The sequence below is a fragment of the Amycolatopsis marina genome (genome assembly GCF_900111885.1).
In the GTDB taxonomy this organism is placed as follows: Bacteria; Actinomycetota; Actinomycetes; order Mycobacteriales; family Pseudonocardiaceae; genus Amycolatopsis; species Amycolatopsis marina.
Map to the genome: position 1 here is coordinate 1 of NZ_FOKG01000023.1, position 57671 is coordinate 57671.

Below are 57671 nucleotides of genomic sequence, written 5' to 3' on the forward strand. Positions count from 1 at the left end.
GACGGCGACACCACCTGGGACCGCGCCGTCGGCCCCACCCAGTTCATCCCCTCCACCTGGATCCACTACGCCGCCGACGGCAACAACGACGGCACCGCCGACCCCAACAACATCTACGACGCCGCCCTCGCCACCGCCCGCTACCTCTGCTCCGGCGGCTTCGACCTCACCGACCCCGAACAGCTCCGCGCCGCCGTCTACCGCTACAACCACTCCGACACCTACGTCAACACCGTCATCCTCTGGGCCACCGCCTACCGAGGCGGCGTCACCCCCACCCCCGACAGCACCGTGCCCACCGGCACCACCCACAACACCACCACCACCGGCGCACCCAACCCCACCACACCCCCACCACACCAGACGACTCCTGGGAACCGGCCCGACAAACCATCCACACCGGACACACCGACCGGCACCCCCACTCCGGCACCGCCGCCCACGACGGCCCCGAGCACACCATCCGAACCGGAGCCGTCCGAACCGGAACCGACAGAGCCGTCCGAGCCCGAGCCGACCGAGCCGCCCGCGTCCTCGCCGCCGCCGGAATCCTCGCCCACCGCCTCGCCCACCGCTGAGCCGACCGGGACTCCCACGACTGAGCCGTCGTCCCCGGGGACGTCGTCCGCCGCGCCGGTCGCCTGAGGACTTTCACCGGACGCCGATGGCGCAGGCGGGCGCGCCGGAGGCAAACACCTGTGCGGGGACGGCGCAGGCGTTCAGGGCAAGCGGGCCAGGGCGTCGGCTGCCGCGGCCGGACCGCCCGCCGCGTGGAAGGAGTCCCGGACGCGGGCCGCGGCACGGGTGAAGGTGGGGTCGTGCAGGACGCGCAGCAGCGCGTCCCGGATGTCGTCCGGCGTCGCCCGGTCGAATCGCAGTCGCAGCCCCGCTCCCGCGGCGACCACCTGCTCGGCCAGCACCGGCTGGTCGTCCCGGATCGGGGCGACCACAAGGGGAACGCCGTTGCCGAGGCTCTCGCAGATGGTGTTGTGCCCGGCGTGGCAGATCACGGCCGATGCCCTGCGCAACAGTGACAGCTGCGGGATGGACCGCACCACCAGCACCCCGGAACCGCGCCTGCCCTCGGCCAGCGCCCCGCGCGGATCCACCACGACGGCCTGCAACTCTCGGTCGAGATCCTCCAGCGCGCGTTTTCCCGCCACGAGGAACCGCTCGCCTGCCTCCGCGTTCGCCGTGCCCAGTGTCAGCAGCACGAGCGGTGTCCCCGGCCGGAGCCAGTCCCAGTCGAATCCGCCCGCTTCGGGCCGGTCGCCGAGCGCCGGGCCGACGTACCGGAGCTGCCCGGCGATCGGCACCGCGGGCGCGCCGGCCAGCGCCTCGGTGGTGAACGCCAGCACCAGGTGTGGGGAGAACCGGAGATCCGCGGCAGGCTCAGCCCCCGCGACACCGTGGCGTACACGCAGGTCGCGTTGCAGCCCGCTGATCCAGCCCGCGACCTTCGGCAGGGCTCCCAGTGGATCGGCGAGTTCCGCCGAGGTCGATGCCGAGGTCGCCCACGGGAGCCCGGAGCGCATCGCGACGACCGCGCCGGCCAGTGCCTGCTGGTCGACCACGAGTGCGTCGGGCCGGAAGTCCCGCACCGCCGACGCGATCCCGGCGACCATCGCGTCGGCCAGCGGGACGAGGTAGTCCTCCCACAGGAACTTCAGTGCCGCGAAGCCGCGCAGTTCCGGCGGACGCCGATCGAGCGAGAACCACGACGACTCCCCCGCCGGATACACGGTGCCCGCCCTGGTGCCGAGCAGCCTCGCCGTCACGGGGCGGGGCCCCGCCCACGCGACCGAATCCCCCCGCGCGGCGCATTCACCCGCCACCGCGGCCAGCGGGTTCACGTGACCGGCCAGCGGCGGGACGACGAAGAGCAGTCTCACAGGACACCATGCCGTCGCACCCAGTCCAGGAGCAGGCGTCGCACCTCGTGGTGGCGTTCCACGAGCACCGAGTGGCCCTGGCCCTCGAAGACGTGCAGCTCACCCGCGGGCAGCAGCTCGGTGAGCGCCTCCAGATCGTCGGCCTGGTAGCCGTGGCTGCCCAGCACCGACAGGACAGGACACTCGATCGCGGCGACCTGGTCCAACGTGAGCAGCGGCCCCAGCGGGACCTCCTCGGCCATCGAGGTCGCGCTGATCCGGTCCGCGGCCAGCCGGGCGAGGCGGCGGTGGTGCGCGCTGTAGTTCGCCTCGATCCACGCGTAGTTCTCCTCGATCCGCAGAAACTCCACGGTGCCCGACAGGATCGCGGCCATCTTCTCCGACCACGCGGGGGTCGGCGGTTCCGACTCGATGCACACGATGCTGCACACCCGCTCCGGATACATCGACGCGTAGCTGTACGCGAGGGTGCCACCGAAGCTGTTGCCGACCAGGTGTACCCGGCGATCGGCGGCGAACTGCCGCAACAACTCGTCGAGATCGGTCACGAACTCCTTGATCGTGTATCCGCTGGCCGGGCGTTCGGTCCTGCCGTGTCCGCGCAGGTCGTAGCTGATCACGTCGAACCCCGCGGCCGCGACCGGCGGGGCCAGGGTGAGGTAGAAGCTGGCCAGACTGTCGGTGCCCATTCCGTGCACGAAGACGACCGGCTCCGCGGCGGGCGCACCCGTGGCGGACAGCAGCTGGTAGTTCGTCGACAGTCCGTTGACGAGCGTCAGCGGCACAATTCTGCCCTCCCCGGTTGCGCGGCCCCGTCGACGCGTGCCTCCACATAGGCAGCGATGGCACCGACCCGCAGTCCGATGACCTCGTCGAGTTCCAGCTCCGCGAGATGCTCGGCCAGGTTGACGTGGGCACCGAAGTGCTCGGCGAGCAAACCGGCGAAGGTCACCAGGTCGATGCTCTCCAACCCGAGGTCCTCGTGAAAGGCCGTGTCGGGAGTGATCTCGACGCCGAGGATCTCCAGGTCACCGACCAGTTCGGCGAGCATCCCGGCCACCGCGGCGAAAACGCCGGTGTCCTGCACGGTCTTGTTCGTCGTCATCCCAATTCTCCCTGACTCACTGTGTTTGCCTGGAAACGCGCGACAGGATCGGCTCGCCGCCGTCCGCCGGGACGGTGATGCGGAGCGGGGGTGCGGACAGTGGCCGCGCCACTGCCATGGCTGCGCCGCCGGAGCAGGCGACCGCGACCCGCAGCTCCGGCAACGTCCGGTCGCGCGCGGGCCGCACCCGCAACCGCTCCCCGTCCTCCTCGGTCACGACCAGCTCGGCGGGGAACAGCGCGCGAGTGCCGTTCGCGGACAGCCACTCGCGAGCCGCGTCCTTCGCCGCGATCCTCGCCAGCAGCCAGTCCCGCTGCTGTCGCAGCGGCCGCCGCGCGAACTCGGCGCGTTCGGCGCCCGCGAGGTAGACCCCCGCGAAGATGTCCCGTGCCGCCACGGTCGGCCACCGGTCCCGCACCAGCGCCAGACCGTCGCGCCGCTGCTCGGCGAGGCGGTTGTCCCTGGGGAAGGCGTACACCCGATGGGCCTGACGGTCGCAGGCGAGGCGGACATCGCACCAGCCCCGGATGCGGGCCCACACACGGCCCGCCAACCGGAGTTCGGCGTCCATGACCAGTTCGGCGGGGTCGGGCGTGGACACCCGCACCACGCAGTCGAGCCGGGTCCCCTGCGGCGGCTGTGGACCGTGCAAGGTGATCTCTCTGATCGACCGGGGAAAAGCGAGCAGGCGCTCGGTCTCGGTGGCCATCAGCCAGCAGCCGAGCAGCTGGCCCGCGTTGTCCAGCAGCGCGCCGGGCGCGGGCGGCACGGTGAGCGAGCCGCGGATGTGCGCCGCACCAATTCCGTGCAACTCATGGAGTCCCTGGAACGCGGGCCCGTGGAACATCTCCCTGCGCCGGTAGATCTCGGCCGCGGGCAGCGGCGGGACCCACTCCGGTTCTGCCTGTTCCGGCCCCGCCTGCGGCGCGGGCGGGGCCGGGTATCCGGTGGCCAGCTCGACGGTCAACGAGGCGAACTCACCGATGTTCACCGAAACCAGCCCGCCTGTCCGGGAGATCCGCAGCGGCACACGCAGCGCCGGCTCGGCGACCAGCCACCGATCGAATCGCGCCCCGTGCACCGCGATGGCGACCTCGTCCGGCCACACGGTTCGCACGCGATCGATCGCCAGCTCGACCAGGGTCGTCGCGGGGACGACCGGCCTGCGGTCGGCCTCGTCCGCCCAGTCCTCAGGCTGCTGGAAGAACCGGTGGTCACGCAGGTAGGGCATGGCATCGACGGAGATATCGAGATCTACAGTGGACTCCTCCACCCCCGCCGCACCGTGCTGCGCCGCGAGGCACACCGAGCGCGCCGCGTCCCGCGTCTCGGCCAGCAGCGCGTCGAACTCGGCCACCACTTCCGCCGCCACTCCCGGAGGCAGTTCCCGCCGCGGCGCGCCATCGATGAGTCCCCGTGTCTCCGGGGAGACCGAGAGCAGCGGTGTCGAGGTGCGCAGGGAGACCCCTTGTCCCTGTTCGGCGCCGGCGGATGGACCGCCTTTCCCTGCCTGCGTGGTCAGTTCGACGCCCTCGACCCACAGTGCTGTCCTCAACCTGCGCAGTTGGTCCAGCCCGGGGCGCTGCGCCGAGTTCGCGCTGACGACCAGATGGGGGCGCTCGCCGAGGGTGTCGGCGACGAAGGATCCCAACTGACCGGGGCCCGCCTGCACGAACACGCGGAATCCCGCCTCGTACATGGCGTCGACCAGCTGCCGGAACCGGACCGGCGCAACGAGATGACGCAGGAAGAGCTCCCGCACCGCCGTGGCGTCGTCGGGATAGGGCCGCGCGGTGGTCGCCGACCAGATCCGCGGCGCCGCGGGGGCGAGTAGCGACTCGGTGATCAGTCGCCGGAACCCCGGTAGGAACGGCCGCAGTGCGGACGTGTGGAAGCCGGACCGGAACGGCAGGATCCTCGCGACCACACCGGCGGCACGGGCGGCGCGGGCCACAGTGTCCACAGTGGATTCCGGTCCGCAGACTATCGACTGCCGCGGCCCGTTGTCGTGCGACAGCTCCATCCCCGGGGTGGCCGCGATCAGCCGCTCGGCCGCTTCGGCCGAACAGCCGAGCACGAGGAAGTCGACCTCCGGCAGACCCATGTCAGGGCCGAACCGGTCGAGCAGGCCCCGGTCGTTCTCCTCCGCGTACATTCCCGCGGCGACCATCGCGGTCCACTCGCCCACGCTGTGCCCGGCGAACCCGTCCGCTTCGAGGCCGATCCGGCGCAGCACGCGGTGCAGGAGCAGGCCGGTGTCCAGCACGGTCCTGGCCTTGGCGAGGACACCGTCGCCGGACACCGCCGGCTCTCGCAGGCCGTAGTGCTCGGCGAGGTCCGCACAGCGCGGCGCGAACTCCGCTTCGAGGCCGGGAAAAAGCAGGGCAAGGCGCGCGGTGGGCTCTGCCCGCAGCAGGGGGCGAGCGCTGAACCACACGTCCCCCGCGCCGTGCCAGGACGTGCATCCCTGCGCCGCCTTGGCGAGCACCCTGCGGGCGACCGCGAGTCGCCGCTCGGTCGGATCCACGATTCCGATGCGGCTGCCGGTCTCACCCACCGGTGCCACGGGCTCGGCACCGCATCGGCGCAACACGGCCGCGTCGGGCCCGTCGAGCAACCGGGCCAACGCCGCGGGGTCCGCACCGGCGAGCCGGAGCGTTCGTTCCGGTTCGCCGACCCGGGCGGGCCCGCGGCCCACCGAACGTGCGGTGGCGACGGAGCCTTCCTCCGCTTCGAGGAGCACGTGCGCGTTGATCCCACCGAAGCCGAAGGCGTTCACCGCGGCCCGCCGTGGGCCGGGCAGATCCCACGGCCGCGCCGCGGGTATCGGGCGGAAGCGGGTGCCCGCGAGGGCGGGATTCGGGTCAGCGCAGTGCAACGTCGGCAACAGCGTGGCGTGGTGGATCGCGAGGGCGGCCTTGATCAGCCCCGCGACTCCGGCGGCGGGCAGCGTGTGCCCGATCATCGACTTCACCGACCCGATCACCGCGGGACGAGCTACCGCGCCGCCGAACACTCGGGCGAGGGTGGCCAGTTCGGCCTCGTCACCGACCTTTGTCCCCGTGCTGTGTGCCTCCAGCAGGCCGATCGAGTCCGCGGCAGCGGGATCGAGGCCCGCCTCCGCCCATGCCCGCCGCACCGCGACCTCCTGCCCCCGGCTGTCCGGAGCCACCGGGCTCGCGCCCTGTCCGTCGCTTGATACACCGGCGCCGCGCAGCACGGCGTACACGCGGTCACCGTCGCGGCGGGCGTCGGCCAGCCGTTTGAGCAGCACGACACCCGTGCCCTCGCCGATCAACAGTCCGTCCGCGTCCCGCGCGAGCGGGCGAATGCTCTGCGTCGGGGACAGTGCGCCGAGCTGGGTGAACATCGACCAGAGTGTGTCGTCGTGACAGTGGTGGACCCCGCCGGCGAGCATCGCGTCGCAGCGGCCCGAGTGCAGTTCGCTGATCGCGTGGTCCACGGCGATCAGCGACGAGGCGCAGGCCGCGTCCACTGTGTACGCGGGACCACCGAGGTCCAGCCTGCCCGCCACTCTCGACGCGGCGAGGTTCGGGACCAGTCCGATGGTCGACTCCGGGCTCAGCTCTCCCAGCGGTTCGAGCAGTCCTGCGCGGACGGCGGCCAGTTGGCCCGCGCTCAGCCCCGGCATTAGTTCGGTCAGGGTGTGCAGGACCTGGCGCACGGTACGGACACGCTGGTCGAAACGCGCCAGTCCGGGCGAAAGGTAGCCGCCCCTGCCGAGCACGACCCCGGTCCTGCCAGGATCCCCCAGCACCCTTCTTCCGCCCGCGTCGTTCACCGCCGCACTCGCGACACGCAGCGCGAACAGCTGATCGGGCTCCATCCCGGCAACCGAAGCCGGCATGACCCCGAAGGCGCGGGGTTCGATGGTCACGGCCGGGTCGACAAATCCACCTCGGTGGCAGTACGTGCGGTCCGGGGACGGCGGCCCCGCCTCCGCACCGGCCAGGTCGTGGAACGAGGGATCACGCCTGCCGTCGGGGATGTCGGTGATGGCGTCGACGCCGTCGCGCAGGTTGCGCCAGTAGGTGTCGAGGTCAGGCGCACCGGGCAGCAGCACCGCCATCCCGACGATCGCCACCGGTCCCCTGCCTCCCGCACGGCCCGCCATGTCCGCGCCACTCACCACATCGAGGCCGTGTAGACGACGGCCGTGGTGTCCGGGGCGCCGTGGGCGAGTTCACGCAGCAGGCAAGCGGTGCCCTCATCGGGATCGATCAGCCCCACATCCCGACGCTGATACTCCCGTGCCAGCTCGGCGGAGACCATTCCGGCGTGATCGCCCGAAGGCGCCCATGGTCCCCAGTGGACGGTCAGGACACGACGGCCGGTGCGCCGGGCCCAAGCCGTGCCCATGGTGTGCAGCGCGTCGTTGGCCGCGGCGTAGTCGGCCTGGCCCCGGTTGCCGAGCACCGCCGCGATGCTGCCGAAGAACGTGATGAACCGTGGGCTCAGGCCGAGCTCGGTGACGGAGTCCAGCACCGCTCTCGCCCCGTCGACCTTGGTGCCGAACACCGTGCGGAAGGAGACGAGTTCCTTGTCCTGCACCAGCCGGTCGTCGATCACTCCCGCCGCGTACACGACGCCGTCGAGCCTGCCGTGGGTTGCGTGCACGTCCTTGAGCAACTGGCGGACCGCGGCCCCGTCGCGAACGTCGATCTCGCGGTACTCCGCCTGCCCGCCCACGGTACGAATCTCGGCCAGCGTCCTGCCGATCTCCCGTTGGGCCAGCACGGTACGGACCGCGGCCTCCACTTCGGAGATCGAGCCACCCCTGGCGGACAGCGCGGCGCGCAATCCAGCGGCATCGCCGATGTCCGCGATGTCGGGATCTTCCCGCTCCGGCGGCCACGCCGTGCGCCCGGCCAGTTCGAACCGGCAGCCCGCGGCCGCGGCCAGGCGTCCGGCGAACCGCGCCGCGATTCCCCGCGCCCCACCCAGCAGCACCACGACGGAGTCCCGGGACAGCCCGATCGCAGCGGCGTCGGCGGCGTCCGGCCCGGCTGGTCCGGCTCCGGCGAAGGCCACAGGTTCGAGTTCTCGCGCACGCAGCGCGAATTCCGCTCGCTCGTCACCGATACGCCGCACCACGGCGCCGCCGGTCGCGCCCAGTTCACTCAGCAGTAGCCGGGCCAGGTCCGCGGCGGGTGCATCCGGGTCCACCTCGACGAGTCTCGCGGTACGCGTACCGCCGCCGGAATCCGCACGTTCCCTCGCCACCGCGCGCAGCAGACCGCGCAGGCCCGCGACCCGCTCGACGGCATCGGCACTGCCGCGCTGCGCGGGAGCCGCGACCAACACGGTGTGGGCGTCCGCGAGCACGGCCCGGACCGTGGTGAAGACCTGCTCGACCACCTGATCGTCCCCGGCCACCAGCGGACCGAGCAACACCACGATCCCGGGTTCGCCGGCGCGGAGCTGATCGTCGCCCGCCGGTACCTCCTGGACCACCGCGCCGCGGTTCGCCAGCTCCGAGGACACCGCGTCCACGAGTTCCCGCTGGCCTTTCTCGTGCACCACGGCCACGTGCGCGCCGCGCAGCGCGAGGGAATCCGAATCGGCGGGCAGGGGTGCGGACACCGCATCGAGCACGAACCGCTGGGGTGCCGCGCCCGCGACCTCGGCGGCCGGCTGCTCCGGCCCGGTGCCGTCGGAGCCGCTCGGTACGGAGTCCGTCGAGGAGGCGGAGTCCGTCGAGGAAGAACCGCGCTGCTCGATCCACTCGGTGATCGCGCGGGCGGTCCGCTTGCGGCTGAGCGCGTCCTGCCCGTCCTCCCCCGCTGTCTCGGTCAGCCCCAGCTTCCCGATCAGGGTGCCCGCGATCTCGGTGCGCTTGATCGAGTCGATCGAAAGGTCGGCTTCCAGATCCAGCTCGTGGTCGATCATGTCCGCCGGATATCCGGTGCGGTCGCTGATCACCTCGATCACGGTGGTCAGCACGTCCGGAGCGACCTCCGGTTCCGCGACGGGTGCCGTCGCGGGGATGGCGACATCCGCCGGTTGCTGTTGCGGTTGCGGTTGCGGCACGGTGTGCACGGCGGGGGGCGCCGGGGTGGCGCCGAGATAGCCCAGCAGGACGTCCCGCTGGGCGGCGATGCTCTCCCTGCTGTTGCGCAGAAAGTCGACCACCACTCGGTCCCGCTCGGTGGCCGCCGACGTGCTCTGCGACGGCTGTCCGGTGGGCTGCGGCTGTGACATGTGAGACCTCGGAATCAACGTCGCGGGCACGAGCCCGTTGGCTGGAAACTCACCGTCAGGACGGCGGACCAGATGGCCGTCTACTGTCCACAAGGGAGGTTTGCTGGCCGGAGGCCGCGGCTCGGCCCTGCCTCGGGTCAGCCAGTCGGCGCGAACCTCCGCGCCCGCGACCGCCATTCTGGCGACGGCAGTGAGAATGCCGCGCATTCCCTTACCCTGACCGGGATCACAGGCGACGACGGTGTGCGCTCGCCCGGCCAGTATGGAGCTGGTCAGGCCGCTCAGCACCGACCCAGGGCCCACCTCGACGAAGATGCGGGCACCCGAGCGATACATGTCCTCGATCTGTTGGGTGAACCGGACGGGCGCCGCGAGCTGCGCGGTGAGTTCGGTGCGCACAGCGGACCCGGCAGCGCTGCCGGATGGTTCCGGATACCGCCGTGCGGTGCGGTTGGCCCATACCGGCGCCCGCGGCTGCGTGATCCGCTCGGCGGCAAGCGCTTCGGCGAACGTCGGGGCGGCGCCCGCGACCAGCGGACTGTGGAACGCGCAGGCGACGTTGATGCGTTTGGCACCGATGGACCGCGAACGCAGGAGGCCGACCGCCGTCTCGATCGCCGCTGTCGGTCCGGAGAGCACGATCTGGTCCGGTGCGTTGTGGTTGGCCACCACGAGCGATTCGGCGAGCCCGCCCTGCCGAAGCAGCGAACCGACCTCGTCCTCCCGGCCGCGCACCGCTGCCATCGCGCCCGGGTCCGCGCTCGCCGCGGCGGCGATCGCCGCCGCTCTGGCCCGGCTCAACCGCAGGAGCGCCTCCCGGTCGAAGGCGCCCGCCGCGCACAACGCGACCAGTTCTCCGTAACTGTGCCCACCGAGCAGATCAGGCCGCACACCGAGGCGGTCCAGGAACTCGACCACCGCCAGCTCCACCATGCCCAGCGCGGGTTGCGCGAATCTGGTGTCGCGCAACCGTTCCCGTTGCGCCGACTGGTGTGCCGGGTCGAAGGCGGCGGGCGGGAACACGACCTCGGTCAGCACGCGGTCGGCGTCCATGCCGGTGCGCAGATCGGGGAACGCGACGAACAACTCCGCGAACATTCCGGGACGCTGGCTGCCCTGGCCGGGGAACAGGAAGGCCATTGATCCCGGCTCCGCGGTGGGATCGGCGCGCACCAGTCCCTTGGCGTCCGCACCGGTGACAGCCGCTCGGAGGATGTCCGCGAGTTCCGCGACGCTGCCCGCGACGACGGCCGCGCGGATCGGGTGGACCGACGAGTCGGCCCTGCGCGCCGCTTCGACGGCGAGCTGCGTCAAGCCGAAGTCACCGCTCTCGGCGAGGTCCAGGAGTTCGCGCAGCACCCGCGACTCGCCCTGCTGATCGGCGGCCCTGACGAGGACGAGTTCGGCGTCCCAGTCGCGCAGTGTGTGCCGGTCGAACGAAGTCGTGCGCGGCGCGGTGAGGACGGCGTGGAAGTTGGTGCCACCGAAGCCGAAAGCGCTCACACCCGCCGCCCGCTGAAGCCCGCTCGCCGGCCACGGCCGGGCCGTGGTGTCGAAGGTGAACGGACTCGTGTCCGCATCCCATTCGGCGTGCGGTTCGCGCAACTGCAGGGTCGGCGGCAGCACGCCGAACCACAGCGACAGTGCCGTCTTGATCAGTCCCGCGAGCCCGGCAGCGCATTTGGTGTGGCCGATCTGGCTCTTCACCGAGCCCAGCGCGCAGGTGCCCGCCTCGGCTCCCGCCGCCTGGAAGAACGCGGTCAGGGTGCGGAGTTCGGTGCCGTCGCCGACAACCGTTCCGGTTCCGTGTGCCTCGATCAGCCCGACCTCGGCCGGGCTCACCCCCGCCTGCCGGTACGCCCGTTCCAACGCCCTGCGCTGTCCCTCGGGGCGCGGTGCGGTGAGACCGAGGGACCGGCCGTCGCTGGCCGCTCCGACCCCTCGTACGACGGCGTAGACGCGATCGCCGTCGCGTTCGGCGTCGGCGAGCCGTTTCAGCGCCAGGCACGCCACGCCCTCGCCGAGTGCGATGCCGTCGGCCGAGCGGTCGAACGGCCTGCACCGCCCGGTCGGGGACAACGCGCCCGCCGAGGTGAACATCAGGTAGTCGTTGATGCCGTTGTGCAGATCGACGGCACCGCAGAGCACCAGATCGCTGGTGCGCTGCGCCAGTTCCTTGACGGCCAGGTCCAGTGCGGCGAGCGACGACCCGCAGGCGGCGTCCACCGTGTAGTTCGCGCCACCGAGATCGAGGCGGTTGGCGATCCGGCCGGAGATGACGTTGGCGAGCGTGCCGGGAAAGGAGTCCTCGGTCAGGCGGGGCAGCCGCGCGTCCAGTTCGGCGGGCACTTCGCCGAGGTAGGCGGGCAGCAGGGCGCGCAACACACCCGCGTTGGCCAGATCGCCGCCCGCCTCCGCGCCGAAGATCACGCTGGCTCGTTCGCGGTCGAACGGTCGCTGCCCGTAGCCCGCGTCATGCAGTGCCCTGCGCGCGACCTCCAGCGAGAGCAACTGGGCTGGGTCGATACTGCCCATCGAGGTGGGCGGGATGCCGAACGACATCGGGTCGAACCCGACGGGGGGAATGAACCCGCCCCAGCGCGAGGCCGACCGCATGCCGTCGCCGCCGTCGCAGTACACGGCCGGGTCCCACCGCCGCGGGTCCACCTCGGTGACGGCATCGGTGCCCCGGAGCACGCCGGACCAGAACGCGGCCAGGTCGGCCGCTCCCGGCAGCACGCAGGCCATCCCCACGATCGCCACATCCGCGGCCGTATCGCCGAGCACACCAGCCTCGGGTGCCACCGGGTCGGCCTGGACCGGTGTCCGGCGAGTGCGGCGAGAACCCAGGAGCGCCGCCGCTCCCTCGGTCACCGCGCCGTGCAGTTCGGCCACACCAGTGGGGGCCGACCGCAGGACGGCCACCTGCCCGGCCATGAACATGCCCTCGGCCAGTTGCTCGGTCTCGTCCACCGGATACAGCTCGTCGCCGTTCCTGCGCAGTCCCTTGCTCGCGATCCGCAGCCTTCCGGTGTTGAGTTCCTCCAGCCGCTGCCAGCGCTGTTGTGCGGGGAGGCCACCGGCCCGCAGCTCCTCCCTGATCGCGTGGAACTCCGTCACGAACGGGCTGTGCAGGCAGCGCGTCAGGTGCCCTGGCGCCGTTTCCAGCGTCGCGGTCACCTGCGCGGCGAGGGCCTGGCGCCGGAACTGACCGGTGATGGCGCCGTGGCGCACCGCCTCGTCGGTGAACAGGTACGCCGTGCCCATCAGCACCCCGAAGCTGACACCCCGGTTCGCCAGCGGGGCGGCCATCGCGGCCACCATGGCGGCGGAACGCGCGTCATGGACACCACCGGCGAAGAACACCTCGACGGCGGGACCGGATCCGCCTGTGGTCCGGGCGAGCTCGTCATCGAGTACCGAAAGCTGCGCCTCCCACAGCGAGAAACTGGTCCGCGGCCCGATGTGTCCGCCGCATTCGGCGCCCTCGAACACAAACCGGCGCGCACCCGCCCGCAGGTACTGGCGCAGCAGGATCGGCGAGGGCACGTGCAGGTATGTCGCGATGTCCTCGGACTCCAGTGCGGCGGCCTGTGCGGGCGTGCCACCGGCGATGATGACGGCGCGCGGTCGTGCCGCCCGAACGGCCTCGAGTTGTTCCGCCCGCAGTCGTTCCGGGACGAACCCGAGAATACCCGCTCCCCACGGCCGCTCCCCGAGCTCCTGCGCGGTGCGGCGCAACAGATCCGCGGTCCTGCGGCCGTCGGACAACGCGACCGCGACGAACGGCATCCCACCGTGCTCGGCGACGGCCGCGGCGAAACCGGGCTGATCGCTCACCCTGGTCATCGGTCCCTGCGCCACCGCGTGCCGGGTTCCGAGCGTCCGCCGCAGCGCGGCACCCTGCTCGTCCGGTCCGGCGACCGGCTCGTGGTCGCCGAGCGCGTGCACGAGGTCCCGCACCGTCGCCTCCGCCGACTCGTGCCGCCGACACAGCAGCGCGGCAAGGTGCGCGTCCTGGCCGAGCGGCACCGGCGGCGCACCGGCTCGGCTCGGGAGCACCCGGTCGCCCCCGACGATCTCGGTTTCGGATCCGTCCATGCGGGCCAATGCCTCCCGCAAGGGGAACGGGGTGTCGCTGTCGGGGAACAGGGCGAGCTGGGAGTCGAGCACGATGCCGGCCGCCCCGCCCGCCACAGCTCCCGCAGCCGTGTGGTGGCCGATTCCGCCACATGCCCACACCGGTACCGCGAGGTCGTCCGCACCGAGCAGCTGCTGGAGCAACACGAACGAGGTGAGGTCGCCGACCCGGCCCGCGGCCTCGTGGCCCCTGGCGATCAGGCCGCGAGCCCCAGCCGCGACGGCGGACCTCGCCTCGTCCAGGCCGGTGACCTCGGCCAGCAGCACGACGGTGGGATCGGCGGCGTGCACCTCGACGGGCGCCCATGGTGCGCCCGCGCCGAGCACGACCAGGGTGGGGCCCGGCTCGGACGGCCCGAGCACGTCCTCGGGCCGTAGCGCACAGCCCTGCCCCACGCGCACGCCGAACGGAGTGGGCACATCCCGGTTGACTCTGGACAGGGCCGCGGCGGTGTCATCGCCGCCCGCACCGCCGCCGAGTTCGAGCACACCCAACCCGCCGCCACGGCACACCGCCGCGACGAGCCGGGCGTCGGGCCTGCCGAACGGATTCACCCCGAGCACGCGGTACCGCGGACCGGACAGGTCGTCGGCGTCCACCTCCGGCTGGGGCATGAAACCTCCCGGTGTCTCAAGTCGGTTCTCCACCCAGCCACGTGCGGGCTCAGCGGGGGCACCGCACAGAGAATGCAGCAGAACCGCACCGTGGCTCGGTTGTCGCACGTGTGTTTCAGTGGCAGTTGAGCGTTGATTCAGTCGCCTCGAAAATGCCGGGAACGCTGCTAGCCTCTACCGGCAAGCTGCTATTCATCAGCCGAGCAGATAGGCACTGAGCTGGACTTTTATCGCCTCCGGGCGAAAACAGCGTTCTCTTTTGCTCAGCACCTGACAAGTATGGAAAACCGAGCGGCCGATTATGAATGTCTCTCGGAAATATTCGAACTAGTTGATGGAGCCGGGTGTGGAATTGACAGACCGGGTCGCCGTCGTCACCGGCGCGGGCCACGGCATCGGAGCGGCGATGGCGCGTCGGTTCGCCAGGGAGAACGCCAGGGGTGTGGTGGTGTCCGACCTGGACGGTGCGGCGGCCGAGGCGGTGGCCGCGTCGATCACCGAAGCGGGCGGACGAGCCGTGGCCAGCACGGCGGACGCGTGCGTCAAGGCGGATCTGCGCGGGCTGCTGTCCATTGCCGAACAGCGTTTCGGCGCGGTGGACCTGTTCTGTTCGAACGCGGGAATGGCGTTCGGCACCGGGGTGCACGCCGCCGACGAGCAGTGGGAACGCTCCTGGTCGGTGAACGTGATGCAGCACGTGTACGCCGCGCAGGCCGCGCTGCCCTCGATGCTCGGACGAGGCGAGGGCTACCTGCTGATCACGGCATCCGCGGCGGGGTTGTTGAACGCACCTGGCGACGCCCCGTACTCGGTCACCAAGCACGCCGCGGTCGGCCTCGCGGAGTGGTTGGCCATCACATACCGGCCGAAGGGCATCCGGGTCAGCGCGCTCTGCCCACTTGGTGTGCGCACCGGCCTGCTCACCCCCGGCATCGAAGCCGGACATCCGGCCGCCGTCGCGATCGCCGCGACAGCCCCGTTGCTGGAACCCGACGATGTCGCCGACTCCGTGGTGGCCGGAGTCGCCGCCGAGCGGTTCCTGATCCTGCCGCACGCCTGTGCGGGCGAGGCGTACGCACGAAAGACCGATGACCTGGACGGCTGGATCGACCGGATGATCGCCGACACCGCGCTCGCGACCGGAAAGCTGGGCTGAACGATGGAGTACCGGCGCCTTGGGGCAAGCGGATTGCTCGTCAGCGAGATCTCCTACGGAAACTGGCTCACCCACGGCAGCGGGGGCAACTCCGGCGAGTGCGTCCGCGCCGCACTCGACGCTGGTGTGAACCTGTTCCACACCGCCGCCGCCTGGGGACAGGGCGCGGCGGAGGAGGCACTGGCCGAAGGGCTCGCGGGAACACCACGCGGCGACCTGGTGCTCAGCACCGGCGTGTTCTGGCCGGAGGGGCCGGGAGCCAATCAGCGCGGGCTCAGCCGCAAACACCTGCACTCGTCGATCCACGGATCCCTGCGCAGGCTCGGCACCGACCACATCGACCTGTACCAACTGCTCAGTTTCGATTACCAGACCCCGCTGGAGGAAACGTTCCTCGCGCTGGCGGACCTGGTGCGACAGGGCAAGATCCTCTACGTCGGGACGGCGGAGTGGACCGCGGAGCAGATCCAGCGCGGTGCGGTGCTCGCCGCGGAACTACGCGTACCGCTCGTGTCGAACCAGCCGCACTACTCGATGTTGTGGCGGGTGCCGGAATCCCAGGTCATGCCCGTGGCCGAACGAACCGGCATCGGCCAGCTCGCCTCGGTGTCACTCGCGCAAGGTGTGCTCACCGGCAAGTACGGCGGCGGGCACGTGCCCGCGGACTCCCGCGCGGCGGGCGATCCATGGGCCAAGGGCGCTGTCACCCCGCTGCTGCACGCCGACCTGCTGGACCGGGTGGAGTTGCTGCGGGGCGTCGCCGAGCACGCCGGGCTCACCATGGCCCAGCTCGCGATCGCCTGGACCCTGCAGAACCGCGGCGTCTCCTCGGTCGTCGTCGGCGCTTCCGCTCCCGAACAGGTCGTCGAGAACACGAAGGCGTCGGGCATGGTCCTCGACCTGGACGTGCTGACCCAGATCGACCAGCTCCTCGGCACCTTCGTGCAGACCGATCCACGGCTCACGTTCGCACCGCCCCAATACCGTTAAGGGCTGGGAACAGTACAAACGTCGGTGTCGCGTCCGGTTACGAGCGCGTAGGTTACTCACCCGTAGGACGAATGACCGCAACAGCGACCGGAGCGGCACGGTTGTCGTTCCCGCGCCTGGGAGGTGATTGGGTGTCCGGAAACGACAACGAGAAACACACCACCGAGCACAGCGCAGGGGTGTATCGCAGCGCCCGGCTGCTCGGCTCGCTGCCACCGGATGTCGCCGCGTTCCTGCGCCCGCACGCGGGCCGCATTTCCGCCGCGGTCATCAAGGAGATCCAGCGTTCCGTACCCGCCTACTCCCAGCCGCTGCGGGGGCCGTTCGGCAGGGCGATGGTCGAGGGCGTGGAGCAGGCCGTGCTGCACTGCCTCGACTGCCTTGGCAATCCGGACGTCCCGCGCGAATCGTGGATAAAACTGTTCCGCACCCGGGGCAGGCTCGAGTTCAGCCACCGCGACAACCTGGACGCCTTGCAGGCGGCGGCGCGGGTCGGCGGCCAGGCCGCGTGGCGCTACGTCTCCACGCTGATCACGCCGCAACTCATGCAGCGGGCACCCGATCTGGTCGCCCTCGGCGCCGAAGGCATCTTCGCGTTCGTCGACGAACTCTCCGCGACGGCGCTGGAGGGTTACCATGCCGCGCAGGCCGAGGCATCCGGAGCCACCGAGCGCGCACGAAGACAGTTGCTGGACCTCATCCTCGCGGGCACGGACGCGGCATCACGGAGGCTGGAGGACATGGCGTCCGCGGCGGATTGGCCGCTACCCGAGGCGGCGGCCGTCGTGGTCCTGCAGCGCACGAACGGCGGCGGCGACCTCGCATGGCTCGACCAACTCGAGGACGCGCTGAGCGATGCGGACTCCGGCGAACCGGTCCTGCTCACCGCCGATCCACACCGCCACCTCGCCGCACTCACCGACGGCAGGGTGCACGGCTGGCGAGCGGCGGTGTCACCGACCGTGGCGCTGGCCGAGGCTCCTTCCGCGCTTCGCACTGCCCGACGCGCACTGCGCCTGATCGACACCGCGACCGACGAGACGGAACCAGTCATCTGGTGCCAGGACCATCTCGCCACACTCTGGCTGCTCGCGGAGGACTTTTTCGCCGCCGAGGTCGCCAAACGCAATCTCGACCCCTTCGAGTCGCTCAGCGAGAAGCAACGCGAGCGGCTCAGCGACACTCTGCTCGCCTGGCTGGAGACACGCGGTGGGGCGCCGGAGATCGCCAAACGCCTCCGCGTGCACCCGCAGACCGTGCGCTCCCGCCTGCACCAGCTCAAGGAACTGTTCGGCGAACGCCTGGACAACGAGGACGACCGGCTGAGTATGCACCTGGCGCTGCGGGCGCAGCGGCTGCTGCGCTCGATCGCGAAGAGTTCACCCGAGGCCCGCAGCCCGGTCCACTGACCGGCTCGCGCCTTCATCTGCGAGCCAATGTATTGAGCGTATAGTTGTATACGGCGTATGCAACTATTTTCCGTGAGTTGGCGCTCTCGCCCGTCGGGTTGTGCACAAGTCGACGATCGTGGCTGTCGACTGCTGGTGAGGCGGCACATGGCCGCACGTCGGCGGTGAACAACCCGACCTATGAACGAACACCGGAAGGGACAAGCACCAATGACCGTCGTTCCCGACGTCACACTGAACAACGGCGTTTCCATGCCACAGCTTGGCTTCGGCGTCTTCCAGGTCCCGGACAAGGAGACCACTGACGCGGTCACCTCCGCGCTGCAGGCCGGGTACCGCAGCATCGACACCGCCGCGATCTACGGCAACGAGGCGGGTGTGGGCAAGGCCATCGCCGACTCCGACCTCTCCCGGGACGAGCTGTTCGTCACCAGCAAGCTGTGGAACGGCGAGCAGGGGTACGACAGCACCCTGCGCGCCTTCGACGCCACCCTCGACAAGCTCGGGCTCGACACGCTCGACCTCTACCTGATCCACTGGCCCACACCGGAGCGGGATCGCTACGTGGACACCTGGAAGGCGTTCGGCAAGCTCTACGCCGACGGGCGGATCCGGGCCATCGGCGTGTCCAACTTCCAGCCCGCGCATCTGGACCGGATCATCACCGAGACCGGCGTCGTGCCCGCCGTGAACCAGATCGAACTGCATCCGCAGCTGCAACAGGCGGAACTCAGGGAGTTCCACGCCAAGCACGGTATCGCGACCGAGGCATGGAGCCCGCTCGCCCAGGGTGGCGACCTGCTCGGCAACGAGTCCGTGCTCACACTGGCGGAGAAGCACGGCCGCTCGGCCGCACAGGTGATCCTGCGCTGGCACCTGCAGCTCGGCAACGTCGTCATCCCGAAGTCCGTCACCCCGTCCCGCATCAGGGAGAACTTCGCGGTCTTCGACTTCGCCCTCGACGACAGCGACCTCGTCACCCTGTCCGAACTGGACGAAGGCAAGCGGGTTGGGCCCAACCCGGACGAATTCAACGTCGTCTGACGTGCAGCCCGGAACGGGGCAGGGGCCGTTGAAGTGGTCCCCTGCCCCGTTTTCGTGTGCGTGGCACCTTAAATCGGAGTAACTTTACTTGACAATGAGTATCGTTACCAGAAAGCTGATCATCCGACAGAGTGACGACCGCGGATGAGACAGGATGGCGAGTGGCCCCGACGTACACCAGGCAGACCTCGTACGCGGTGGACACCCGCTCCGGCCTGACGCTGACCGTGCTCGTGCTCTCGCTGGTCCTGGCCGGCTCCGTGGTGCTGGCGATCGCCCTCGGGCCCACCGTCGTCCCGCTGCCGGACACCCTGCGCTACCTCACCGCCGCGCTGACCGGCGGCAGACTCGAAGCCGCCGACCTCACGGGTTACTCGATCATCTGGCAGGTCCGCACGCCTCGCGTGCTGCTCGCGGTCGTGGTCGGTGCCGGGCTCAGCGCCATCGGTGTGGTGGTGCAGGCGATGGTGCGCAACGCGCTGGCGGATCCGTTCATCCTCGGCGTCTCGTCCGGTGCCTCCGTCGGCGCCAGTGCCGTGGTCTCCTTCGGACTGTTCGCGGGGCTCGGGGTGTACGCCCTGTCCGCCGCGGCGTTCCTCGGCGCACTCGTCGCCTCGGTGCTCGTCTACCTCGCCGCGCACAGCAGGGCCGGGCTCAGCCCGCTACGACTCGTGCTGACCGGAGTGGCGCTCGCCTACGGATTCCAGGCCGTGATGAGCGTGATCGTGTTCTTCGCCCCGTTCGGCGAGGCCGCCCGAACCGTGCTGTTCTGGTTGCTGGGCAGCCTCGGGGGCGCGACCTGGGGTTCGCTGCCCATCGCGACGCTCGTGGTGCTGGTGACCGTGGTGGTACTGCTCAGGAGGAGCCGCTCGCTGGACGTGCTCGCGATGGGCGACGAGACGGCGGCGAGCCTAGGCGTGGACACCACGGCGTTGCGCCGATCGCTGTTCCTGCTCACCGCCGTCACCACCGGGGCGCTGGTCGCGGTCAGTGGCGCCATCGGATTCGTCGGCCTGGTGATGCCCCACCTCGTCCGCATTCTCGTCGGTGCGGGACATGCGCGGGTGCTCACGATCGCGCCGCTGGCGGGCGCCATCCTCCTGGTCTGGGTGGATCTGGTCTCCCGGACGCTGGTCGCCCCGAGGGAACTCCCGCTCGGTGTGATCACGGCCCTGATCGGTGTTCCGGTGTTCATCACGCTGATGCGGCGGCGCGGCTACCTCTTCGGAGGCCGCTGAATGCACCTCGACCTCGAGGCGGTCTCCGTCGAGATCGCAGGCGCCACGCTGCTCCGGGCACTCGACCTTTCCGTAGGCAGCGGGGAGATCCTCGGCCTCGTCGGCCCGAACGGCAGTGGCAAGTCGACGGCTCTGCGCTGTATCTACCGCGCGCTGCGCCCGACCACCGGGGTGGTGCGGCTGGACGGCACGGACGTCGGCACGCAGCCGTTGCGCACGACCGCACGCTCCGTCGCCGCCCTCACACAGGAGAACCACACCGAACTCGACTTCACCGTCGCCGAGGTCGTCGCACTCGGCCGATTCCCGCATCTGCGCGGCAATCAACAGCTCAGCGACCGGGAGCGGGACCTCTGCCGTGCGGCGATGGCGCGCACCGAGGTCAGCCACCTCGCCGATCGCGGCATGCTCTCGCTGTCCGGCGGGGAGCGCCAGCGCGTGCTGATAGCCAGGGCGCTCGTCCAGGAACCCCAACTGCTCGTACTCGACGAGCCGACCAACCATCTCGACGTGCACCACCAGGTACAGCTCCTGTCCTTCCTGCGCGAATGCGGGCTCACGGTTGTCGTGGCCCTGCACGACCTCAACCTCGCGGCCTCGACCTGCGACCGGCTCGCGGTGCTGCGCCAGGGCGGTCTTGTCGCGACGGGAACTCCTGCCGACGTGCTCGAACCCGGGCTGATCCGCCAGGTCTTCGGGGTGGCGCCGTCGATCGTGGCCCATCCCCGCACCGGGGTGCCGCAACTGCTCTTCGACCTCGATGCCACCCGGCACCACCAGAACGACCCAGAAGGGATGAGCCTGTGAACAGGTTGTCCGGACGCCGCCTACTCGCCGCCCCCGTGCTCACGGTCTGCCTGCTCGCCACCGCGTGCGGTGCGGATGTCGAGCAGGACGCGACGGAAGGCCCTGCCCCCGTCACCATCGACAACTGCGGGCAGAGCATCACCTATCCGGTACCGCAGCGCGCGGTGGCCTACGACATGAGCAGCACGGAGAAAATGTTCGCGCTCGGCCTCGCCGACCGAATGCGCGGGATCGTCATGCCGTCCACAGCGGACCCGGCCGTCGAACGGTCGCCCTGGCTCGAGGAGTACCGCTCGGTGGAGACGCTGAGCACCGACGTCCTCAGCAGGGAGGTCGTGGTCGACGCCGAGGCCGACTGGGTGCTGGCGGGATGGAACTCCGGGTTCAGCGAGGCCCGCGGCATCACGCCGCAACTGCTCGAAGAGGTGGGCATCCAGAGCTACCAGCACACCGAGAGCTGCTTCAACTACGGCGACACCCCGGTGCAAGTTCCGCCACTCGATGCGCTCTACACCGACCTGACGCAGATCGGGCAGATCTTCCGGGTCGAGGACCGGGCACAGGAACTGGTCTCCGACCTGCGGGAGCGAGCGGAGGCGTTGCGGACGAACCAGCCCGATGGCACCCCCGCCCGGGTCTTCGTCTACGACTCCGGCACCGACCAGCCCTTCACCTCAGGCGGACAGGGCGCACCGGACGTGCTCGTCTCGCTCGCCGGTGGCAGCAACATCTTCACCGGTTTGCGGCAGCGGTGGACCACGGTCGGCTGGGAGGCGGTTGTGGACGCCGCTCCGGAGGTCATCGCCGTCGTCGACTACGGAGACCAGCCCGTCGAGGACAAGATCGAATTCCTGAAGTCCGCCCCACAGCTCGCCTCCAGTCCCGCTGTCCGTGATGGACACTTCTACGTGCTCGACTACGGACAGGCCGTGAGCGGACCGCGCAACATCGAGGGCGCTGAGCAGTTCGCGGAATACCTCCGCTCCATCGGCCGCTGACCCCGCCCGATCGCCCCGACGACCAGAAGGATGCAAACCATCGAACAAAAGTCCACTGTGGATGGCTCGGTCCCCGGAGACCTGCGGATGACGGCGGAACTCTGGCCGGTGCTCCTGGCCTCCGCCGTCGGGCTGGTGCCGTTCACCGTGTTCAGCACGTTCTTGGTGCCGATCGCCGAGGGCGCGGGCACCAGTGTGGCCGCCATGGGCAGCCTGCGCGGGCTGGGCGGGCTGGCCGCACTGGTGGTCGGCACCGCGCTCGCGCCGCTGATCGACCGGCTACCCCGGGAGTGGACCGCGGCGGGCGGCCTGATCCTCCTTGGCGCATCCTCGGTACTCGGCGCGGTGGGCGACATCGCGGCGCTCGCCGCGTTCTGCCTGCTGATCGGCGCGGCGACGGCCGTGCTCAACCCGGCCCTCGGCGCCGCGGCCGCCGACCACTACGGTTCCGGCCCCGCCGCGGGCAGGGCGGCGACCCTGGTGACCGCGACACAGTCGCTGACAGCGATGCTCGCGGCCCCTGTCCTTGCCGTCCCTGCCCTGTTGTGGGGCTGGGAGGGAGATCTGCTCGCGGTGGGCGCGGTCTCGGTGCTGCTGGCGGTGATCCTGTTGCGCGGACGCCACCGCGGGCATGCCGAGACCGGTGAACGGTCCCGGCTCGGCTACCTGGCATCGTTCCGGGCGCTCGCCGCCGTCCGCGGGGCACTCGCGCTGGTGCTGGTGGCAGCGCTGCGCACCGCGGCCTTCATGGGTTACCTCGCATACCTCGCGGCCTTCTACGACGAGCGGTTCGCGCTGGAACCCGGGGTGTTCGCACTCGTGTGGACGCTGTCGGGAGCAGCGTTCTTCGTGGGTAACCTCCTGGTCGGACGTCTGATCAACGCGGCGGGCTCGGGCACCAGGGTGGAACGTGTGCTGGTGATCGGTCTTGCGGTAGCGCTCGCGGCGATGGCCGGCTTCTACTTCGCGCCCGCACTGCCGGTGGCGCTGGCACTGACCGCGGCACTGGGGCTGAGCCATGCCACCGTGGCCGCCTGCGTGGTGAGCCTGTTGGTCCGCCGCTGCGGCGTACTGCGCGGCTCGGCGCTCAGCGTCAACGCCGCGGGGATGAGCCTCGGCGTCTTCGCCGGTGCCGGACTCGGTGGCCTCGGCCTCGGCCTCGGGGGCTATCCCGGCGCCGCTGCGGTCTTCGCGGGTCTCACGCTTGTCGCACTCGTGGCCGCGCTCACCGTGCTGCGCCCCCAGACGATCGCCGCGACCGGCAGCTGATCCGTTGCCGGAGCGGCAGCGCGACGTCACGTGCCGGGTGTCCTAGTGTCGTAGTGAGCCACGGAGGCTACGAGGGAGCCAGGGAGGAACCAGCGTGCCGGAGCGCAGTGCGGCAGCGCAGCCTGGCAGGGTGCCCGGATCCCGCCGGGATACCGGCACCCTGTTCGCCGCCCTCTACGGCGAGTTCGTTCCGCACGCCTGGCACGATCCCGAGCACGACGCCTACCAGCTGTTCTACCAACGGTCACGGGCCATGAGCTGGCTCGACGACACGGACCTCGGGGGCGGCGTCCACGACCGGACACGCCACACACCTGGGCTTTGGGGGATGAACGACGCGGGGTGGGAACACCCGCTCGGCACTGCCGGAACGGCCCTGATTTCCTGGTTCCAGGTCAGTGCCGGCGCGGTCGCCGACGACCAGCCGCTCCCCGTGCAGCCGTTCCTCCGGTGCGCCGAGGACGCGACAGCGCGCGCCGGCACACCATCGCTGTCCGCGGTGCAGGTCCTCCTGCCGGTTCAGGGGATCGACCCCGCGTCGCGCCCGCCGTACGCGCCCGTGCCGTCGATGGGGTCACTCGAGTGGTTCGCCGAGGGCGACCCTCGATCGAAGACCACGGTGCAGGTCAGCATCAACAGTGGGCTGGACCCCGCGATACCCGCTGTCGCACAGCAGCTCACCGACCACCTCACACGCCTGCGGCAGGACGTTTTCGTCTGTACCTCCCACCACACCACCGACAGGGAGAGCACCCCGGCCCCGGCGTGCGGCGACGGGCTCTGGAACGGCCCGCCGCTGCACGGTGTCATGCTGCACGGCGACCTGGCCGAGTGGACGTGCGAGGCGATCGGCTGGACAGCAGAAGTCATCGCCGACTCCGCCGCCCGGCTCGGCGTCCAAACGCCGCTGCTGCTCACCGTCACGCGAACTCACCCGACGAACTGACCGAGAGAACACCCGGACTTCCCTCAGGCGCCGGACGCGTCCGCACCAGAGTCGTCCGGTTCGTCCTCCGCATCGGGGGAGGCGCGTTCCCGGACGATCTCCGAAATCTGCACCGCGGCGGCCGTGACCGGGACAGCGAGGAACGCACCGAGAACGCCGAGCAGCGTGGCGCCCACACTGATCGCGACGATCACCGCGAACGGCGGCAACCTGACCACCCGACCCATCACCACGGGTTCGATGAGGTTGCCCTCCACCTGCTGCACGACCACGACGATGCCGAGCGTGGCCAACGCCAGCGCCGGACCGCTGTCGGCGAGCGCGACGAGCGTCGCCAGCAGGCCGGTGAGCACCGCACCGATGAACGGCAGGTACGCCCCGAAGAACACCAGCACCGCCAGCGGCAGCGCCAGCGGAACCTGTAACAGGGCCAGTCCGATGCCGATCAGCACCGCGTCGATGAGGGCGACGACGGTCTGCCCGCGCAGGAACCCGCCGATGGTCCCCCAGAGCCGATCGGCGGCCTCGGCGGCGAACGCGCGGTGCTGCCGGGGCACGAACCGCAGGGTCGCGTGCACCATCCGGCCGCCGTCGTACAGGTAGAAGAACAGCGCCACGATGAGCAGCACCAGTCCGGTGAGCACGTTGATCAGGTCCCGGCCCACACCGGCGGCGAGCCCACCCCAGCTGCCCATCACCTGCTCGGCCAGCTCCGCGAGCGAGGTGTCCGAGCCGACACCGGGCAGTTTCTGGATTGTGGGTTCGAGCCGGACGAGTGCCTCGCCGACCGAATCCGCCAGTCCCGGCGCCTGCGCGACGAAAGGCGGCACGATCGCCGCCACGATGCCGGACAGCACCGCGAAGCCCCCGAGTACCACCAGCAGCGCGGCCAGTGCGCGCGGCACTCCGTGCGACTTCAGCCATTCCGCGGCTGGGCTCAGCGCGGCCGCCGGAAACAACGCCAGCAGCAGGGGAACCACGACGATCGACAACCGCGACAGCACGAACCACACCACCACGGCGATCCCGACGATTCCCAGCGCGGCCCAGGCGTGCGCACCGATACGCCGCAACGCCGGATGATCGAGCACGTCCGCCCGCCGTTCTAGGAGATCAGCTGATCGAGTTCGGCCAGTGCGGCCTTCGCGCTCTCGTCACCGCTGTCGGCCAGCTCGGCGACCCGTACGCGCACGCGCTCGCGTGCCTCCCGCAGGTTCGCCCAGTGCTCACGGTCGGGCCGGTTCTCCAGTCCGTACTCGACCACGGTGTCGTATCCGCCCCGGTTGCAGGGCTCGATGGCATAGCGGGTGCCCTCGTGGTGCCACATCCAGATGGCGGTCGTCATCATCTCAACTCCCGGTTCGGTCCGGCCGTGCTTCCTGTCCCGAGGACTACCCGATCACCTGGAGCGTGAATCCCGAGCCTGGCCCCTGCCGACGGCCGGTTAGCGCGATCGGAATCCGGGTAGCCGAGGTGCCATGAGGGATTTCGCGCAGGACAGGATCGATGCGGCACTGACCGGGATGCGGTACCCGTGCGAACGGCAGGAACTCGTCCGCCACGCCACAGCGCAGGGTGCCGACGACGAGGTCATCGGCAGGTTGTGCGTACTGCCGGAGCACCACTACGCCGACCTCGCCGATGTCCATGCCGCACTGGAGCGGACGACGCACGACAGCGGCTCGGCCCGCCCGTCTCCCACCACCAGCCAGACGGACGCTGCCCGCGGTCCCGACCGCAGGACCGAGGTCTGAGGGCTCCCGACCTCGGCCCCTGCGGGGCCAGACTCAGAACGCGGACCTGAGCGCGGGCAGCAGGCTGTCGCGGGCGAAGTCCAGGAAGCCGTCCTGCTGATCGCCGCCGATCTGCACCAGGGCCACGTCAGTGAACCCGGCGTCGGCGAAGGCGCGCACCTTCTCCACGATCGGCTCGACATCGGACCCGCACGGAATACCCTGCGCGACGTCGTCCTTCGTGACGAACTGTGTGGCAGCGGCGAAACCACTCGGTCCCGGCAGCTCCGAGTTGACCTTCCAGCCACCGGCGAACCAGCGGAACTGCTCGTGGGCCCGGGCGATCGCCGCGTCCCGGTCGGTGCCCCAGCTGACCGGAAGCTGGCCGATCTTGCGCGACGGCCCCTGTCCGGCGACACGGTGGGCGTCCCATTCCGAGCAGAGGTTCTGCTTCGGTTCTGTCGCGATCATCGCGTCCGCGACCGGCGCGAACCGCCGGACCGATTGCTTACCCGAAACGGCAACGCCGATCGGGGTCCTGACCTCGGGCAGATCCCACAGTTTGGCCGAATCCACGCGGAAGTGTTCGCCCGCGTAGTTGACGTAACCACCGTCGAACAGGCCGTGGATCACCTGGATCGCCTCGGCCAGCATGTCGTGCCGCACGTTGGCGGGCGGCCACCCCTGCCCCACCACGTGCTCGTTGAGGTTCTCCCCCGCACCGAGCCCGAGCGTGAACCGGCCGTCGGCGAGCAGTTGCGTGGTCGCGGCCTTCTGCGCGACCACGGCGGGGTGGTACCGCATTGTCGGACAGGTCACGTAACTCATCAGCTCGACCCGCTCGGTGGCCCACGCCGCGGCGCCGAGCACACTCCACGCGTACGGGGAATGCCCCTGTTCGTCAAGCCACGGCATGGTGTGATCACTGCTCACCTCGAAGTCGAAACCCGCTTCCTCGGCGCCGACCGCGAAACGGACCAGGTCCTTCGGCCCGGCCTGCTCGGTCATCAAGGTGTACCCGAAACGCATTGCGATCCCTCCTGTTGTGCGCTGTTGCCCTCCCCGGCCACCGCCCGAAGCGGCACCCGCTCCGGCAGCTCCGGCTCCGCGGCCACGGAAACCGGTTGTAGCGCGGTGATCGTGGGGAATCCCCGGTCGAGCAGGTATGCGTCCGTCCCCGGCTCGGCCTTCCCCCCGACGAAGGTGCTGAGGACCTCTTCCTGGCCGTCCCGCTGCTTCAGCCGCGTCTGCACCGCCCCCGCGTTCGACAGGGTCGCCCGCGTCAGCGGCCCGAGTTCGGCGACGTCGCCATCGGGAATGTTGACGTTGAGCACCGATCCGGCCGGTGCCCGCCGGATCAGCGGCAGTGCGGTGTGGATGACGGGATCGACGCTCGCCCAGCGCGCGAATTCGGGATCGGTGACCGTCAGCGACACGGCCATGCCGCGTATCCCGTTGACCGCGGCGGTGAGCACGGCTCCCACCGTTCCGGAATGGATCACCGCGCGACCCACGTTGAGACCCCGGTTCACCCCGGACAGCACCAGTTCCGGAGGATCGCCGAAGGTGCCCTCCAACGCGCTGAGGACGATGAATGCGGGATGCGAAGAGACGCTGAAGCACGGGATGTCCGGCAGGTCCGGGAGGTGCTCCTCCCGAACCACCTCCCGGCCGGACTCGGCCACGACCGTCAGGCCCGCGCCGGCACCACTGGCCTCCTTGTGCGGCGCGGCGACCACGACATCGAAGCCGTCGCGTACCGCCGCCCTGGCCAGCGCGAGCAGCCCCGGCGAGGCGATTCCGTCGTCGTTGGTGATCAGTACCCGAGGCCCGTGCCCCATCGGTGTCCTCCTCACTGCGGTGCTGTCACGGCCCGCCCCAGGAGCGCAGTTCCACAAGTTCCGCGAGTTCCCGGACTCCTGGTCCACTGCTCGATCCGAGGCCGTGCCGCGTGACGTTGAGGGCGCCTGCCGCGGCTCCCACCTTGATCGCGTCCTTCAACGGGGTGCCGACGGCCAGTTCGGCCGCGATGGCCCCGGTCATCGAATCCCCCGCACCCCGTGGATCCACCGGGTGCAGACGCGGCATGTGGGCCTCCCAGACCTCGCCCTCGGCCAGGATCAGCGCGGGGTCGTCCGCTCTGGACAGCACGACCGTCTCCGCGCCCTCGTCCCGCAGTGACCGCATCCCGCGGACCAGCGCCTCCGCGTCCTCGGAGTCCGCCCTGCCGTCGTCAAGCAGTTCCTCATGACTCACCTTGACCAGGTCGAGGCCGCCCTCGAGCACGGCGTTGAGCCGTTCCCCCGCCAGGTCGGCCACCACGACGCAGCCATTGGACCGGAGGTCAGCGGCCAGCCTGCGGTACACCTCCGCCGGGACGGTGCGCCGGTCCGAAGGACCACTGAGGATGGAGACGGTGCTCCTGATGCCTTGCAGCAGCGCGGTTTCGTACACGGCGTCCAGTTCGTGCCTGGAGAGCGGATCGCCCGGAACGTCCGCGATCTCCTGCCGCTCTTCGCTGCGCCGGTCGTGCACGTACGCGCCGTTGCGCGCGGTGACCGGCGCCTGGACGTGCTCGATGCCGTTTTCGCCGAGCAGGTGCCGCAGCACCTGGCCCACCTCACCACCGAGCGCCGCGCACAACGCCACCGGCACGCCGAGTGACGCGATCATCCGCGCCTGCCATACCCCCTGCCCGCCCGCGTGCAGGTGCAGGTCCGGCTCACCGCCCAGATCCTCCACCGTCACAGTCAGCAGGGGCGAGGGCGCGAAGACCATGACACGTCCGTCCATGGAGGGTGCATACCCACGGAACGCCCTCGCTAGTCATCGGCGTTCCACTGCTTCGGCACGTGCGACCCGTGCCCTGCGCTCACGCTGCGGCACGACGACGTACTTCGGGTCCCTGGTGGACACGACACCGGCCGAGTACACCCCGAACCTGGTGCACAGTCCCGCGGCAAGGTACGCCGACCCAGCCAGGGCCGAGACGGCCCGGCTCCGCCTGCCGAGCACCGACAGTGCCGCACCGGCGATGGTCAACGCCTTGCTCGCCTTCAGCAGAGTCCCCGCCCGTCCCGAGCGGTAGGTCTCGGAGACCACACCGAGACCGTGCTCCAACCGGGACGAGGCGACGAGTTCCGCCGCCGCGCCCACCACACCGAGCCTGCGTGCCGGAACCACCTCGGCAGGCGGGACGGCGAGCAGCACGACACCCACTCCGCCCGTCAGCGCGCTTCCCGCGAACAACACCGGCAACGCCCGGTGCCCCTCGTGCCATGCGGGTGTGGCGGTGTCGGCGAGCAACACGGCCGTGTAGGTGCACATCGCCGGACCGAGCACTCCCGCCCCGGCACCGGCCAGCGCACCGAGACGTGGCAGGCGGCCGGTCATCCGGCTGAGCGCGGCGGCGCTCGCCAGGCCGGAGAACGGCGCGAGAATCCAGGACCCCACCGACAACGGCGAGGTCGGCTTGAACACGCGCAGCATGTACAGGAACCGTTCGGGCCTGCCCAGGTCGTGGATCAGCGCCCCCACGCTGGCGACCGAGGTGGCAGCCGCGGCCAACGTGGCGACCCTGCCGACACGGCTGTACCCGGTCGGTCCCGCCAGCGCCGCCATCGAGGCGGAGGCGCCTGCCACGCCGCCGAGGAACAGATAGAGCGGCACATCCGGCTGTTTCCAGGCAGGTTCCTTGAGGATCGGCTTGCCGTAGTACGACCGGAACTCCGCTGGTTCGGCCATCTCCCGCTCCCGCCGCGGGCTCACCTGCGGCCCCCGAGGAACGAGGCCGCGACGGCGGCGGCGACACCGAGCGCGGTGGCGGCCGCCCCCTTCCACATGGCGGGCAGGTCCCGGGTGGTCACCACCGGGTCCGGCGGAAGCCCGTACACCTCGGGCTCGTCGAGCAGCAGGAAGAACGCGCCGTCCCCGCCGACCCCGTCATCCGGATCGTGTCCGTAGAGGCGGGCCTCGGTGACACCGGCTTCGTGCAGCGTCCGCTGCCTCTGCGCGGCCCGTTCCCGCAGTTCGTCCAGTTCCCCGAACTGGATGGAATCGGTGGGACACGCCTTGGCGCAGGCCGGTTCCATACCCGCGCCGAGCCGGTCGTAGCAGAGGGTGCACTTGAACGCCCTGCCGTCGCTCTCCCGCTTCTCGATCACGCCGTACGGGCAGGCGGGAACGCAGTAGCCACAGCCGTTGCAGATGTCCTCCTGCACGACCACGGTGCCGAACTCGGTACGGAACAGCGAGCCAGTGGGGCAGACGTCGAGGCAGGCCGCGTGGGTGCAGTGTTTGCAGACGTCCGACGACATCAGCCAGCGGATGCCGGAGTCACCATCGGTCGCTTCCTGCTTCGGGGCGCCGATCGTCGGCATGCCGAGGTCGTCGCTGTGCAAGTTCTCCGCCGTGCTCGACGACGGTGCGCCGCTGCCGGGCTCCGCCGTGCCCACGCTCGCGGCGGCCAGCACGTCCACGTCCTCGTGCATGGACCGGGCGGGCACCCGCTGCTCGATGAACGCCACGTGCCGCCAGCTGTTCGCGCCGAGATCCCCCGTGTTGTCGTACGACGTGCCGAGCAGATCCATGTTCCCTTCGGCCCCCGCGTCGTCGGCGGGCACCAGGTTCCATTCCTTGCACGCGACCTCACAGGCCTTGCAGCCGATGCACACCGAAGTGTCGGTGAAGAACCCCATCCGGGGTTCGGCGTGCGCGTAGCCGCTCCCGGTGCCTGCCTGATAACTCGCGGTCACGAATCGCTCCCTTCGATTCCCGCCCTGCGCTGGTACTCGTCCACCAACTCCGGCAGGGCGGGCCCGCGGGGCCGCCTGCCCGGCCGGATGTCGCACGTGGCGGCCTTGGCCTCCTGGATGTGCACATTCGGATCGAGCACCACCGACAGCAGGTCGTTGGCGGAGTCGCCTGTGGACAGTCCGTTCTGCCCCCAGTGGTACGGCAGGCCGACCTGGTGCACGACCCTGCCGCGGACCCGCAGCGGTTTCATCCGTTCGGTCACCATCACCCGCGCCTCGATGGCCGCTCGGGCCGAGACGATCGTGGCCCAGCCGAGGTGTTCGAGGCCGCGCTCGGCGGCGAGTTCGGGCGAGATCTCACAGAAGAACTCCGGTTGCAGCTCGGAAAGGTACGGCAGGCTCCTGCTCATCGCGCCCGCAGTGTGATGCTCGGTGAGCCGGTAGGTGGTGAAGACGTACGGGTACACGTCGCTGCCCGCCGGGTGGTAGCGGTTGTGCTGGCCGCCGTACACCAGGCGCGTGGGGTTCTCCTGCTGGCTGTACAGCGGATTGTCGAACGGCGACTCGAACGGCTCGTAGTGGGTGGGCAGCGGGCCGTCGGCGAGCCCGGCGGGCGCGAACAGCCAGGCGCGTCCGTCGGTCTGCATGATGAACGGTTCGGTTCCCGCCAGCGCGTGCTGCGCCTTGGCGTCCTCGGGCGGCTCGTAGTCCGGCGGCTTCGTGGGTTCGAAGTCCGCCACGTCCTCGCCGGTCCATTTGCCCTGCTCGGCGTCCCACCAGACGTAACGCTTGCGCTCGCTCCACGGATTGCCGTCCGGATCGGCGGAAGCACGGTTGTACAGGATCCGCCGGTTGTCCGGCCAGGCCCAGGCCCACCCGGGGGCGACCCAGCTCTGCTCGGACCCGGGCTGCCGGTTCGCCGCGTGGTTGTGCCCGTCGGCATACACGCCGCAGTAGATCCAGCAACCGCACGAGGTCGACCCGTCGTCCTTCAGCTGCGGGTATCCGGACAGCGGACCGTCGGGACCGCTGCCGTTGATCTCGGCCAGCACCGACTCGGCACTCGGCTCGGCGATCTCCCCCTCGGTCGGGTATGACCAGGTCAACTCCTGCACCGGCAGGTCACGTGGGTCGGTACTCGTGCGCAGCTTCTCCCTGATGATCCGGCCGAGGTGGTAGTAGAACCACAGCTCGCTGCGTGCGTCGCCGGAGGGCTCCACGGCCTTGTGGTGCCACTGCAACAACCGCTGGGTGTTGGTGAAGGTGCCGTCCTTCTCCGTGTGCGAGGCGGCGGGCAGGAAGAACACCTCGGTACCGATCTCCTCGGTCCGCAGCTCGCCGGTCTCGATCTCCGGCCCGTCCTTCCAGAACGTCGCGCTCTCGATCAGCTGCAGATCCCGGACCACGAGCCAGTCCAGGTTGGCCATGCCGAGGCGCTGCAGTTTCCCGTTCGCCGACCCGACGGCCGGGTTCTCGCCGACCAGGAAGTAGCCCCTGCACTCGCCCTTGAGCTGGTTGTAGACCGTCTGATAGGTCCCGTGGTCCCCGGTGAGCCGGGGCAGGTGATCGAAGCGGAAGTCGTTGTCCGCCGTCGCGTGCTCGCCCCAGTAGGCCTTGAGCAGACTGACCACGTAGGACCGCATGTTGCCCCAGAACCCGGTCTTGCCCGCGTCCGCGCCGACGAACGTGTCGAGATCCAGGTTCTCCTTGGCGTGCGGCATCGGGATGTAGCCGGGCAGGATGTTGAACAGCGTCGGGATGTCGGTGGAACCCTGGATGCTGGCGTGCCCGCGCAGGGCCAGAATCCCACCGCCCGGCCTGCCGATGTTGCCGAGCAGTGTCTGCAGGATCGACGCCGTTCGGATGTACTGCACGCCGACCGTGTGCTGCGTCCAGCCGACCGAGTACACCCACGCGGTGGTCCGCTCGCGCCCCGAGTTCGCCGTCACGGCCTCGGCGACCTCGAGGAACTGCTCGACCGGAACGCCGCAGACGTCGGCGACCAGTTCTGGGGTGTAGCGGGCGAAGTGGCGCTTGAGTACCTGGTAGACGCAGCGGGGGTGCTCCAGTGTCGGATCGATCCTCGGCTTGGCGCCCACGCTCGCACCGCCACTGCCGTAGCTGTCGCCGTGCGCGGTCTCCTCGTGCTGCTCGCCTCCGCCCTGCTGCTCGTTGTCGCGCGCCATCTCCTCCTCGGCCGGGATCCAGTGCTCCCGCTTGCCGGCGGCGGGGGCGACCTCGGCGCCCTCGTAGGACCAGCTGGCCACGTCGTACTGGCGGCCCTCCGAGTCGTAGCCCGAGAACAGCCCGTCGAGGTCCTCGGTGTCGGCGAAGTCCTCCCGCAGGATCGCGCCCGCGTTGGTGTAGGCCACGACGTACTCGCGGAAGTCGAGCCCGTTCTGCAGCACGTGGTTGACCAGACCGCCGAGGAACGCGATGTCACTGCCCGCGCGCAGGGCCACATGCGAGTCGGCCAGCGCGCTGGTACGGGTGAATCGCGGATCGACGTGGATGATCTTCGCCCCGCGGTTCTTCGCCTCCATCACCCACTGGAAACCGACCGGGTGGCACTCGGCCATGTTCGAACCCTGGATGACGATGCAGTCGGAGTTCGCGAGGTCCTGCTGAAACGTCGTGGCGCCGCCGCGACCGAAGGAGGTCCCCAGACCGGGAACCGTGGAGGAGTGTCAAATACGGGCCTGATTCTCGATCTGTACCGCGCCGAGCGCCGTGTACAGCTTCTTCATCAGGTAGTTCTCTTCGTTGTCCAGCGTGGCCCCGCCGAGGCTGGCGAAACCGTCGGTCCGGTTGAGCCGGGCACCGTGCTCATCGGTGTCCTGCCAGGTCTCGCGCCGGGTGGCGATGACCCGGTCGGCGATCATCTCCATCGCGTCGTCCAGCGACAGTGACTCCCACTCCCGGGCGTAGGGACGGCGGTAGAGCACCCGGTCGACACGGCTGGGGCTGGTCACCAGCTGCTTGCTGGCCGCCCCCTTCGGGCAGAGCCTGCCTCGCGAGATGGGCGAGTCCGGGTCGCCCTCGATCTGGGTGACCGCACCGTCCTTGACGTACACCCGCTGTCCACAACCGACAGCGCAGTACGGGCAGATTGACTTGACGACCCGGTCCGCGTCCTCGACGCGGGCACGCAGTTGCTTCGATCGGTCGGACTGGGCCGCGGCACCAAGACCGAGCCGGTCACCACCGGTCAGCTGCCGGATCACCGGCCAGCCCTCGATCCACTGCCGCACGCTCGATCACCGTTTCCGATCGCCGTTTCCGCCGACCTCATCAACGGTAGGGGGTGCGGGCACAACACGCAGTGCGGCGCTCACTCGTCCCACTCGTGCAATGGCACGTCCGAACGCGACCAGCGATGCAGGCCTTCGAGGAAGATCCTGGTACGGCACACGGTCTCGGTCGCCTGCTGGTGCTCGGCAGGCGGGACCGCAAGGCCGAGCGCACCGGACAGGACGCGATCGACGGCGGCCACCGCGGCGCGATCACGATCGGTTGGCTCTGGATCGGCGAGAGCGCTGGTGACGGCCGCACCGAGGTAGGTCTCGGCGATCGTGGACTGCAGCCGTATCAGTGCCGAGCAGAGTGCCTCGGCCGCCGTCCGCAGACCGGGTGCGTACCCGGTGGCGACGAGGGCGGTCACCGTCGCCTCCGCGACGTGCCGCAGCGCGGGCTCAGGGTCGTACTCCGGACGGCGGGAGCGGTAGGTGAACCCGACCAGCGGGTAGCGGTGCACCATCTCGTCCACCGCGCGCACGTGCTCCGCCCAGCTCCGGCAACGCTCGCGGGTCTCGTCGACTCCTGCCTCACCGAGACAGTCGGTGAGCATGGTGACGCCACCACACGCCCGCGCGTCGTCATGGACGGCGAGGGTGAACCGGTTGCGCGTCGCTACGCCGCTGACGACTTCGAGCACGTAGGTGGCCATCCCGGTGAACATGGTGAAGCCGACACCCGCACCGAACACCGAGAGCAGCTCGGCCTGCGTGGACAACGGGGTGACATCCCCGTAGCCGAGCACCGTGGTCGTCCCCGCCGCGAAATACAGGGCGTCGACGAAGGTGGGCGCGCCGAGGTCGGTCTGAATCGCGAACTCGGTGCCAAGTATGGGCCAGGCCGCCACCGCGAGCCCGACGGTGGCCAGCAGGATCCAGCCGAGGAAGGTGCAGGCCACGATCACTGGCCCGGCCAGTCCGAGCACGTACGTGCCGAGCCGGGACAGCCGGGCGCTCAGCAGAGTCGTCACCGCCCACACCGTCCGTCGGATCGCGGTGGCGAGCAGCCCTTCGCGGTCCGGGTGGAGCACGGTGGCGGCGGCGTCCCAGGCCACCAGCACGATCAGGCCGAAACCCAGTATCTGTACAGCGATCACCGGGAAGGAGTACCCGCCCAGCTGTAACTGACGCGGCTACAGGCAGGTACGGCTTCCGTCCGGGTGCCGGACGGTGACGCCGTTGGCGTCGAGCCGCTCCAGCAGCGGCACCGCGACCCTGCGGGTGGTGTCGAGCGCCCTCCGGGCCTGACTCACGGTGAACGGCTCGCCGAGCGCACGCAGTGCTTCCGCCGCCCGCGCCACGGCGTCCGGGCCGAGCACGACGCCGTCGGCGATCCGGGTGAGCCTGCCCAGCCGGACGGCCGCGGCCAGCTCCCGCGGCCCCAGCCGCAGCTCGGCCAGCTCGTCGGCCTCCGGCGCGCGGAACGGCTCCCGCGCGAACCACGACTCCAGCACCCGCACCGGTTCCTCGACCTCGGGAGGCAGTCCGGCACCAGCTCGGCGCACGACACCGTCGGACAGCTCAAGTCCGGTGTCCGCCAGCACCCGGGCGAGCAGGTCGGCTGCGGGCAGTCCGAGCTCACGGCGCACTGCCTCCGCGGGCATTCCTCCGGTGACCGGATCCCGCGCGTACCAGTCGCCCACGACGTGCTCCGCCCGCCCTGCGAGTTCCGCCCAGCGCTCCTCGTTGACCAGCCAGTCACCAACACGCCCGCCGATTTCCGGCAAGCCGGCCGCGCGCAGCTCGGCAGCACGCACGTATCCACGCCTACGGACGAGCATTCGGCTGAGATCGGCGGGTCCAGCGCCGTCGAGTTCTCCCGCGCGCGCCCGCGCCGCACCACGGCGGCCGAGCCGGGGCGGATCGACGTCGAGCACGTCAACGCCTGCCGCCACCCGGTGCTGTCCCGGATCCCGCAGCAGCCCGACGTCACCGACCCGCACCGGCAGCGGCCGGGCCAGGGTCAGACGCGCGGTGTCCGTGCCAAGTGGGCGGACGCGGACGCCTACGGCGGCCGAGCCGACGTGCAGCACGAGTTCGCGGTGCAGCGCGGCCGACTCGTCGCCGCGGAGGCGTACGTCCAGCTCACCGGAGTAGGGCCACGCGCCGGGGGTGAGCAGCGCATCGCCCCTGCCGACTCGGCCCCGGTCGGTGCCCCGCAGATTGACCGCCACCCGGGACACGGCACGGGCTTCGGTGACATCGGAGCCGAGCGCCTGCAAACCGCGGACGCGCACGGTCTCGCCAGTGCCCGCGATGGTGAGCACATCGCCGATCCGCAGCGTGCCCGCCGCGAGCGTGCCGGTCACCACCGTCCCTGCTCCCCGGACGGTGAACGCGCGGTCGATCCAGAGCCGGACGTCGGCGTCCTGCTCGGGCGCGGGCAGGCGGTCCGCGAGCGCCGCGAGTTCGGTGCGCAGGAAGGGAAAACCGACACCGGTTCTACCGCTGACGGCGACCGCGGGGACGGCGCCGAGGCTCGTCGCGGCGATCCTGTCCAGCGCCTCCTGTGTCGCGGACGCGGGATCGGCCCTGTCCGCCTTGGTGACGACCAGCAGCCCGTGCCGGACACCGAGCGCGTCCACCGCGGCGAGGTGCTCCGCGGACTGGGGCATCCAGCCCTCGTCCGCGGCGACCACGAACATCACCGCGGGCACCGGCCCCACCCCGGCGAGCATGTTGGGCACGAACCGCTCGTGCCCTGGGACGTCCACAAAGGCCAGTGTTTCGCCTTCGCCGAGGTCGGTCCAGGCGAAACCGAGGTCGATGGTGAGCCCCCTGGCCTTTTCCTCGGCCAGCCGGTCCGGCTGCATCCCGGTCAACCGTTGGACCACTGTGGACTTTCCGTGGTCGACGTGCCCGGCGGTGGCTACGACGTGCATCGGCGCACGGCCTCCAGCAGTTGCTCGTCGCTGTCCTCCGCCACCGTACGTAGGTCGAGCAGGCACCGACCACGCTCGATCCGGCCGACGACAGCGGGATCCCCGGCGCGCAGGGCGGCGGCGTAGTCCTCGGGGAGGCTGACCGCGGCGCTCGGCAGGCGCACACCCGGCGCGCCGCCTCCGCCGACGGCCGCCGCCGATTCGACGGGCACGGCATCGACGCCCTCCGCGGCCAGCCTGTCCGCCAGCCGGGCTGCCCGGTCGAGCAACGGGGGCAGGTCGGCGTCCAGCGCCGCCCGTACCGGCGGTGCCGGTCCGCGCAGGGTCGCCTCCAACGCGGCGAGGGTCAGCTTGTCCACCCGCAGGGCACGGGCGGCCGGGTGTCTGCGCAGGCGCTGCACCAGGTCGGCGTCGCCCAGCAGCAGCCCGGCCTGCGGGCCGCCGAGCAACTTGTCCCCGCTGGCTGTCACCAGCCTGGCTCCCTCGCGCAGCGCGGTGTCCGCGTCGGGCTCGTCAGGCAGGGCGGGGTGCGGGGCGAGCAGGCCGGAACCGATGTCGGCCACGATCGGCACTCCGAGACCGGCGAGTTCGGGCACCGCGACCTCGGAGGTGAAACCGGTGACCAGGAAGTTCGACGGGTGCACCTTGAGCACGAAAGCCGTGGCCGGTCCGATGGCTTCGGCATAGTCGGCGAGGTGTGTGCGGTTGGTCGTGCCCACCTCGCGGAGTCTGGCTCCGGTCGAGGCCAGCAGGTCCGGAATCCGGAAGCCGTCGCCGATCTCGACCAGTTCGCCCCTGCTGACCACGATCTCCCCGCCGTCTCCCGCCAGTGCCAGTGCACACAGCAGGAGTGCGGCGGCGTTGTTGTTCACGACGTGGACGTCGCCTGCCGACGGCACGGCGTCGGCGAGAGCCGCGAGCGCACCCCGGCCACGGCGGGCGCGCGTTCCGGTGGTCAGATCGAACTCGACGTCGGTGTTTCCACCCGAGGTCATGACCGCGTCCAGTGCGGCCCGCGACAGTGGTGCCCTGCCGAGGTTGGTGTGCACCAGGACGCCGGTGGCGTTGAGCACCGCGCAGGAACTGGAGGCCAGCGTCGGCAGGGCGGCCAGCGCGGCACCGGGTACCTCGTCCGGTGCGATCTCGCCCGCCCGCGCCCGCTGCTGCGCGGTCACCACGACCGACTTCACCACCGCTCGGCCGAGGACGCGTTCGGCCTCGGCCAGCCGGGGATGTGCGAGCACGGCGTCGGTGCGCGGAATCCTCCTGCGCGGGTCGTCGTCCGGCTCACCGGCCATGCGGGCGCGCCTCCCCCTGGGACGGTTGGCGGAGGCGGACGGGAATCGAACCCGCCAACGGCAGTGCCTGCCGTTCAACGGTGTTGAAGACCGCGCCGGCCACCAGACCGGATACGCCTCCCTTGTGTGCAAGCTCTGCCATCCTCGCAAGGACGGCCACGATCTGCGACCTGTGGGATGAAACGGCAGCATGGGGGCATGGGTTACCGGCTGACGCAGTACGCGCACGGCGGCGGGTGCGCGTGCAAGATCCCGCCCGGCGAACTGGAGGACATGGTTCGCGGACTGTCCACGCCCGTGGCGGAGGGCAGCGCCGGTGAACTGCTGGTCGGTCTCGACCACGGCGACGACGCGGCGGCGGTGCGTGTCACCGACGGCATCGCGGTGATCGCCACGACGGACTTCTTCACGCCGGTGGTGGACGATCCGTACGACTGGGGCCGGATCGCTGCGGCAAACGCGCTGTCCGATGTCTACGCGATGGGCGGACGGCCCGTCGTCGCGCTGAACCTGCTCGGCTGGCCACGTGACGTGCTGCCGTTCGAGTTGGCCACCGAGGTGCTGCGCGGCGGTTCGGACGTGTGCGCGAAGGCGGGTTGTCATCTCGCGGGCGGACACAGCGTCGACGACCCCGAACCGAAGTACGGGCTCGCGGTGACCGGCACCGCCGACCCGCAGCGGCTGTTGCGCAACGACGCGGGCCGTCCTGGCATGCCCCTCTCACTGACCAAGCCGCTGGGGATCGGCGTGCTCAACACCAGGCACAAGGCCACCGGTGAGCGGCACGAGCAGGCGATCGACACCATGGTGTCGCTCAACGCGGCGTCGTCGAGGGCAGCGCTGGCGGCCGGCATCCGCTGCGCCACGGACATCACCGGCTTCGGCCTGCTCGGCCACCTGCACAAACTGGCGAGGGCCAGCGGCGTCACGGCGGTGCTGGACTCCGCCACGGTGCCCTACCTCGACGGCGCCCGCGAAGCGCTGCGCGACGGCTACGTCAGCGGCGGCACCCGCCGCAACCTCGACTGGGTCCGTCCCCATGTGGACCTGATGGCGATCACCGAGGAAGAGGCCCTCCTGCTGGCCGACGCCCAAACCTCCGGTGGCCTCCTAGTAGCAGGCGAAATCCCCGGCGCTCCGGTAATCGGCGAACTGATCCCCCGCACAGCCCACACAATTCAAGTCCGCTAACTTTGCACATCCGCACCCCGAGTTTGCAGATCCGCAGCCCGACTTTGCACTTCCGGGGGTTGTTCAGTCAGTACGTCTGCTGATCCCACAAGTTACGACTCGGCGTAGCCTCCAGGCAACGTTCTTCTCACCTGGCGAGGCTTGCACGAAGCTATGAACATCAACAAACTCATCGACTCACACAGCGACTTCTGGCGGATCGACAGCTTCCTGTCCCGACTCCGTCGCGACACACTTGATCGACTTGCGACCGTTGGACGCCTCGTGGAGTTTCGCGCTGGTGACACGCTAATCACCGAGGGAGACGATGACACAGCTGTCCTTCTCTTACTGTCCTCGTTCGTCAAGATTACGGCTGCGCTGGATGGTACTGGAGACGCTCTGCTGGCACTGCGCTTCGGCGGAGACGTGGTAGGTGAAATGGCTGCAGTCGACCATGGCAAGCGCTCAGCCACCGTTAGGGCGTGCGGCCGCGCGCCCGTGATCGCCGTGTCTATCGATCGCGGCGACTTCTTGTCCACCCTCAGACCAGACCCCGAGGCGATGCTGACCTTGACGGCTACGATCAGCAGCAAGCTGAGGTCAGCGAACCAACGCCGGATCGATTTCACCGGCTGCTCTACGCCCGTTCGATTGGCCAAGGTTCTACTCGAGCTAGCTAGCACTCACGGGGACTCGAGCAACGGCGCGACAGTGATCGGAGTTGACCTCACCCAGATCGAGGTCGGCACTCTAGTCGGTGTCAAGCAAGCAACAGCCGAAAGGGGCTTACGCAAGCTCAGGAGCAGCGGGCTCGTCGATACAAGCGGCAGACGGTTCATCGTTCGCGACCTGGAAGCCCTACGCCGCTTGGCCAACCACGGCCCCGTAGGCGTACCCATCGTTTGATGGCTTACTTGGCGGGTTAGGTGACGCTCGACGATGCTGTTCGCCACAAGTTCGAGTTTTCAAGCGCGCCTCACTGCGGACAGCAGGTAAGCCGTCACTGGGAGAACGCTAACAGGGCCGCTTGATCTACGACTGCCGATAGTTTTGACGAACTCGTCGGCACTGCAATTACAAGTTTGTAACTACGAGCGCGTAAGCAGGCGACAAGTATGACGTGGAGCTTCGAGAAGGCATTGGAACGAGCCGAGGACCGCTACAAGCAGACCTCCGATCTAGAGATCAAAGACATCACCCGAGAGATCGACTTCGACCAGATCTCGCGAACGAAGCCGCGCCGGGTCACGGGCACCCATTTCTACGTGGACGTGACCACGTTCAACCGGCAGCTTCGCGCAAACGCAAGCGACGAGGGCGAAGGCATGCTGCGCCTGCTGCACATCTTCGCCCGCGAGGTAAGCAAGATCGTTGCAAAGGACTTCGACGGTCAGAAGATTCACTTTCAGGGTCCGCGCCTGCATGCGTTGGCCTACCGGCCGACCTCAGACGAATCGCTGATGGCCACTAAAGCCGTGTTGACGTGCCTGGCGATTCGCCAGATGACGGCGATCTTCAACGACGTGCTCGGCCTCTCCGAGACAAACACATGGCGTGTCGCCGCCGGACTCGACCATGGGCGATGCATAGCGACTCGCAATGGCGCCGGGGGCGACCAGGAACTGCTCTTCCTGGGCAGCGCGGCCAACCACGCCGCCAAACTTCTGAAAGATTCCGGAATCCGAATGACCGCCGAGGTATATGACCTACTACCTGATGACCTGAAGGCGGAGGCCGAAAGAAGCGACAGCGACGACATCTACAAGATCACACTCACCGCCTCGAAAATCGAGGATCTGGCAGGCCAGTACGGCTGGAACTGGAAATCCGAAAGCACCCGCGCGCGCCTCGAAATCCTCGCCGAGAGGTTTCCCCAGGGGACAGTCTCGAGCACTGCGGTGAAAGAGAGGATCGATAATGCCTCTCTCGCCTTATCCAATACGAAGTCGGTATCAGGTGCATCAATCTTCGCTGACGTGGACGGATTCACCGGCTACATCGACAGCCTTGAATCTATCGATAACAACCTCCGCGAAGCCATCCGTCTGTTCCACGTACTCCGTGGCGTCATGCGCGACTCCGCGACACAAGATTTCGAGGCACTGCGCATCCAGTACCAGGGCGACCGCATGCAAGCGTTCGCCTATCGGCCCGTCAGCAACGACGAGGCGGCTGCCTTAGAAGCAATCCGCCTAGCAACGGCATTGATGACGGTTGCCGATGAGGTCATCCCGACAGCATTGCCCGAACTGCCGGCACACCGGTTGGCCGTCGGCTTAGCCTGGGGACAGGTATTGGTGTCGAAGATCGGCGAACATGGGAAAACAGACGTCATTAGCCTTGGTGGCTCGACCGCCGACGCCGCCTCAATTCAACAACGCCTCGACGGCGGTCAGATCGGGATCAATCGAACTATCCGCGATTTGCTACCAGCCTGGCTGCAGGAAGCCTTTTCCTGGTCTGCCACAGCGCAGACGTACGTCGCCACAGACATCTCGTACAACGATCTCGCCGATCTTGAGGCGTCGGAGAAGCCTGACCGTGCACTGAGTGCGTTAGCCCTGACCGCAATTGGGGCCACGGCTACAGCGGCGTTGATTAACAGTCGACGGGCGCACAGGAAGCCGGTGAAGCCATGGTCAAACGACTAACTGACGCAGGCAGTCGTCGCTGGCGACAAGACGCGGCAGACCTGGACCAGGTCCAACCAAGCCTTCGCATAGTCCACCTCGGAGTTCCGCGGGCACGGATCGAAGGAATAGTAAAGGTCGCACGGCCCGATGGACGCGTTGACTCCTTCGAACTTTCCATCCACTACCCGAACTTGGATCCTTTCGCGCTTCCCGACACATTCGATGCCGTCGGTAGGTTTCCCAGAAATGAACCTGATCGGCACATTGAACCTAATGGTCGCTTCTGCCTTTGGCTACCCCAAACTGAGCCAGTCGACGACTTCCAGCGACCAGGCGGCCTCCGACGTTACATATCGAGAGTCGAAGAGTTCTTGGTTCTACAGCGGCTATACGACGTGCGCCGAAAGCATAACATTCTCCCCCACTGGCCAGGGGAGGAATGGGCACACGGCACGGAGGGGCACAAACAGTGGTTTCGAGAGACAACAGCAGACCTCACGGCTAACCAACTCGAACACTTGCTCACCGCCGCTGAAACTCCCGCTAGACCAGGCTATCGCTGCCCGTGTGGGTCAGGCAAGCGGGTCGGCAATTGCCACAAACGTTGGATAAGGTCTCTTCGTCGAACAATGATCAAGCACCCGGGTATCAGTATCATTGCACATGAATATCTAGAGGAGCAGCGTGACGCCGATTCTCCGAAGTCGCAAGTCACACCTCGACTCCCGGGACGCCATCAGGCATAGTAATTCATCGGTCGAATTTGCGTGGCGCGCGCATGCAGCGCAAGAGTCATGGACAGGCAAAGTTGACACCAAAGCGTCGATTCTTCTCGCATTAGAAGGAGGAATGCTTTTCGCGGTCGCATCAACCAGCGCCAAAGGCGGAGTTCTTTCCGAACTCTCACCGTTGGGCAAAATAGTCGAGATTTGTGGCATCGCAGCGCTACTTGTCGCAATTATAACCTCAGCGGCTGCTGTGTATCCGCAACTTGGGCCACCGCAGGAACATGCCAACCGACACGCGGACAATTTCATTTACTTCGGCCACCTTCAACACTGGCATCCTCCCATGTTAGAGCGCTCGTTAAAGAACCAAGATGGACTCGATCAACTGGCCGCTCTTGCACGCCAACTTGTCAGCATGAGCAAAATCAACTGGCGCAAGCACAGACTAGTACAAGTATCTATTGTATTCTCAATACTGAACCTTGCCTGCTTCGTGACCGCCGCTACAGTGTAGCGAAATTGCATTACTCGCTACACTGTAGCAAACGGCTAAGACGACCACGCCAGTCATAATTTAGACTGGCGAAAAATGAAATAAATAGTTCAGTTGAAGGGAACCCGAAAAACTTCGCCAAAGCGATAAGTGTGACCATCTCTGCGCATCTCGATTAGCACAGCTGACCACGCGGACATCGTGATGGGTGGCAATGTCCGCAACTCCTCGTACAGCGGTAGTAAGTCGCTAACAGGTAGGCGGTCGTTGGCGTAGGCGATGCTCAGATGTGGCCGGAACTTGCTGGTCTCCATGCTGCAGCGCTCGCCAAGCACGGTACGTGTGGCAGCAGTGAGCTGCCGGTGCAGGTCGAGGAGCGGCGACCACGGTGTCACGCTGAATCGCGCTGCACCTGACGATCCCGCCAGCGGTCCAACGCCCAGCACGAACGGTTCCAGGTCTAGGGATCGCTCGGCTTCCTTAGCGATGGCACGTACAGACGTTTTCGTCACCTCGTCGGTAAACCCGATACGGCCGATCGTGAGGTGGAGGGCGTCGAGCGGGACGGGGTCGAGTTTCGTCGCTGGGAGCTGTGCTTGGCATCGCTTGGCGAGCTGCTGCACGTCGTCGGCACCGTCGAAGGTCAGCATCCAGTGGTACGACCGTCGGCCTGGGGTCCAGCCTGGCCGGTCCCAATGATTCTCCATGTATGTGAGCTGGCAGAAGGCTTCCCAGTCGTGTTCGCGGATCACCTCGGGGTCATCCAGGCTAGCTGGCAACTCGGCGGGAAAAACGCTCACGTTGTGACCTCGGGTCGGCGTTGCTTCCATTCGTGCAAGGCGGCGGCAAAGTCCTGCCCGGCACGGTTTGTACCACGCCGACGCATGCTGACCGCGAGTTCGGCTGCCCGGCTGTGTATCGACGCAATGGGTTTGGTTGCCGATGCGGCGAGCGCGGCCTTACCGATTGATGCGGCGTGTTCAAGGTCGGCTTGTCGACCAAGCGTCAGGGCGCTGGCCTCGTCCAAATGCACAAGGGAGCGACTCCAGTCCGAGTCCGAACTGGCGACGGTGGCGCTCACGTCCTGCGTCAACTTCAGCGCTTGCTTGTAGTCCCCCACGGAGAGGTAGGCGGTGGCCGCGTTCGCGGCCGTACGCGCCCAACGATAGGGAGCGAAGTCGATGCACGGAGTCATTCCCGTTGGCCCGCTGCGGTCGGCCACAAGCTCGAACGCCTCTGTCACTGCCTGGTCGACCGTCCGCCGGTCCCCCAGCTTGCCTGCGGCACGCGCCACCCCGTTGGCAAGCAGCCGAATGCGCTGCGCATCGTCGCCAGCGAACTGCAGTCCCACCCGTGCGAGATTGAGGGCGTCGTCGTACTTCTCCTGGTAGTACGCTGTGAAGCTCTGCGTGCCCTTGATCCAGGCCAGGAGCGGCCAATCGCGAATCGCCGTTGCCAGCAACGAAGCTTCGAGCGCGTACTGCTCGGCGTCTTTGTACTGGCTGAGGTTGACCGACATGTAGGCAAGCAGCGCAGATTGCTGAGCACTGACGCGAGCAAGGCGGGTTCGTTCCTCAGTCCCCGATACGCTCCCGCCGAGTTGATGGCACACCTGGCGCAGCGCGCGTGCCTCAGCCACGAGCTGCTGTGGCCCCTCCAACTCATAGCGCGCGATCAAGGACTGTGTGAACACGTCCAGGGAAACCAGCGTCTGGGATGGACCCATCACGGCCAGAACCGCTTGTGACGGCACGACATGCGTGACATCAGGCATCGACGATTCGACATTGGCAGCTCGTTGTAACGACTCGTTCGTCCTCGGCGTGTCGGCCTCGGCGAGTAGGTCGTCCAGTTGTTCAGCGGACACCTGAAGCACGCGCGCCAACTTCGGACGCAGCCACGGCTGCGGGCCGCGCTCAGCACCACCGCTCTCCCAACGACGCACGGTCGTTGGGTCGATGCCAAGCCGTTCGGCCAGTCCTTCCTGCGTGAAGCCGAGCGACTTTCGACGCTGCGCGAGACGCTGTCGCTTCGCGACCACCCGTGCCTCCTGTCTACGTCTGCTCTGTTTCTGCAGGTCAGACCGCCCAGTGCCCGGTACATGCCCGGAAAGCGCCCTGTATTCCGCCCGCTACGGGGAGTTGTGTGGAGGTTACGACCTTGTCCCGTCCGCTAGCAACGGAGGTAGCCCGCCGTGACCAGCCAAGAGGCATCAAGGGAGATCGCGGTGCTCGATCAAGTACCCGCACTTCTCGCCGTGCTGTCCACGCTCGCGACCAACGTGCTGGACGAGCACATCAACGAGGCCGACGAGTGCGTGGCGTGCGGCGCGGCCTGGCCCTGTGAGCGAGTGGTTCTCGCGGCGCACAACCTCGGAGCGCTGTGAGATGCGGCATCCAGACCGGCAGGACCAGCGGCGCTCGATCCCCGACACCCGTCGCTGGTCCTGCCACCCACCCCACGAGACGCCAGTACGCCCGCTAATCGGATACATCCGCAGAACGGTGGCAACCAGCGAGCGCGACGTCGAGCACCTTCGACGTTCGTTGGTGAACTATGCAAAACGGGAAGGCTTCGTCCTGCTGCACGTGCTCGTCGACCGATGCCAGGCGCACACGATCGCGTTCGCGGAGCTGATCAGCATGCTGGCGCGTGGCGACGCCGCACACGTCGTTGTGCCAGCAGTGCATCACTTGGCCCAATTTCCGAGCGTCCAGCAGGCGATGAAGGAGCTGCTGGAGTCGCACAGCGATACCCGGCTTCTGATCGTGGACTTTGATTCCGAGGAGTCACGGTGACAACGGTGCTTGTCGATGAATCGCGGCTATCCATGGCTCCGTCCCCAAGCCCACGACGAGAAAACACGCATCAACTCACGCTCGTGGCGATTCCCACCGCTATGACCTGCTCGCAGTTGCTCGTTGACTCTGCGGCGCTGCGTTGGCACCTCAGCCAGAACATTGCGGACGTCATCCGAGAGGTCGTTGAGGTTCTTGTCGCACACGCCATCGCGACAACTGGTGACATTCACGGATACGTGGACGAACTCCACCCCGTCAGCTTCCTTGTCGTCCGACTTCACCGCTGGCCTAGGTCGCTTGTGGTCGAAGTCTGGGACTCAGTCACGGAACCGCCCGAAGTGCTGTTGGCGACACCTCCCCCATCGCTGGCACACCAGGAATGGGGCTATCAATTCCACGCTGGCAGGCGGCTCATCTGGTGCACCTTGCCCATCCGGAGGATGGCGAACGACGACACCATCCGCCTACCGCGCCAGCTACCGCATCGGATACCTCAGCAACAAGGCACACGGCCGCCTGCGGCCATACCCGATCCCGGCCTGATGCACCGGGTGCTGGAGGGCCTCCATGCACTAGATGCCACGGCGCCTGGCGAGGAGGAGTGATGCTCGTTTCCTTCGAAGGGCAGGACGGTGCAGGTAAGAGCTCGCTGCTGCGGGCGGTGTTCACTGAGCTGACCAAGCGGGGCGTCGCCGCGGTCGCCGTTGACGAGTTTTCGGACAGTCGGTACGGGCAGCGGCTGGTTGAAGCCCTCGGGCGCGACAAGTTCCTTCGGCCGACGGTGGGCGAGCCGGCCACGATGCTCACGCGGGCCTTGGAGGTCGTGGCCGACCTCTACTACTTCGATGAGCGGGTGATCGGCCCGGCACTTGAAGCCGGCAACGTCGTCCTCAAGGACCGCCACCTTGACACCGTCATCTCCACGCTGGTCCCGAGTCTGGTGCAGACAGGCGCGATTCCTACCGACGTACATGCCCTGACCTGGCTCAGCGTCCTGTTGGGCGAACTCCGCCACCCACCGACCGTAACGGTGTATGTCGACCCGCCGCTCGATGTTCGCGTCGCCCGCATCCGTGACCGTCAGCAGCGCAGGACGGAAGCCCGAGGGAACCACGTCAGCGATGAAGACTTCGCGGTCTTCGCGGCTCGCGCGCGGGTGATGCAGCAACTCATCGCCGCCGAACCCGACCGATTCATCACGGTCATAAACAGCAACAGAGAACTCGATGAAGGAGTGAGACAGGTTGTCGCACGTATCGATTCCTGGCGGCACAAAGAATCGTAGGAGGAAAAGACAGGTGACCGAACTCGTGCAACTGCCGATGTGTGCGCGACGCGATAGCGGCGCTCCAGGTCGCTCGGTCAGGCTCCGGGCGGGGGTCGTGGGGCTTGGCAAACAAGCGCTCGAGGACCACATTCCCGGTCTGCTCGGCTCAGATGGAGCCGAGTTGGTGGCAATCTGCGACGAAAATGTCGAGGTTGTTCGCGAACAGCAGTACGCCCTCCGCGTCGAGGGCTATACCGACTTCACCGGGATGTTCCGGTCCCAACAGCTTGATCTCGTCGTGGTCTGCGTGCCCCACCACGTCGGCCGACACGTCATCGAGGCCGCGGCCACGCACGGCGTGCACGTGCTCAAGGAGAAGCCGTTCGCGACCACTTTGGACGAGGCACAGGACCTGGTGGCGCGCTGTGAGCAGGCTGGCATCCAGCTCATGGTGACGCTACAGCGCCGATTCAACCCCATCTACACCAGCTTCACACAGTTGGCGGACCAGATCGGCACGCCGTTCGTCGTCGACGCCGCATACACGCTCCACATCCCCGACCCCTCCGACGGGTGGCGCGGACGCACCACTGAGGCAGGCGGCGGCTGCATCATCGACATGGGCTACCACCTGATCGACATGATCCTCTGGTACTTCGGTCTGCCCGACCGCCTCCTCGCCGACATGTCGGTCAGCGCGCGCCCGGACCGCAGCTACGACGCCGAGGACACCGCGTTGATCCACTTCAGCTACGACAGCGGCTTGTACGGCTCTCTGCTGCTCTCGCGATTCATCGGGCCGAAGGCCGAACAGATCCGGCTCGTCGGAAGCAAGGGCATCGTGCGACTGGAACGCGGCCGGATTCAGCGCCTCACCAACGGCGGCGAGGTCGTGGAATCGCTGGCACGCGAACAAGCCTGGCCATCCGCGGCCATTTCGCAGGTCAACTACTTCTGCCGCGTCATCGAAGGGCTCCGCCCGAACGTCAGCGGCCCCCGCGAGAACCTGGCACATCTGAGCTTCGTCTCCGGCTGCTACGAGTCCGCACGCACACGCACCTACATCAGCCCGAAGGAGCTGCTATGACCTCCGCCCTCGCCCTACTCGGCGGAACTCCTACCGTCACCACGCCAGAACCCCACTTCACCTGGCCACCCGTCACAAGCAGCACGGTGGAGGCAGTGAGGCGTCAGCTCGGGGACGCCATCTCCATCTACGACCGCTCCGGAGTCATCGCTGATCTGGAAGACGCACTGGCCGATTACTTCGGCGTCCGGCACGTGGTGCTGACCAGCTCCGGCACCACCGCCCTGCACTCGCTCTACGCCGCCTGCGGCATCGGCCCAGGCGACGAGGTCATCGTGCCCGCCTACACCTTCTTCGCGACGGTGACACCGCTACTGCACCTGGGCGCCATCCCGGTCCTGGCCGAATGCGACGAGACCGGCAACCTCAACCCCGAGGACGTACTGCGACGCATCACTCCCAAGACCACCGCGATCATGGCGACGCACCTGTGGGGACTACCTGCCGATATGCACGCCCTCAAGGTGCTGGCCGACGAGCACCAGCTGCTCCTCCTGGAAGACGGCTCGCACGCCCACGGGGCCTCGATCGACGGGCAGCGGGTGGGCACGTTCGGGCACGCTGCGGCCTTCAGCATGAACGGACCGAAACCGCTGTCCGCCGGCGAAGGCGGCTTCGTGCTCACCGACAACCAGGACGTCTTCCACCGCGTGCTGCTGCACGGCCAGTACAACAAACGCTGCCGCAACGAACTCCCGACCGCCCACCCGCTCTACCGCTACGCGGTGACTGGCATGGGCCTCAAGTTCCGCATCCATCCGCTCGCCGCGCGCATCGCCCTGGAGCAGCTCGACCACCTAAACGACTACCTCGACGGACGTGCCCGAGTCGCCGCACACCTACACGAACAACTTGCCGAACTGCCCGGGATCACTGTGCCGCAACCACCCCTCCGGGTGCGTTCGGCCTGGTACGGCCTCCCACTGCGCTACCACCAACGAGAACTCGGTGGACTACCGCCGGAACGCTTCCATCAGGCACTACAGGCCGAAGGTTGCCACGAGGTCGACCGCCCCGGGTCGACGTGCCCGCTCAACCTGCTGCCGTTGTTTCAGGCGCCCGGAGCGCTGTTTCCCGCCTACGTCGGCAGACTCGGCTACGCCCCCGGCGACTTCCCCGTCGCCGAGGAGCTCCACCGCAACACCCTCAAACTGCCGGTCTGGCACCGGGAGGAAGATATGCCGCTCGTGGATCAGTACATCGAGGGCATTCGTAAGGTGACCGAACATCACCGCGACTTACAAGGATAGGAACATGGTCGACAACTCGTTGCTCGAACAACTCACAACCCAGGCCACGGCCGACGGGGTACAGCAGCTCGTGGTCGGCGGAGTCGTGCAACACGACGACAAGGTCCTGCTGCTCCAACGGCCCGACGACGACTTTATGGGCGGCATCTTCGAACTGCCCAGTGGCAAGGTCGAAGCAGACGAGAAGCTGGACGCCGCTTTGATTCGTGAAGTCAAGGAAGAAACCGGCCTGGACGTGTCGGCCATCCGGCACTACCTCGGCAGCTTCGACTACACATCAGGCAGCGGCAAGAAGAGCCGCCAGTTCAACTTCGCGGTGGACGTTGCCAGCGCCGAACCCGTCGAACTCCAAGAGCACGACGCCTATGCCTGGACTGCACTGACCGACGAACCACCCGTCACCGACGCCGTCAAGGCCGTACTGCGGGAGTACCGAGAGCTCGGCCCGGCTGAGTAGTTCTACACCACGTAACCGGGCCGCTCAGCGAGGGTCGGGCTGCCGTACGAACTCGGCGCGCACCTCCGCGGGCAACTTCTCGCTCGCGTATCGCACCGTCACCCGCGGAATCGTGTCCGCGTGCTCGCGCAGGAAGTCGACAAGCCGGTCCTGGTCGATCTTGCCGATCTCCCGCAGGCCGGTGCCGACCGACTTGTGAATCAGCTCCTCCTCATCGCCGAGCAGAATCTCGGCGATGTTCAACGCATCGGTGATATCGCCGTTGCGGATGAGCCAGAAGGCAGCCGTGATCGCCGTCCGCCGTTCCAAGACGTTCGAGGACCGGGCCAGCGCGTAGAGCGGGTCCCGGGGTTTGTCGAGCAGGTACCAACCGACGACCCGCGGCGCGGCGCGGTCGACCAGGTCCCAGCTGTCGATACGGTCGTGCCGCCGTAGGTAGAGCTCATAGAGCCCGCGACGTTCCTCTTCGGTGATGCGCTTGCGGCGAGCCTTGAAGTCGAGAATGCTCACCGCGCCAAGACGCGCCTCGTAGAACGGCGCATCGAGCAACTTCTCCACCTCAGCCAGCGACATGTCGGCACAACTGGCCGCGGAGTCGAAAACGTCCTTCATCCGGACACCGACGATCTCGGACTCCGGGCCCCGATAGCGTCGCTGGATCTTCGCCCGTTCCGTCTCGGAGCGGCGTTGCCGAAGTGCGGAGACAAACTCCTGCGCTGTGAGTTCCACGTCGCAGTGCCCCCGTTTCCACAGGTGTGGGCGCAGCAGGGTTCGAACCTGCGACCCCCTCGTTGTAAGCGAGGTGCTCTTCCGCTGAGCTATGCGCCCTGGCGGTGACCTCCGGCAGGACCGGACGTCACCTGGTGCCGATCAGCCCAGATCGGCGACCGCCTTCTTCCATGCCTGCTGGTCACGGGCCTCGCCGGGCTGGTTGATCTCGGCGAACCGGACCACGCCGTCCTTGTCGATCAGGAAGGTGCCACGGTTGGCCAGCCCTGCCTGCTCGTTGAACACGCCGTAGGCCTGGGCGACCTCACCGTGCGGCCAGAAGTCCGACAGCAACGGGAACTGGTAACCCTGCTGCTCGGCCCACGCCTTCAGCGAGAACGGGGTGTCGACGGAAACGCCGAGCACCTGAACGCCCTGGTCGCTGTACTCGGCGAACTCGTCGCGCAACTGGCACAGCTCGCCCTGGCAGATCCCGCTGAACGCGAAGGGATAGAAGACCAGCAACACCGGCTTGTCGCCCCGGAAGGACGACAGTGTCACGTCCTGCTTGTTGTAGTCCTTGAGCGTGAAGTCCGGAGCCTGCGTACCGACCTCTACCGCCATACCGCGAATCCTCTCCCTGGTGAGCGCTGATGCGTCCTACCGTGCCAGATCACCCTACTTCGACCTCGGCACCAGGCGGACACCTGCCCAGGTCGGGCTGATGCTCACGTTCGATGTCAGGGAGAGGCCCACTGTGGGGACCGCCTCGGCGATATCACTGGGTTCGACGTGCCCCGGCTGCCCGGTCTTGGGTGTGAACACCCAGATCACGCCGTTGTCGTCGAGTGGTCCACGGGCGTCGACCAGCGCGTCGCCGAGGTCACCGTCGTCCTCGCGCCACCACAGCAGCACGACGTCGATGACCTCGTCGGCATCCTCGTCGAGGAGCTCCGCACCGATCTGTTCCTCGATCGCTGCGCGGACATCGTCATCGACGTCCTCATCCCAGCCGATCTCCTGGACCACCATGTCCGGCTTGATCCCAAGCCTCTCGGCGACGCCGTTGTGTTCAGCGTCTCCCGCGGCGACCACGACTTCACTCCTCCAACTACAGCCGAGTGCGGCGCGTCACTCCAGAAGGTCCTGGCCGCCGCACGTTCGTACAGAGATGGGGTAAGCGAACACTGGTGAGGCCGACGGCGCAACCGGCCACACCGGATCGTCGGCAAGTCGTGTCTCAGGATACGACGTCCCGGACCCGCTGACCCGTACACGATCCGGTCACCGTCGCACCGCCTCAGCACCGGCGCGCCCGCTCCGCCCACGGCAGTCTGGCCTAGGGTGGAGGGTGTGCCCCGAGAGGGGCGCGAGCAGCCGAAACGCGCCGCAGCGGGGTCGGCGAACGTTACCGCCCAGTAGCGGTGACGGGAGCCGCGTTTGCGACGACGATGGCACGCGAACGACACGCTGCCGTCGAGACGGCGACTGTGTCACAACCACAAGGCAACAGCTAGCAACACGGCTACAACCGGCGAGGAGATCCCTTGGCCCCGCAGAACAACGCCGACGGCCAGCAGGCCCCGGCTCGCGTCCGCGTCATTCGTGACGGACTGGCGGCGCACCTGCCCGACATCGACCCGGAGGAGACGTCCGAGTGGCTTGACTCCTTCGACGCCGCGCTGGCCCGCGGCGGCCAGCAGCGCGCGCGATACCTGATGCTGCGGCTGCTCGAGCGGGCCAGGGAGAGCAGGATCGGCGTTCCCCCGTTGTCGACGACGGACTACGTCAACACGATCCCCACGGAGAACGAACCGTGGTTCCCCGGCGACGAGGAGGTCGAACGGCGCTACCGCGCGTTCATCAGGTGGAACGCCGCGGTGATGGTGCACAGGGCCCAGCGTCCTGGCGTCGGCGTCGGCGGTCACATCTCCACCTACGCCTCGTCCGCCGCGCTGTACGAGGTGGGCTTCAACCACTTCTTCCGCGGCAAGGACCACTCCGGCGGTGGCGACCAGATCTTCATCCAGGGGCACGCCTCCCCGGGCATCTACGCCCGCGCGTTCCTCGAAGGACGACTCAGCGCCGACCAGCTGGACGGCTTCCGTCAGGAGCACTCGCACGCCGGCGAGGGCGGCGGCCTGCCGTCCTACCCGCACCCGCGCCTGATGCAGGACTTCTGGGAGTACCCGACGGTCTCCATGGGCATCGGCCCGATGAACGCGATCTACCAGGCACGGTTCAACCGCTACCTGCACGACCGCGGCATCAAGGACACCAGTGACCAGCAAGTCTGGGCATTCCTCGGCGACGGCGAGATGGACGAGCCGGAGTCGCGCGGACTCATCCACGTGGCCGCTGGCGAAGGCCTGGACAACCTGACCTTCGTGATCAACTGCAACCTGCAGCGGCTGGACGGGCCGGTGCGCGGCAACGGCAAGATCATCCAGGAGCTGGAGTCGTACTTCCGCGGCGCGGGCTGGAACGTGATCAAGGTCATCTGGGGCCGCGAGTGGGACGCGCTGCTGCACGCCGACCGCGACGGCGCGCTGGTGAACGTGATGAACACCACCCCGGACGGTGACTTCCAGACGTACAAGGCCAATGACGGCGCCTTCGTCCGCGAGCACTTCTTCGGCCGCGACCCGCGGACGAAGGAACTGGTCAAGGACCTCTCCGACGCCGACATCTGGAACCTCAAGCGTGGCGGGCACGACTACCGCAAGGTCTACTCGGCCTACAAGGCGGCGCTGGAGCACACCGGCCAGCCGACGGTGATCCTGGCGCACACCATCAAGGGCTACGGCCTCGGCCCGGCCTTCGAGGGCCGCAACGCCACGCACCAGATGAAGAAGCTGACCCTCGACGACCTCAAGCTCTTCCGCGACGCCCAGCGCATCCCGATCAGTGACGAGGAACTCGAGCGCGACCCGAAGCTGCCGCCGTACTACCACCCGGGCGAGGACGCGCCGGAGATCGAGTACATGCTCAGCCGCAGGCGCACCCTCGGCGGGTTCCTGCCGGAACGGCGGACCAAGGCGAAGCCGCTCGTCCTGCCGGGCGACTCGGTGTACGACGTGATCAGCAAGGGGTCGGGCAAGCAGGAGGTCGCCACCACGATGGCGTTCGTCCGCCTCGTCCGCGAGCTGGCCAAGGACGCCGAGATCGGCAAGCGGATCGTGCCGATCATTCCGGACGAGGCCCGCACCTTCGGGCTCGACTCGATGTTCCCGACGGCCAAGATCTACAACCCGCACGGGCAGAGCTACACGTCGGTCGACGCGCAGCTGATGCTGGCCTACAAGGAGTCGGAGCAGGGCCAACTGCTGCACGAGGGCATCAACGAGGCCGGATCGACGGCGTCGTTCACCGCGGTGGGCACGTCCTACGCCACCCACGGCGAGCCGATGATCCCGATCTACATCTTCTACTCGATGTTCGGCTTCCAGCGCACGGGCGACTCGCTCTACGCCGCGGCCGACCAGATGACCAGGGGATTCTTGCTCGGCGCCACAGCGGGCCGCACCACGCTGACCGGCGAGGGCCTGCAACACGCGGACGGGCACTCGATCCTGCTCTCGGCGACCAACCCCGCGGTCGTGACCTACGACCCCGCGTGGTCCTTCGAGATCGCGCACATCGTGCGCGACGGTCTGCGCCGGATGTACGGCGAGACCGGCCCGGACGGCAACGGCGAGAACATTTTCTACTACATCACCATCTACAACGAGCCGTACCAGCAGCCCGCCGAGCCGGAGAACCTCGACGTCGACGGTCTGCTGCGCGGTCTCTACCGCTACGCGGACGCGCCGGAGGGCGACGGGCCGGAGGCCCAGATCATGGTCTCCGGCGTCACGATGCCCGACGCGCTGAAGGCACAGCGGATGCTGGCCGAGGAGTGGGGCGTACGGGCCTCGGTGTGGTCGGCAACGTCGTGGACGGAGCTGCGCAGGGAAGCGGTGGAAGTCGACCGGGACAACCTGCTCTACCCGGGCGACACCCCCAGGGTTCCGTACGTGACCTCCGCACTGCAGGACGTGCAGGGCCCGATCGTGGCCGTCTCGGACTGGATGCGCGCGGTTCCGGATCTCATCCGGCCGTGGGTGCCCACCGACATGCTGACGCTGGGTACCGACGGGTTCGGGTTCTCCGACACCCGTCCCGCCGCGCGGAGGCACTTCCTGGTGGACGCCGAATCGATCACCGTCGGCGTGCTGACAGCACTGGCCCGCCGGGGCGAGGTCGACCGGTCGAAGGCGGTCGAGGCGGCCCGCAAGTACCGCATCGACGACGTGACCGCCGCGGGCCCGCAGACCTCGGATTCCGGCGTCGCCTGACCCCGTGGTCGTAGTACCCCAATGTGGCATTGGGGACGTTCAACGTCCCCAATGCCACATTGGGAACGTCCCACCTGTGGAGATGAGCCATGACCCAGCGCCGTGTGCCCCGCCCTGCCGAACTCGCGGAGATCCTGCGTCCCCGGCCGATCGTGCTCAACCCGACCGAGCGCAGGCTCGCGAAGGCGCACACGATCGCCGATCTGCGCACGATCGCCCGCAAGCGGAGCCCACGCGCGGTCTTCGACTACACCGACGGCGCGGCCGAGCTCGAGGACAGCCTGCGCCGCGCCCGGCAGGCCTTCCGCAACATCGAGTTCCGGCCCAACGTCCTGCGCGGCGTGGCCGAGGTGGACACCGGGACGGACATCCTCGGGGTTCGCTCCGCCCTGCCGTTCGCCTTCGCCCCCACCGGTTTCACCCGGATGATGAACCACGAGGGCGAGCGAGCCGTGGCCCGCGTGGCCGAGCGCGAGGGCATTCCGTACGCGTTGTCCACAATGGGCACCACGTCGATCGAGGACGTGGCAGCTGCCGCGCCGCGGGCCCGCAAGTGGTTCCAGCTCTACGTGTGGCGGGACCGCGCTGCGGGCAAGGACCTGATGCAGCGCGCCTGGGAGTCGGGCTACGACACGCTGATGTTGACCGTCGACACCCCGGTCGGCGGAGCGCGGATGCGCGACGTCCGCAACGGGCTGACGATCCCGCCCGCGCTGACGTTGCGCACCTTCCTCGACGGCGCCATGCACCCGGCCTGGTGGATCAATCTGCTCACCACCGAGCCGCTGACGTTCGCCTCACTCAGCTCCTGGGGTGGCACCGTCGCCGATCTGATCAACAAGATGTTCGACCCGACCCTGGACTACGAAGCACTCGACTGGGTGCGGGAGAGCTGGCCGGGCAAGCTCGTCGTCAAGGGCATCCAGAACCCCGACGACGCCGCCGAGATCGTCAAGCACGGAGCCGAGGCCGTCGTGCTCTCCAACCACGGGGGACGTCAGCTCGATCGGGCGCCGACGCCGCTGGAACTGCTGCCACCGGCGCTGGACGCGGTCGGCGGTGACGCCGAGGTCTGGCTGGACACGGGCATCCTCTCCGGTGGAGACATCGTGGCGGCCCTCGCCAGGGGCGCGCAGACCTGTCTCATCGGCAGGGCGTACCTGTACGGGCTGATGGCGGGTGGCGAACGCGGGGTCCAGCGGACGGTGGACATCCTGCGTGCCGAGATCGTCCGGACCATGCAACTGCTCGGGGTGCGTTCGATCGGCGAACTGAAGCCGACCCACGCGACCCTGCGCTGACCCTCGGACGAGTTCCCCAATGTGGCATTGGGGACGTTCAAGTTCCCGAATGCCACATTGGGGACATCCAACTGGGGCCGGGAGTGCGGTCAGAGTTCTCCGCGTGCGGAGCCCTCCGACGACGAGGGCGTCTCACGGGTGCCTACTGCCGCACCGCGGGACTTGTCACCACCCTGGCCGAGCTGGCCCTGCAGGTTGTCCAGCCAGCCTTCCCAGCGCTGCTGGGCCGGCTTCACCAGACCACCACCGAAGCCGACGACGATGACGCCGCCGATGGTGGCCAGCACGGTGATCAACACCGGCGTGGTCACGGTGGTCGCGATGTTCACCTGGTTCAGTGCCGCGATGATGCCGAGCGCCATGATCAGCCAGTAGGCGATGGTGCCGAGCAGCCTGCCCGCCGGGCGGGTGCCCAGTGCGCTGTTCACCATGTCGCGGACGACCTTGGCGATCGCTGCCGCCACGATGAGCAGCACGATGCCGACCACGATCCGCGGCAGGAACGCGATGACCTCGTTGAGCAGCTGGCTCACCGGATTGCTGTCCCCGAACACGCCGAAGGCGAGCTGCAGGGCGATCAACAGGATGAAGTAGTACGCCAGTTTGCCGATGATGTTCACGGCGTCGACGTTCGATTCTCGAAGCGTCCCGTTGAGGCCGGTCTTCTCGATGAGACTGCGGAACCCGAGCTTGCCGAGCACCATGGTCAGCGCCTTGGACACCGCCTTCGCGATGAGCCAGCCGATGAGCAGGATGATCAGGAAGCCGATGAATTTCGGCACGAATGTCGCGACCAGACTCCACGCCTGGCCCAGCCCGTCCTTGAGCTGCTCGCCCACTATCTCCTCCTAGGTCGAGCTGTGAGTTCTTCGGTGCCGGGATCGTTGTTCACTCCTGCACCTCCAGCAACTCGAACACTCCACGAACGAGTGAGCCCGCTGGCGCTGAAGATCCACTCGGTCCATAGTGGAAGTACCGGTGGGGACCGGGGAGACGAGGCCGTCCGGCGCAGCGAGAACCGCAGCGCGCCGGGCGGCCTCGGGTTTTTCTCCAGGTCCGGTTTTCTCCAGAACCGAGTGGCCATACCCACCCGCGCTCGCCGACGTACGATCGAGCACGTCATGACACAAACCAACTCCCGCGGACGGTCCCCCAAGCGGCACGGCCTCTCGGCGAAGACGCTCCGCGACCTCGAACGCGCCTCGGGCAGGCTCGCCACGGCCAGCGTGGCCGCCATGGAGGAGCGCCTTCCCTGGTTCAACCGGATGCCCGCCGACCAGCGGGCCGGGGTTCTGCTGATCACTCAGACAGGTGCCGCCGGGTTCGTCGGCTGGCTGCGGGACTCGAAAGAGGCCCTCAACCTCACCACCGAGGCGTTCCGGGGAGCTCCGCAGGAACTGTCCCGCTGGATCAGTCTCCGGCAGACGGTCGGGCTCGTCCGGCTCGCGATCGAGGTCTTCGAGGAGCAACTCCCGGAATTCGCCGCCAACGAGACGGAACGCGCGGCCCTGATCGAGGGCATCCTCCGCTATGGCAGGGAGATCGCCTTCGCCGCGGCCAACTCCTACGCTGCCGCGGCGGAGGCCCGCGGCGCGTGGGACGCCCGTCTCGAAGCCCTCGTGGTGGACGGCGTCGTCCGTGGTGA

Annotated in this window: 48 protein-coding genes and 2 tRNA genes (1 of these 50 running past the window's edge); 26 read left to right on the plus strand and 24 right to left on the minus strand. The window is 68.4% G+C overall.

The features are described from left to right. Positions 1 to 645, plus strand: a 645-nt coding sequence (locus BM199_RS27730) for a lytic transglycosylase domain-containing protein (protein WP_143101937.1), incomplete at its 5' end; no start/stop codon positions are given. A 74-nt stretch (positions 646 to 719) separates the two neighbouring features. Here BM199_RS27730 and BM199_RS27735 read toward each other — a convergent pair. Genes BM199_RS27735 through BM199_RS27755 form a run of 5 tightly spaced genes read right to left on the minus strand, consistent with a single transcriptional unit; the run spans position 720 to position 13974 of the window. Further along, positions 720 to 1892 (minus strand): glycosyltransferase, encoded by a 1173-nt coding sequence (locus BM199_RS27735; protein WP_091677606.1) that lies wholly within the window; start codon positions 1890 to 1892, stop codon positions 720 to 722. Further along, the gene (locus tag BM199_RS27740) at positions 1889 to 2677 is read right to left on the minus strand and encodes an alpha/beta fold hydrolase (RefSeq protein ID WP_091677608.1); all 789 of its coding nucleotides are present in this window, start codon (positions 2675 to 2677) and stop codon (positions 1889 to 1891) included. Before BM199_RS27740 ends, BM199_RS27735 begins: the two co-directional genes overlap by 4 nt. Next, positions 2668 to 2997, minus strand: coding sequence for an acyl carrier protein (locus BM199_RS27745; protein ID WP_091677611.1), 330 nt, complete (start codon positions 2995 to 2997; stop codon positions 2668 to 2670). The genes BM199_RS27740 and BM199_RS27745 overlap by 10 nt, the downstream gene beginning before the upstream one ends. A gap of 16 nt (positions 2998 to 3013) precedes the next feature. Next, on the minus strand, positions 3014 to 7147 hold the full coding sequence (locus BM199_RS27750; protein WP_245788811.1) for a beta-ketoacyl synthase N-terminal-like domain-containing protein: 4134 nt from the start codon (positions 7145 to 7147) through the stop codon (positions 3014 to 3016). Next, positions 7144 to 13974: a type I polyketide synthase gene (locus tag BM199_RS27755; RefSeq protein WP_091677616.1), complete on the minus strand. Its 6831-nt coding sequence runs from the start codon at positions 13972 to 13974 to the stop codon at positions 7144 to 7146. Before BM199_RS27755 ends, BM199_RS27750 begins: the two co-directional genes overlap by 4 nt. A 346-nt stretch (positions 13975 to 14320) precedes the next feature. Here BM199_RS27755 and BM199_RS27760 point away from each other — a divergent pair, with 346 nt between their 5' ends. The 9 genes from BM199_RS27760 (at position 14321) to BM199_RS27800 (ending at position 23831) form a co-directional block, all read left to right on the plus strand. Continuing rightward, a complete protein-coding gene (locus BM199_RS27760; protein ID WP_091677619.1) occupies positions 14321 to 15130 on the plus strand; it encodes an SDR family oxidoreductase in 810 nt (269 codons plus the stop codon). 3 nt (positions 15131 to 15133) lie between these two features. Then, complete coding sequence (locus BM199_RS27765) at positions 15134 to 16120, plus strand: aldo/keto reductase (protein WP_091677621.1); 987 nt, start codon at positions 15134 to 15136, stop codon at positions 16118 to 16120. Between the two features lie 131 nt (positions 16121 to 16251). Further along, positions 16252 to 17529, plus strand: a complete 1278-nt coding sequence (locus BM199_RS27770) for a PucR family transcriptional regulator (RefSeq protein ID WP_245788813.1) — start codon at positions 16252 to 16254, stop codon at positions 17527 to 17529. A 210-nt stretch (positions 17530 to 17739) separates the two neighbouring features. After that, entirely contained in the window at positions 17740 to 18573 is an 834-nt protein-coding gene (locus BM199_RS27775) for an aldo/keto reductase (protein WP_091677625.1), read from the plus strand. Positions 18574 to 18734: 161 nt separating this feature from the next. Next, positions 18735 to 19811: a FecCD family ABC transporter permease gene (locus tag BM199_RS27780; RefSeq protein ID WP_245788815.1), complete on the plus strand. Its 1077-nt coding sequence runs from the start codon at positions 18735 to 18737 to the stop codon at positions 19809 to 19811. Then, positions 19812 to 20618, plus strand: coding sequence for an ABC transporter ATP-binding protein (locus BM199_RS27785; RefSeq protein ID WP_091677627.1), 807 nt, complete (start codon positions 19812 to 19814; stop codon positions 20616 to 20618). Beyond that, positions 20615 to 21616 carry an ABC transporter substrate-binding protein gene (locus BM199_RS27790; RefSeq protein WP_245788817.1) on the plus strand — a complete coding sequence of 334 codons (1002 nt, stop codon included), beginning with the start codon at positions 20615 to 20617 and terminating at the stop codon, positions 21614 to 21616. Before BM199_RS27785 ends, BM199_RS27790 begins: the two co-directional genes overlap by 4 nt. Before the next feature lie 30 nt (positions 21617 to 21646). After that, positions 21647 to 22885: an MFS transporter gene (locus BM199_RS27795; protein WP_245788819.1), complete on the plus strand. Its 1239-nt coding sequence runs from the start codon at positions 21647 to 21649 to the stop codon at positions 22883 to 22885. 94 nt (positions 22886 to 22979) lie between these two features. Next, positions 22980 to 23831, plus strand: coding sequence for a hypothetical protein (locus tag BM199_RS27800; RefSeq protein WP_177242819.1), 852 nt, complete (start codon positions 22980 to 22982; stop codon positions 23829 to 23831). A gap of 23 nt (positions 23832 to 23854) precedes the next feature. Here BM199_RS27800 and BM199_RS27805 read toward each other — a convergent pair whose 3' ends face one another. Together BM199_RS27805 and BM199_RS27810 are read right to left on the minus strand one after the other, a co-directional pair. Further along, positions 23855 to 24922 (minus strand): AI-2E family transporter, encoded by a 1068-nt coding sequence (locus BM199_RS27805; RefSeq protein ID WP_091677629.1) that lies wholly within the window; start codon positions 24920 to 24922, stop codon positions 23855 to 23857. A gap of 14 nt (positions 24923 to 24936) precedes the next feature. Next, a complete protein-coding gene (locus BM199_RS27810; RefSeq protein ID WP_218160455.1) occupies positions 24937 to 25176 on the minus strand; it encodes a hypothetical protein in 240 nt (79 codons plus the stop codon). A gap of 133 nt (positions 25177 to 25309) precedes the next feature. Here BM199_RS27810 and BM199_RS27815 point away from each other — a divergent pair, with 133 nt between their 5' ends. Then, complete coding sequence (locus BM199_RS27815; RefSeq protein ID WP_091677633.1) at positions 25310 to 25585, plus strand: DUF2795 domain-containing protein; 276 nt, start codon at positions 25310 to 25312, stop codon at positions 25583 to 25585. A gap of 33 nt (positions 25586 to 25618) precedes the next feature. Here BM199_RS27815 and BM199_RS27820 read toward each other — a convergent pair whose 3' ends face one another. From BM199_RS27820 to BM199_RS27870, 10 genes are all read right to left on the minus strand, one after another. Next, positions 25619 to 26593 (minus strand): TIGR03557 family F420-dependent LLM class oxidoreductase, encoded by a 975-nt coding sequence (locus BM199_RS27820; protein ID WP_091677635.1) that lies wholly within the window; start codon positions 26591 to 26593, stop codon positions 25619 to 25621. Beyond that, positions 26572 to 27405 (minus strand): 5'/3'-nucleotidase SurE, encoded by an 834-nt coding sequence (gene surE / locus BM199_RS27825; protein ID WP_091677637.1) that lies wholly within the window; start codon positions 27403 to 27405, stop codon positions 26572 to 26574. Before surE ends, BM199_RS27820 begins: the two co-directional genes overlap by 22 nt. A 25-nt stretch (positions 27406 to 27430) precedes the next feature. Then, the gene (locus tag BM199_RS27830) at positions 27431 to 28357 is read right to left on the minus strand and encodes a 1-phosphofructokinase family hexose kinase (RefSeq protein ID WP_091677640.1); all 927 of its coding nucleotides are present in this window, start codon (positions 28355 to 28357) and stop codon (positions 27431 to 27433) included. A 33-nt stretch (positions 28358 to 28390) separates the two neighbouring features. Continuing rightward, the gene (nrfD, locus tag BM199_RS27835) at positions 28391 to 29308 is read right to left on the minus strand and encodes an NrfD/PsrC family molybdoenzyme membrane anchor subunit (RefSeq protein WP_091677643.1); all 918 of its coding nucleotides are present in this window, start codon (positions 29306 to 29308) and stop codon (positions 28391 to 28393) included. A gap of 20 nt (positions 29309 to 29328) precedes the next feature. Then, the gene (locus tag BM199_RS27840; protein ID WP_091677805.1) at positions 29329 to 30261 is read right to left on the minus strand and encodes a 4Fe-4S dicluster domain-containing protein; all 933 of its coding nucleotides are present in this window, start codon (positions 30259 to 30261) and stop codon (positions 29329 to 29331) included. A 53-nt stretch (positions 30262 to 30314) separates the two neighbouring features. Then, the gene (fdh, locus tag BM199_RS27845; protein WP_143101938.1) at positions 30315 to 33569 is read right to left on the minus strand and encodes a formate dehydrogenase; all 3255 of its coding nucleotides are present in this window, start codon (positions 33567 to 33569) and stop codon (positions 30315 to 30317) included. An 80-nt stretch (positions 33570 to 33649) separates the two neighbouring features. Then, positions 33650 to 34708 carry a potassium channel family protein gene (locus BM199_RS27855; RefSeq protein WP_091677650.1) on the minus strand — a complete coding sequence of 353 codons (1059 nt, stop codon included), beginning with the start codon at positions 34706 to 34708 and terminating at the stop codon, positions 33650 to 33652. A gap of 36 nt (positions 34709 to 34744) precedes the next feature. Continuing rightward, a complete protein-coding gene (selB, locus tag BM199_RS27860; RefSeq protein WP_091677653.1) occupies positions 34745 to 36493 on the minus strand; it encodes a selenocysteine-specific translation elongation factor in 1749 nt (582 codons plus the stop codon). Further along, entirely contained in the window at positions 36481 to 37791 is a 1311-nt protein-coding gene (selA, locus tag BM199_RS27865; protein WP_091677655.1) for an L-seryl-tRNA(Sec) selenium transferase, read from the minus strand. Before selA ends, selB begins: the two co-directional genes overlap by 13 nt. 26 nt (positions 37792 to 37817) lie before the next feature. After that, positions 37818 to 37912: transfer RNA gene (locus BM199_RS27870), tRNA-Sec, on the minus strand. A 77-nt stretch (positions 37913 to 37989) separates the two neighbouring features. On the opposite strand from BM199_RS27870, the gene selD reads away from it, so the two are divergent. The 5 genes from selD to BM199_RS33500 all read left to right on the plus strand — a co-directional run bounded on the left by selD (position 37990) and on the right by BM199_RS33500 (position 42839). Further along, on the plus strand, positions 37990 to 38982 hold the full coding sequence (gene selD, locus BM199_RS27875; RefSeq protein WP_091677658.1) for a selenide, water dikinase SelD: 993 nt from the start codon (positions 37990 to 37992) through the stop codon (positions 38980 to 38982). Positions 38983 to 39135: 153 nt separating this feature from the next. After that, the gene (locus tag BM199_RS27880; protein ID WP_091677661.1) at positions 39136 to 39870 is read left to right on the plus strand and encodes a Crp/Fnr family transcriptional regulator; all 735 of its coding nucleotides are present in this window, start codon (positions 39136 to 39138) and stop codon (positions 39868 to 39870) included. A 209-nt stretch (positions 39871 to 40079) separates the two neighbouring features. After that, the gene (locus tag BM199_RS27885; protein ID WP_091677664.1) at positions 40080 to 41615 is read left to right on the plus strand and encodes a nucleotidyl cyclase domain-containing protein; all 1536 of its coding nucleotides are present in this window, start codon (positions 40080 to 40082) and stop codon (positions 41613 to 41615) included. Then, positions 41600 to 42343 carry an E2 domain-containing protein gene (locus BM199_RS35280; protein ID WP_425425604.1) on the plus strand — a complete coding sequence of 248 codons (744 nt, stop codon included), beginning with the start codon at positions 41600 to 41602 and terminating at the stop codon, positions 42341 to 42343. Before BM199_RS27885 ends, BM199_RS35280 begins: the two co-directional genes overlap by 16 nt. Beyond that, on the plus strand, positions 42282 to 42839 hold the full coding sequence (locus BM199_RS33500; RefSeq protein ID WP_143101939.1) for a Pycsar system effector family protein: 558 nt from the start codon (positions 42282 to 42284) through the stop codon (positions 42837 to 42839). The genes BM199_RS35280 and BM199_RS33500 overlap by 62 nt, the downstream gene beginning before the upstream one ends. Before the next feature lie 89 nt (positions 42840 to 42928). Here the strand turns inward: BM199_RS33500 and BM199_RS27890 are convergent, their stop codons facing one another. Together BM199_RS27890 and BM199_RS27895 are read right to left on the minus strand one after the other, a co-directional pair. After that, positions 42929 to 43618, minus strand: coding sequence for a 2'-5' RNA ligase family protein (locus BM199_RS27890; RefSeq protein WP_177242820.1), 690 nt, complete (start codon positions 43616 to 43618; stop codon positions 42929 to 42931). Beyond that, positions 43615 to 44895: a helix-turn-helix domain-containing protein gene (locus tag BM199_RS27895; protein ID WP_091677669.1), complete on the minus strand. Its 1281-nt coding sequence runs from the start codon at positions 44893 to 44895 to the stop codon at positions 43615 to 43617. The genes BM199_RS27890 and BM199_RS27895 overlap by 4 nt, the downstream gene beginning before the upstream one ends. A gap of 117 nt (positions 44896 to 45012) precedes the next feature. On the opposite strand from BM199_RS27895, the gene BM199_RS27900 reads away from it, so the two are divergent. The 7 genes from BM199_RS27900 to BM199_RS27925 all read left to right on the plus strand — a co-directional run bounded on the left by BM199_RS27900 (position 45013) and on the right by BM199_RS27925 (position 49680). Continuing rightward, positions 45013 to 45204 carry a hypothetical protein gene (locus BM199_RS27900; protein WP_091677672.1) on the plus strand — a complete coding sequence of 64 codons (192 nt, stop codon included), beginning with the start codon at positions 45013 to 45015 and terminating at the stop codon, positions 45202 to 45204. A gap of 118 nt (positions 45205 to 45322) precedes the next feature. Then, positions 45323 to 45616, plus strand: a complete 294-nt coding sequence (locus tag BM199_RS27905) for a hypothetical protein (RefSeq protein WP_091677675.1) — start codon at positions 45323 to 45325, stop codon at positions 45614 to 45616. Next, a complete protein-coding gene (locus BM199_RS34035) occupies positions 45613 to 46224 on the plus strand; it encodes an ATP-binding protein (protein WP_177242822.1) in 612 nt (203 codons plus the stop codon). Before BM199_RS27905 ends, BM199_RS34035 begins: the two co-directional genes overlap by 4 nt. Further along, entirely contained in the window at positions 46224 to 46904 is a 681-nt protein-coding gene (locus BM199_RS27910; protein ID WP_177242823.1) for a dTMP kinase, read from the plus strand. Before BM199_RS34035 ends, BM199_RS27910 begins: the two co-directional genes overlap by 1 nt. Positions 46905 to 46917: 13 nt before the next feature. Further along, on the plus strand, positions 46918 to 47973 hold the full coding sequence (locus BM199_RS27915; protein ID WP_091677680.1) for a Gfo/Idh/MocA family protein: 1056 nt from the start codon (positions 46918 to 46920) through the stop codon (positions 47971 to 47973). A gap of 95 nt (positions 47974 to 48068) precedes the next feature. After that, positions 48069 to 49223 carry a DegT/DnrJ/EryC1/StrS family aminotransferase gene (locus BM199_RS27920; RefSeq protein ID WP_245788820.1) on the plus strand — a complete coding sequence of 385 codons (1155 nt, stop codon included), beginning with the start codon at positions 48069 to 48071 and terminating at the stop codon, positions 49221 to 49223. 4 nt (positions 49224 to 49227) lie between these two features. After that, the gene (locus BM199_RS27925) at positions 49228 to 49680 is read left to right on the plus strand and encodes an NUDIX hydrolase (protein ID WP_091677686.1); all 453 of its coding nucleotides are present in this window, start codon (positions 49228 to 49230) and stop codon (positions 49678 to 49680) included. A gap of 24 nt (positions 49681 to 49704) precedes the next feature. Here BM199_RS27925 and BM199_RS27930 read toward each other — a convergent pair whose 3' ends face one another. The 4 genes from BM199_RS27930 to BM199_RS27945 all read right to left on the minus strand — a co-directional run bounded on the left by BM199_RS27930 (position 49705) and on the right by BM199_RS27945 (position 51483). Next, positions 49705 to 50409 (minus strand): DNA alkylation repair protein, encoded by a 705-nt coding sequence (locus tag BM199_RS27930; protein WP_091677689.1) that lies wholly within the window; start codon positions 50407 to 50409, stop codon positions 49705 to 49707. Positions 50410 to 50436: 27 nt separating this feature from the next. Further along, a tRNA-Val gene (locus tag BM199_RS27935) sits at positions 50437 to 50508 on the minus strand. Positions 50509 to 50550: 42 nt separating this feature from the next. Beyond that, on the minus strand, positions 50551 to 51012 hold the full coding sequence (locus tag BM199_RS27940) for a peroxiredoxin (protein ID WP_091677693.1): 462 nt from the start codon (positions 51010 to 51012) through the stop codon (positions 50551 to 50553). A 54-nt stretch (positions 51013 to 51066) separates the two neighbouring features. Next, a complete protein-coding gene (locus BM199_RS27945; RefSeq protein WP_091677695.1) occupies positions 51067 to 51483 on the minus strand; it encodes a DUF3052 domain-containing protein in 417 nt (138 codons plus the stop codon). Between the two features lie 452 nt (positions 51484 to 51935). Here BM199_RS27945 and aceE point away from each other — a divergent pair, with 452 nt between their 5' ends. Together aceE and BM199_RS27955 are read left to right on the plus strand one after the other, a co-directional pair. Then, positions 51936 to 54725 (plus strand): pyruvate dehydrogenase (acetyl-transferring), homodimeric type, encoded by a 2790-nt coding sequence (aceE, locus tag BM199_RS27950; protein ID WP_091677698.1) that lies wholly within the window; start codon positions 51936 to 51938, stop codon positions 54723 to 54725. A gap of 89 nt (positions 54726 to 54814) precedes the next feature. Further along, the gene (locus BM199_RS27955) at positions 54815 to 56026 is read left to right on the plus strand and encodes an alpha-hydroxy acid oxidase (protein WP_091677701.1); all 1212 of its coding nucleotides are present in this window, start codon (positions 54815 to 54817) and stop codon (positions 56024 to 56026) included. Positions 56027 to 56115: 89 nt separating this feature from the next. Here the strand turns inward: BM199_RS27955 and BM199_RS27960 are convergent, their stop codons facing one another. Continuing rightward, complete coding sequence (locus BM199_RS27960; RefSeq protein WP_091677704.1) at positions 56116 to 56865, minus strand: mechanosensitive ion channel family protein; 750 nt, start codon at positions 56863 to 56865, stop codon at positions 56116 to 56118. A gap of 282 nt (positions 56866 to 57147) precedes the next feature. Between BM199_RS27960 and BM199_RS27965 the strand changes: the two genes are divergently transcribed. Next, a protein-coding gene (locus BM199_RS27965) for a PucR family transcriptional regulator (RefSeq protein ID WP_091677707.1) crosses the window boundary here: on the plus strand, positions 57148 to 57671 show its beginning. The gene runs 691 nt beyond the window's last position; the window shows 524 of its 1215 coding nt (coding positions 1–524); it begins with the start codon at positions 57148 to 57150; the stop codon falls past the right edge of the window.

Excerpts from the sequence above, each read along its gene's own strand:
- BM199_RS27745 (WP_091677611.1), bottom strand. The coding sequence starts at position 2,997 with ATGACGACGAACAAGACCGTGCAGGACACCGGCGTTTTCGCCGCGGTG.
- selD (WP_091677658.1), top strand. The coding sequence starts at position 37,990 with ATGGGTTACCGGCTGACGCAGTACGCGCACGGCGGCGGGTGCGCGTGC.
- BM199_RS27820 (WP_091677635.1), bottom strand. The coding sequence starts at position 26,593 with ATGCGTTTCGGGTACACCTTGATGACCGAGCAGGCCGGGCCGAAGGAC.
- BM199_RS27765 (WP_091677621.1), top strand. The coding sequence starts at position 15,134 with ATGGAGTACCGGCGCCTTGGGGCAAGCGGATTGCTCGTCAGCGAGATC.
- BM199_RS27755 (WP_091677616.1), bottom strand. The coding sequence starts at position 13,974 with ATGCCCCAGCCGGAGGTGGACGCCGACGACCTGTCCGGTCCGCGGTAC.
- BM199_RS27880 (WP_091677661.1), top strand. The coding sequence starts at position 39,136 with ATGAACATCAACAAACTCATCGACTCACACAGCGACTTCTGGCGGATC.
- BM199_RS27885 (WP_091677664.1), top strand. The coding sequence starts at position 40,080 with ATGACGTGGAGCTTCGAGAAGGCATTGGAACGAGCCGAGGACCGCTAC.
- selA (WP_091677655.1), bottom strand. The coding sequence starts at position 37,791 with ATGGCCGGTGAGCCGGACGACGACCCGCGCAGGAGGATTCCGCGCACC.
- BM199_RS27940 (WP_091677693.1), bottom strand. The coding sequence starts at position 51,012 with ATGGCGGTAGAGGTCGGTACGCAGGCTCCGGACTTCACGCTCAAGGAC.
- BM199_RS27815 (WP_091677633.1), top strand. The coding sequence starts at position 25,310 with ATGAGGGATTTCGCGCAGGACAGGATCGATGCGGCACTGACCGGGATG.
- BM199_RS27830 (WP_091677640.1), bottom strand. The coding sequence starts at position 28,357 with ATGGACGGACGTGTCATGGTCTTCGCGCCCTCGCCCCTGCTGACTGTG.
- surE (WP_091677637.1), bottom strand. The coding sequence starts at position 27,405 with ATGGGGCACGGGCCTCGGGTACTGATCACCAACGACGACGGAATCGCC.
- BM199_RS27775 (WP_091677625.1), top strand. The coding sequence starts at position 17,740 with ATGACCGTCGTTCCCGACGTCACACTGAACAACGGCGTTTCCATGCCA.
- BM199_RS35280 (WP_425425604.1), top strand. The coding sequence starts at position 41,600 with ATGGTCAAACGACTAACTGACGCAGGCAGTCGTCGCTGGCGACAAGAC.
- BM199_RS27910 (WP_177242823.1), top strand. The coding sequence starts at position 46,224 with ATGCTCGTTTCCTTCGAAGGGCAGGACGGTGCAGGTAAGAGCTCGCTG.
- nrfD (WP_091677643.1), bottom strand. The coding sequence starts at position 29,308 with ATGGCCGAACCAGCGGAGTTCCGGTCGTACTACGGCAAGCCGATCCTC.
- selB (WP_091677653.1), bottom strand. The coding sequence starts at position 36,493 with ATGCACGTCGTAGCCACCGCCGGGCACGTCGACCACGGAAAGTCCACA.
- BM199_RS27840 (WP_091677805.1), bottom strand. The coding sequence starts at position 30,261 with ATGGGGTTCTTCACCGACACTTCGGTGTGCATCGGCTGCAAGGCCTGT.
- BM199_RS27810 (WP_218160455.1), bottom strand. The coding sequence starts at position 25,176 with ATGACGACCGCCATCTGGATGTGGCACCACGAGGGCACCCGCTATGCC.
- BM199_RS27795 (WP_245788819.1), top strand. The coding sequence starts at position 21,647 with ATGCAAACCATCGAACAAAAGTCCACTGTGGATGGCTCGGTCCCCGGA.
- BM199_RS27785 (WP_091677627.1), top strand. The coding sequence starts at position 19,812 with ATGCACCTCGACCTCGAGGCGGTCTCCGTCGAGATCGCAGGCGCCACG.
- BM199_RS27925 (WP_091677686.1), top strand. The coding sequence starts at position 49,228 with ATGGTCGACAACTCGTTGCTCGAACAACTCACAACCCAGGCCACGGCC.
- BM199_RS27955 (WP_091677701.1), top strand. The coding sequence starts at position 54,815 with ATGACCCAGCGCCGTGTGCCCCGCCCTGCCGAACTCGCGGAGATCCTG.